This is a genomic window from Phocaeicola fibrisolvens (genome assembly GCF_025567125.1).
Lineage (GTDB): Bacteria > Bacteroidota > Bacteroidia > Bacteroidales > Bacteroidaceae > Phocaeicola > Phocaeicola fibrisolvens.
The window spans coordinates 1-48108 of record NZ_JAOQJI010000031.1 but is presented as its reverse complement, the minus strand read 5'-3'; the positions used below and the strand labels follow the sequence as shown (position 1 = coordinate 48108).

The following is a 48108-nucleotide window of genomic DNA, read 5'->3' as shown; positions in this document are numbered from 1 at the left end:
AAATCTTATAATTCAGCACTATAAATTTAATACTTTTATCGCTATGTTTCTAATTATCACTGAAATATATTTATTACTATTTCGAACTCACGTTATTTTTATATATAGTATTCATATTAGTCTATTTATAATTAGAAAGTCACATTTAAGCCAAATGTCCATGTACGTTGAATAGGATACCCTTTTATTCCTGATGTCATTTCCGGATCAAAAATATCCACTCCATCAATTGTAAACAAATTATTCCCATTTGCATATACACGAAGGTTCTCAATACCCAACTTTGTAGTCCACTTACTTGGGAATGTATAACCAACCTCCAATGATTTCAAACGCACAAACGATGCATCACGCAGCCACCAAGTAGAAGACTGTGAATTGCGTCCGTCCACTTGAGACTCTTTCATGAATGCCCGCGGCCATTTAGCTGCCAAATTCTGTTCTGCAGTATTTGAATCACTCCAACGACCTTCATAAAAATCCGTAGCCATATTCATTGTTGGCTGAACCAAAATCTCAGCATCGGCCTGACCTTGGAAGAAAGCGTTTACATCCAATCCTTTCCATGAACCATTCAAAGTCAAGCCAAAAATCCATTTAGGAGTAGCTGACTTATCTCTTCGTACGGCATCATCCCAAGTAATACTACCATCATCGTTCGTATCTTGATAAATCAAATCACCGACCTTCGTTCCAGCTAAATGTGGAGTCGCATCAATCTCTTCTTGGGTTTGATAGATTCCCAATGCCTGATAATACACACCTCCATCAATTGGATGTCCCGTCTGACGCTGCCATGCAGGTGTATCCGTTGCCTCATCCATATAAACGACCTCGTTCTTTGCATACGTTACGTTTCCAGTTACTCCCCAATCAAAATCTCCCGCATGATCACGATAAGTAGCAATAACCTCAAAACCATGATTCTTCACCTTTCCCAAATTTTCTGCTGGAAGTGACAAACCGGAATAAGTCGGAATAGAAGCATTACGTGTAATCAAGATATCGCTACGACGTGACTGGAAATAATCAAAATCCAAACCGAACTTTCCATCTAGGAACTGAGAAGAAAATCCCACGTTCCATGTTTTTGCAGTTTCCCATGTAACCAAAGGATTGGCAGTAACAGTTTCATAAACCCCCTGTGCAAATACAGGATCCTTGCCAAAGGTATAACCTGCATTCGTGAAACCATACATGGAAAGATATTGATAAGCAGAAATATTATCGTTACCCATCATACCCCATGAACCTTTCAGTTTAAAGAAACTAACTACATTTTTCAATGGTTCAAAAAACTTCTCTTCAGACATTACCCAACCGGCAGAGAATCCAGGGAACAATCCCCACCGATGTCCAGGAGCAAAATTCATAGATCCATCATAACGTAAGGTAAATTCTGCAAGATATTTATCTTTATAACCATAATTTATACGTCCGAACCAATTCTGACGAGCTGTTTCATCCGAACTTCAAGCATTACTCTGATCATCCTTATTCGTACTTCCATAATCCAAATCTGGCAATGCTGAAGATATATAATTCGTACGATAACCATACAAATAATTGTAATCATACTTACATTGTTCGTATGCGACAAAAGCATCTACCTTGTGTACGTCATTAAATGTACGATTATATCCGATACGAGCATTTAAAGTGATTGTACTACTATTGCTTGACCACGAACCAGAGCTAATAGACCCAGTTGCATCCCGATGATTAATATATTCACCGCTAGCCGCATCATAGGAATAAATATCATAAGGAGTATTCTGTGTCTTTCCATTATTAAATGTATAATCCAATGCAGCATATCCTTCCAAGTACAATCCAGAAGTCAATGCATCCAAATCGATACGAAGTCTTGGCTTTAAATTCAATGTATTATTTGTGGTCTTATCCGTTCCAGGAAGGTCAGAAACCATCAACACAGCATTATTCGTAATGCCATCATGACCAATTCTCAACATACCATTCGGGTAATATGGAGCTGCCATAGGACTTGTGGTCAAGAAATATCCAAACAAATCTTCTGTCGAATACACTCCTCTATTATTGACTGTCTGACGTCCCAAAATATCCATACTAAATTTGATTGCTTTTGTAATCTTTGCATCCAAATTTGTTGTAAACTGATATTGGTTGTAATTCTGCGGACTATTTTTATAAATTACATCCTGATACAGATACTGAGCTGACGTATAGAATGAAAAGCGTTCATTACCTCCACTAATAGATAAGCTGTGTTCAGTATTAGTTGCCCAGTCTTTAGCAACAGCATTCCACCAATTAGTATTAGGATAATTTATCTGGTCACTACCATCCAAAATCTTAGCAAGAGCTGTTTCTGGATAAGTCAATGAATTCCCCTGTGCCGCATCAAATTCATTTACATAAGTAGCATATTGATATGCATCCAACATTTGAGGAATACGAGTAGGCTGAGATATTGAAACGTTGCCACTATAATTCACCTTTACCTTACCTTCCTTACCACGTTTCGTAGTTACAAGAATAACTCCATTAGCTGCACGAGCTCCATAAATAGCCGCAGAGGCATCCTTCAATACTGATATGGATTCTATATCTTCTGCATTTAAACGTCCAAAAGAACGGTCTGCAATTCCATCAACCACAATCAACGGAGCTGTACTTCCTAAAGTTCCCTTACCACGAATCAAGATTTCAGCATCATCTGCTCCTGGCTCACCACTTCTCGTATTTGCAATCACACCCGCTGTTTTACCAGCAAGAGTGTTCGTAAGATTCGCTGTAGAAATTTTCTTCAAGTCATCTCCACCAATAGACGAAACAGAACCTGTCAATGTAGCCTTTTTCTGCGTTCCATATCCCACAACTACTACCTCATCCATCAATTCTGTATCTTCTTTCAACGTAATCTGACCTCCCGCTTTTATCTGAGAAACCGAAATTTCAATAGACTTATAACCAATGTAACTAATAACTATGACACTATTAGCTGAGACCTTTAAACTGAAATTGCCATCAAAATCCGTTATAGTTCCATTGGTTGTGCCTTTCTCCATCACATTCGCACCTATAATTGATTCACCTTTAGAATCAACTACTTTTCCAGAAATGGCTTTGTGCTGGAAGACCTCCTGAACAACCGGGGATCCATTAGACTCTGCATGAATTGCCATAGGCAGGCAACTAGCAGAAATCATCACACATGTCGACACTTTCACAAATGCACGACTAAACAACATGCGATTTAAATGTGTATTCATTTTGTTTGTATTTAAGGGTTTATAATCACTCTACTTTCCATTCTATAATACCTCCTGAGGCTCCTTTCTGAAGTTGTGCGGAAATCTTCAATCCGGTAGTCTTTACTGGCTTGAAGTTGACTACATTGTACTTGTCCTTTTCCACTCCATATTGATCATTCGTTTCTACTTCTTTCCAGGAATCACCATTTTTATAATAAAGTTTCCAACTTTGCGGTACTCGGAAATTGCCGTCGTAATGGTCAAAGTCGAGCCAGTAGACTTCTACTTTCGACACCGTGTAAGGCTGGTCAAACTCATAGGCCAACGATTCCAATGTTCCATCTTTCAACCACCAGTAGAAATAAGGTTTGGAAGTGTCGGAAGAACGTTTCGGTTCCCATTGGTCGTTTACACCCCACGCGTAAGACATTACAGATGCCGATTCGGGCGCATCTTTTTGGATGGGGGCCTGAATGCTAAAGGTCTGTGCCTTGGAAGCGATGGTCGGCTCCGGCGTCGGAGTAGCATATTCCTTCGTCTCCGGAATCCAGACTTCCATCTGGTCGGCACCGCGATTGTCCCAAGTAGAATAAGGAATGGCACGGAACGGTACATCTTTTACACTGCCGTCCTTACCCAATTCTTTGGCAGTTCCGCTCAATACCATCACCCCTTTCAGCAGGTTGGCATCGTAGGTAGCCTTTATCTTGGCGTCACGCGGAATGAACTTGTTAAAGACGATACTGTCGGGCTGGTCTTTGCCCTCCAAGCAGAACATAATCGGACCACGTTCCAATGCCACCATACCCCGGTCGACTTCCACTTTGTCGTTGGCCGTGATACGACGTACATCCATCGGCAAATCCAATTCAATCACATCGCCCGGTTTCCAGGTGCGGACAAGGGTTTCATAACCGTCACCTTCCATGCCTTTCACATCGGAACCGTTGACTTTCAACGTATATTTCTTGGCGGCATCTGTATAGGCATACAAGTCGGAAGCTACCGGAGCCGATTTTGCCCAGCTGGGGATACGCAGACGGATGGCAAACTTACCTGCCTTTTCCGGAGTCACCTTGATGGCTATCTTGCCGTCCCACGGATACTGAGTAGTCTGTTCCAGCGTTACCTTATTGTCGGCCGTCTTCATTTCGGCTTTGCCCTGGATGTATAAATTCACATAAATGTCGTTCTGCTGAGTGGCATATACATAATTAGATACAGAAGCCATGAAGCGGGTGATATTACCCGGACAGCAGGCACAGCCGAACCATGGCTGGCGGTCGTGTTCGCCCATGGATTCCAGCGGATTGTCGTAGAAGAACTTGTCGCCGCTCAATGAAACGCCTGAAATCACACCATTATACAAGGCCCGTTCCAGTACATCCATATATTTGGAATCTCCTGTAGCCAGGAACATACGGTAGTTCCAGTACACATTGGCAATGGCCGCACAAGTCTCACAATAAGCGGTATGGTTCTGCAATTCATAGTTCGGTCCGAAACCTTCTCCCTGTGCCCGGGAGCCCATACCACCGGTGATATACAGTTTCTTGCTCACCAGGTTGTCCCACAAGCGGGTCAAGGCATGGAAATAAGCGGTATCCTTTGTCAAGGCAGACACATCGGCCACACCTGAATAAAGATATCCGGCACGTACGGCATGACCTACGATTTCATCCTGCTGAAGAATCGGTTTGTGGTCCTGGCTGTATTCGCTCAGTTTATGACCGTCGGTACCCCGTCCGGTTTCTTCCACGAAATACTTCGCCATGTTGAGGTATTTTTCATCACCCGTTACCTTATATAATTTACACAATGCCATTTCAATGATGGGATGTCCCGACGGCACGTGCTTCTGTCCTTCTCCCGGACCGAACACCTTACACACCAGGTCGGCATTCTTGATAGCTACGTCGAGGAAGGTACGTTTACCCGTAGCCCGATAGTGTGCGATGGCAGCCTCGTACATGTGACCACTGTTATACAATTCGTGGCTGTTCAGTTTCTCCCATTTAGAACGTCCCCACCATCCGGAAAGGCGGTAACACTTGTTGGTCACACAAGTCGTCAGGTAGCCGTCCGGTTCCTGAGCCGCTGCAATAATATTAATCACACTGTCCAAGTAATGATCCAGTTTCGGGTCATATTTTACAGCCAGCGAATAAGAAGCACCTTCTATTACTTTATAAGGATCTGTATCATCGAAAGAGAAATCACCGCGATGCTCTCCTTTTTTCAATCCGCCCGCAATGGCGAAATTGTCGAAACGGCCGTTTTTCTCACATTCCTTAAAAGCAGAAGGAATAGATACGGTGCGGTTCGTTTCAATACGAGGCAACCAGAAACCGTCATTAATATGTACTTGGGTAAACGGGACCTCCTGAATCGGAGCATCCGGCTGTTGATAAGCAGGCTTGGTACAAGAAGTGAATCCCACCACTGCTATTCCACTCATCAATATCAAAAGTCTGTTCTTCATATTGTATAAATTGGGTTTATTTTTGTTGTTACAAATGTAGAGTTTAGTAACCATCAACAATAAAAATATCATCTATTCACCTACAAAAATAGTCGACCATAGGCCGACTATTTTTGATTTATAATTCATTAATTATCAATACATTGTAAAATTACATAGATTCTTTTCGTATTTTCTTAGATTATTTTTCCATTTATAATATCTACTCTTTTCTATTTTTTCAGGGACAAACGGACCATTAGAACTCCATGAGGAGCAATCATACATCGTGTAGGTTCTTTTGTGGTACCTATATTTTGATGTTTCCACAAATCTCGAATTAAATATTCTTTTTTATGAATATTTATTTGATCTGCAAAATAAATCGTTTGCTTATGCCAGTCATAATTCAAATTCCAGACATCTTCCGTTCGATTCAAGAAACAAACTGCCAGTTCTCCGTTATCCAAAGGCTTTGCCCAGATTTCTTTTTCCCCCATATCCATGAACCGACGTGCTTGTTCTCCCAATTTATCCTGGTTCACAGAAATAACCTCTTTATTTGTAAGAATCTCTTTAGTTTCCACATCCATTTTACGTAAATCATTCCCTGCCATTAAAGGAGTAGCCAGCATACACCACATAGAAAAATGCGTAATATATTCGTCCCTACTCATTCCTCCATTTCCAACTTCCAACATTTCGGCATCATTCCAATGTCCAGGTCCAGCATAAGGATAAAGATCAGCCATAATATCAATAATGTCTAATACGCCAACTCCCCCCCCCAATCAAACTTACATTGATAGCAATCTCGTATATCCGGGGTAACACGCCACATGTGGCCAATCCCTTTTCCCCATTTCCAAGGTTCATTCTCTCCCCATTCACATATACTAAATACAATAGGCCGTCCACTTAGCTTGATAGCATCACTCATTGTCTGATAAGCCGCACGGGCATTTTGCCCCTCATTTGAACACCAGTCATATTTCAGGTAATCTATTCCCCACGCCGCATACTGGCGGGCATCCTGGAACTGATATCCTCTACTTCCTGGACGTCCTTGACATGTATAGGAACCTGCACAAGAATAGATACCGAGTTTCAGTCCTTTGCTATGAATATAATCTGCCAATACCTTTATTCCATTAGGGAAACGCTCCGGATCCGGAATGATATTTCCCAAAGAATCCCGTCCGATTTGCCAGCAATCATCAATCACAATATATTCATACCCAGCATCTCTCATTCCTGATTCTACCATTGCATCGGCCATTTCTTTCATCAGCTTCTCACTGACATCGCAGCCGAATTTATTCCAACTATTCCATCCCATCGGAGGAGTCTGGGCCAAAGAATCAAAAACTGAATCCGGCAATGCCTTAGCTTCTCCAAAAAACATCTGCCCATACACATTGCATCCACACAAGAATGCCAATCCTGCAAAAAAAGTTCTAAGTCTCATCATATATTCATTTTAAGGATAAAAAGCAAGAGAAGTACCTCTTTTTTCTAAAAAAGCCGCATTCATCACAAAACATGCTTCTGAATGCGGCTATAATAACTCATAAAAGCATACGCTTATTGAAGAGTGGTATTAGTAAGTTTAATTGTATAAGGCCATTGTGCCATAGGAAGCGCACTTAAGGTCCAATTTGCATCCTTAGGACCAGCCGTTACAACCAGCCACAGATATTTCAACTGTTGTCCTGCAGGAAGAGTAAAAGACACACTGCTCGTTTGATTATAAAAATCCGTCCGACCGACATCACTCAATATAGAAGAGCCTTCCTGAGTAATTCCCACAAAACCATAACGATAATTAGGCTGATACCACCACGTATTCTGGTATCCCGGATAACCATCAGGATCCGCATCTTCACCTTGCAGCCCCTTAAAATCTACTGTTATCGTAGTTTCGGGAGCAGGCACAGCCAATTTTATCACATTAAATCCATAATTTTCAGGACAACGTTCAGCCTTGACTTGATAAGTGCCGTCCGCAAGTTCCATCATATACGGCTTAAAACTTTCAAAAGAATTGGCATGAACACGAGTCACATCATACACCCGTTCATAATCCAAATTTACCAGATGACGGTAACAATCAAATATTTCATCCATAAATTGATCTTGCGTGATTCCTGTCATACGCTGATAAGTATCCACTGGATCTTCGTAAGAAAGACTTTGTCGATACATGTCGGCTATGAAATTTTCTCCGTGTTTTTCGCTCCAATATTCCAGCACATAAGGAGAACGATAGATGTTATCCGTATGCAAAAAAGCCTTATGAGTTGCCTGCTTAAAAGCATCCCAATGATACTGTTCTTCTGTCATCCAATTCGGATTCACCTGCCACAGCATCCATTGCGAAGTCATTTCATAAAAACCACTGCCTGCGCCTCCACTCCAGCCATCACTTCCATCCGCTATCATCTGCAACTGGAAACTATGTCCCAGTTCATGTGCTACCGTATTCAGGTTCTCGTCCTGTAATCTATTGGGGGCAGCCCAAAAAGCTCCAATCTTATTATCGTATGTTCCTCCATAAGCAGTCCCTTCCAACGAATATTGAATCATCACCATCATACGATACTTTTCACTTAACGAACCTTCATTTACAAAGTTCAATTTATCACGATAATATGTATAAAAGTACTCCAATTTCGTTTTCAAATTTTCCAAATCTACATGCATGTCGTTTCCTTCCAACTGAGGAGGATCGGATAAATCATCTCCAAAGCCTTTTTCCCAAAAAATAGCCAAATTCTCTGTACATGCCATACGGTCATAGCAATAAGCAAAGGTATCTACTCTCCAGTCCTGTCCGGAAAACTCTAACGGTCGATACAACTCCTTTCCTTCAGAAAGAGGATATTGTTCATTATATGCTACATGTTCACTATAATCCGTACAAGCCAAAGAAGCCATTCCTACCATCTAGGCTCCCATATATATATATATCTTCTCATCATAGCTCAAATATTTGTTTTTGATTATTCATAAGGTTGTGCATCAATCAATGGAGAACGACGCAGTTCATAACGAGGCACTGGCAACCAATAATGTGCCTCAGCCCCTGCTACTCCTGCAAAATTTCTGACAGAGACCTCATTTCCTGTCCAATATCTTTTCATTCCATCTTTATATTTATAAATCGTAATACCAGTTACAGGTTTACTATAGCACTCTTCCATCTTTTTCCAACGACGCAAATCAAACCAACGCTGTCCTTCAAACATTAGTTCAGCTTGTCTCTCATAATAATAAGCCGACCATACATCATCACCAGCCTGAATATCAGGCAGGCCAACCCGATGACGAATCTTATTTATATATTCACGAGCTCCTTCAGTCCCTTCGACATAGCCTAATTGAAGTTGACATTCTGCATAATTCAGATAGATTTCAGACAAACGGATAAAGAACCATGGCGTAGAATGCATAGTTGTTCCTGCTGAATTATAATTAGGATCCAAGAATTTTCTCATTGAGTAACCTGTATTGGTCGCATTCCACCAATATTCTCCCTGATCACTGTCTTTTCCTGCGGTAACACCTTCTTCACCTGAACGAAAGACCTCTACTTCACGTCTACCATCACCATATCCCCATATATCTCCATCCAAAATAAAAGCGGCATAAAAACGAGGTTCACGCCCTTGCCAAATACTTGGCATAGTACCTGCCGGTGCTTCACAATAAGACTGAGGAACAAAAACTGAACCGTCTGCATTTTGAAAGAAATCTGCCATTTCCTGCGTCGGATTAAAATTTCCCCATCCTTGAAAACCATTACCGATGCCACAAGGAGCTTGATATAAATAAGACATATTTTCACCTGCACCATATTTAGGATCATATAATTTCTCAAAAATAACCTCCGGATTCTCCGGATTCAAGAAAAGATTGCCATATTCGTCTCCTACAGTTTTCGGATCAGTTACTACATTAGCCGTATTAATATCCTGCAAATGATATTCATTCAAATCAAACACAGCATGGGCAGCATCTGCAGCTGCTTTCCACTTTTCAGCAGATGGAGTACCAAACAAAGGACTTGCCTGATACAACAGGACTCTCGATTTTAAAGCCAAAGCAGCTCCTTTTGTCACCCGTCCAAAATCCGAGTTATCAGGATACGAAACAGGAAGCAAGGCAGCCGCATCATCACAATCCTTCACAATAAACGCAGCTACATCATCCATATCAGCTCGTACCTCTTCAAATGTATCATTCAGGCCATACGTATGGTCTACTATTGGAACACGACCATACAAACTATACAGCATCTGATAATTCCAAGCTCTCAGAAACAAAGCCTGACCTTTCTGCCAATTACGCCATTCTTCATCTCCTGGAACCTCATCAATACGTTCAAGAAATAGATTAACGCTCTTTATATATCCATAATACGTTCCCCAAGGATCCCACATAGTTTCATCCCAACCGATGGCATAGGTATCACAGTTCAGCAATCCTTGCGTCACATTCTCTGAACCATAAGTATGCTTTTGAAACACTTCATCCGTAAAGTGAGCAAATCGAGTTCCTTTCATACTTTCTGCCCACAGATTTGCATATTGGGCATTCAAATAAGTCTCAGAAAGTGCAAGGTCGCTCCACACAGCTTCATCCGAGAAAGAATTCATCGGATCTACATCCAATATATCCACACATGAAGTAGTGCTCCAACTCATACAAGCAAAAGCCAATGTATATAAAAAATGTTTTGTTTTCATTGTTACTCGAATTTAATGTTAACACGTCAAAAAGTGATGTTTGTTCCGAAAGTAATCATACGCTGCAAAGGATAAGCTAAAATTCCATTTGAGTTAATGGCATATCCATTGTCATCTTTAGATGTACCTACCTCCGGATCACAAATCTTCATTTTATCAAAAGTAAACAAATTATTACCGTTGACATAAAAACGCCATCTCTGAATACCCATCTTTGTAGTCCATGATTTAGGCAATGTATATCCTAATTCAACTGATTTCAATCGAAGAAATGCCGCATTACGTAACCACCATGTAGAAGCCGTACCATTCCATGTATCACCATACGTTTGCTTGATAAATGCCTTCGGCCAACGAGCATTCAGATTTTCTTCCACCGTATTTTCAGTGCGCCAACGACCTTCATAAAAATCTGTTACCATATTCATGGTAGGCTGAACCAATTGCACAGCTTTTGCCTGTCCTTGGAAAAAGATATTTAAATCAAGTCCTTTCCAACTCCCGTTCAAAGTAAAGCCATACACAATCTTAGGAGTAGCCGATTCATTCAAACGAATCGCATCATCCCATGTAATCGTTCCATCTCCATTAGTATCCTGGTAAATCAAGTCTCCAGGAGCTGCATTATCCATGTGAGGAGTATTATCTACTTGTGCCTGATTCTGATAAATTCCCAATGCTTTGTAAAGTACCAGTCCATCAATCGGATTACCCGTAGTACGTTGCCATTCCGGAGTTGCAACCGCTTCATCCATATATACGACTTTATTTTCTGCATAAGTAAAGTTACCCGTAATTCCCCATTCAAAATCTCCTGCTTTGTCACGATAGGACGCAACAATTTCTACACCTGAATTATTGACTTTTCCTAAGTTTTCTGCAGGAAGTACCAAACCAGAATAGGCAGGAATAGATGCACTTCTTGTAATCAAGATATCACGACGTTTAGACTTAAACCAGTCAAAGTCCAAACTAAACTTTCCATTCAGGAAAGTAGCAGAAAATCCTAAGTTTGTTGTATTTGCCGTTTCCCATGTTACCAAAGGATTAGCAGTACGAGTCAGATAAAAACCTTTATTCAAGGCTGCCCCATCTCCTGTGCCAAAATACGCTCCTCTACTTGTAAAGGCATACTGAGAAAGATACTGATAAGCTGTAATATTATCATTACCCATCTGCCCCCATGATGCTTTCAATTTCAAGAAATCAATATAAGGTTTCACTGGTTCAAAGAACTTTTCTTCCGACAAAACCCATCCCAAAGAGAAAGAAGGGAATGCTCCCCAGCGATGACCAGGAGCAAAATTCATAGAACCATCATAACGCATGGTAAACTCAGCCAAATATTTATCCTTATACGAATAGTTTACACGTCCAAAAAAGTTCACACGTGCTGTTGCATCTGAATATCCGCCATTGTCTTTATCAGCAGGAACATCACTTCCTGCAAACAAATCCATTAACGTATTTGACAAGAAATTCGTACGATATCCTGACAAAGTATGATAGTTATATTTGCTTTGTTCATAAGCCACAAACGCATTTACCTTATGTACATCGTTAAAAGTACGTTCATAGCCAATACGTCCATTCAAAGTTATGGTGGAATAACGGGTAGCCCAATCATTTAAACTAATCTGACCCGTATCAGACCGTTTATTCTGATATTCTTGAGTTGCATTATCATAATAATACAAATCATAAGGCTGATTTATTTGTTTACCGTCACTAAATGTATAATCTATAGCCGCATATCCCTCTACATATAAACCTTTAGTAAGAAAATCCAAATCAATATGAAGTAACGGCTTAATGTTCAATATATTATTGGTATAATTATTAGATCCTGGAAGATCTGTAACCATAATGGCTGCATTTCGTGTAATGCCATCATATCCTACACGAGGCAATCCATTAGGATAATAGGGAGCACTGCCAGGGAACGTACTAAAAAAATAAGTAAACAAGTAAGGAGTGGAATAAATGCCACGTTGTCTCTGTTCCTGACGACCTAAAATATCCAAACTAAAACGAACCGATTTGCTAATCTTTGCATCCAAATTAGAAATCAACTGAAACTGTTTATAGTCTTGAGCTGAATTTCGATATATTGCGTCTTGCCACATATATTGGGCAGAAGTATAAAATGACACCTTATCAGTACCTCCACTTACAGACAAACTATGCTGTGTTTTTCCAGCCCAATCTTTGGCCACTTCGTCCCACCAGTTTGTATCTGGATAATTTATCGGATCATCATGGTTCTTATAATGCTCAAGCACTTCATCAGAATAAGTAATGCCCGGCTGACTATGACGTGGATCTGCATCATATTCATTTACATAAGTACCATATTGATAAGCATTTAACATCTCCGGAATCCTTGTCGGCTGCGAAATTGAATAACTTCCATCATTAGTGTCCCGTTAAAATGGGACACTAATGGTATACATTCATGGATAAATTACATCATCCAAGATAAAGAAAAAAATATATGGATTGCTACGCAAAAACAAGGAATATTTCTATACAATATCCAAACCGATAAACTAACACAGTTTGAGATTCCACAAAATGATAACATCGTCATCCGAATTTTAAATGATGAGCAAAACAATATATGGGCATCAGGTCCTTATCATCTTTGCCGATTAAATAAAGCCAATAACACCTTTGAAGAATTCATGATTGAAGGAGAGACCCAAGGAGTTTATTCCATGGCTATGTGGGAAGACTCAGCCCACAATCTTTGGATAGGTACATGGGAAAAAGGACTATGGAAATTAAATCCCAATACACATCAAGTAGAAAAATATCTTGTTCCAGGTGACAAGAAAGGAGGATTGCACATACACTCTATTATTGAATATACACCTGAAATCTTTTTCATTGGATCTGATGACGGACTTACTATATTCAATCCTATCACTCACGAAAGCTATTTATATGACCAATACGGCGAAGAAGAAAAATCATTATCAGATAAATTCATTTATCCTATGCTGAAAGACAGAGAAGGAGGAGTATGGATTGGAACCTATTATAACGGTGTGAACTACCTCCCTCCTTACTGTGGACAATTTCATGGCTATTCTGGTTCCGACAATACCCATTATTTCAGGAGTCAAATTATCAGTCGGTTTTGTGAAGATGAAGATGGGAATATATGGATTGGTTCCGATGATTTTGGAATAAGTTGTTTCATCCCTTCAACCAGACAATTTATAAATTTTCCAGGAATAGAAAAACTCCAGAAAAATAATGTACATGCACTCTGTTACATAAATAAAGAACTCTGGATTGGCACCTACAGCAATGGAATACAAATCTTAAATACCCAAACAGGACAAATCAGGAATTATAATGTCAGCGATGGATTAGATGAAAGCAGCATTTATTCTATTTTTAAAGATAGCCAAGGACGTATCTGGACAGGTTCCATGAGCGGACTCTGCTTATATGATTCACAACAACATCATTTTTCATTTATCAAGGATTTAAATGCACTAATCATTGAGATTACAGAAGACGCAAAAGGAAATCTTTGGATTGCTACACAAGGGAAAGGCGTGTTCAAATATTCCCCCCAAAATCAAGTATGGGAAAAATATGCTCAGCCACAAGGTCTAAACTGCACCAACATCAACCACCTGTGTATCAATCGAGAAAATGAATTATGGGCAGCAACTTCCGAAGGATTATATTTATATAATTCACAAAAAAAGAAATTCATACATCAGCCACTGAAAATTCCAAATGAATGCATCAACGCCATTCTGGAAGGTGAAGATTGCTTGTGGCTCACTACAGCCAAAGGTCTTGTCAAATACACTCCAGCCACTGGTGCGACACAAATCTTTACTAAAAGCGACGGTCTGCAAAGCGAAGCCTTCATTATGGCCTCAGCCCTGAAAACCCGTAACGGAGAATTCTATATCGGCAGCATCAACGGCTTCAATACGTTCTATCCACACCTGCTGAAACTCAATACACAGAAACCCAATGTGGTGCTGACCGGACTGGAAATCTTCAACAAAAAAATAGAGACGCAGCAAGGGGGGATTCTGCCGGAAGCCATTGACCACTTGAAAGAAATCCATCTTCCTTACAAAGACAATGTCATCACACTGACGTATGCGGCCTTAAGCTACTGTACGCCAGAAAAAAACCAATATGCCTACATTCTGGAAGGATTCGACAAGGGATGGAATTATGTGGGGTCACAACACAGTACGACCTATACCAATCTGCCTCCAGGGACTTATACGTTCCGCGTAAAAGCCTCAAACAATGACAACGTATGGAACGAGGAAGGCACTTCCATCCGTATCATCATACACCCTCCGTTCTATTTCTCGCTGCCATTCAAAATCGGGTACTTTCTGCTATTTATCCTGGCCATCGGACTGCTGCTGCGCTACGTAGTACGTAAAAGTGAAAAGAAACACGCCAAGGCCATTGACGAACTGAACAACAAGAAAGAAAAGGAAATCCACGAAGCCAAAATCAATTTCTTCACCATGATTGCCCACGAAATCCGTACGCCGGTATCCCTCATCATCGGCCCGCTGGAAAAAGTGATGCAGTCCACACACATCCCGGCCGACGAACGGCAGGAACTGGAAATCATCGACCGCAACAGCCAGCGTCTGCTTTATCTGGTAAACCAGCTGCTCGACTTCCGGAAAGTGGAACAGAAGGAAATGCGGATGCACTTCACTTCACAATCCATACGGGAGCTGATGGAAGGCGTGTGCGAACGTTTCTCTCCGACCCTTCACCAAAAAGGAGTCAGTTTCTCCGTAGTGTATCCGGACAAGAACTTCTATGCCGACGTAGACAAAGAGGCAATTACAAAAGTATTGAGCAACCTGCTGACCAATGCCAACAAATATACAAACAGCATGATTGAAGTCCGCTTCCAGGAACAGCCGAAAACACAAACCTTCTCTATCCAGGTGAAAGACAATGGAAAAGGAATGAGCGAAGAGGAACTGGGAAAAATCTTCAAACCGTTCTATCAGGCATCTGAAAACAAACCGGGTACAGGCATCGGACTGAGCATTGTGAAAGGTATCGTAGAAGCACATTATGGAAAAGTGGAAGTAACCTCTCAACCGGGAATAGGCTCTACGTTTATTATCACACTTCCGCAAAAGCAAGAACGACAGACCACTCAAGAAGGAGAAAACCTGTCGGCCGCTCCACTGCCAGAGGATATCATCCCAGAACAGCATGACACTACAGTTTCAGCCAAGGTACTCCCCATCATGCTCATCGTGGATGACAACGAGGACATGCTTCATTTCCTTTCCTCACACTTCCAAAATAACTATACCATCGTGACTGCCTCCGACGGTAGTGAAGCTCTCCATAAACTGAAAGAACAAGAAGTTTCCTTGATTATCAGTGACTGGATGATGCCTCGCATGAGTGGAATAGAATTATGCAAAGCGGTCAGAAGCAATCAGCTGACCAGTCACATCCCGTTTATCCTGCTGACAGCAAAAACTGGAACGGAAGCCAAGATTGCCAGCATGAATTGCGGAGCAGATGCCTACATCGAAAAACCGTTCTCCCTGCAGTATCTGGAGGCCTGCATCAAGAATCTGTTGGAACTGCGTCTGCAACTGAGACAGAAATTCTCACAAATGCCGACCGTTTCCATCAACTCCATCGCAGCCAACCAGACCGACAAGGTGTTCCTGGAGAAGATGAACCACCTGATTGAAGAGAACCTGAACAACGACCAGCTTTCAGTAGACTTCCTGGCCGAAAAGCTGTGTATCAGCCGTTCGGGATTGTTCGTCAAACTCAAAGGACTGGCCAATACCACTCCCAACGAGATGATTCAGATTATCCGTTTGAAGAAGGCGGCTTCCTTGCTGCTGGAAAACCAGTACCGTATCAACGAAGTGAGCTACATGGTGGGATTCAACAACCCGTCGTATTTCAGCAAGTGCTTCCAGAAACAGTTTGGCATGAAACCGGGAGAATACATTGCCAGCCACACTCCCAAACAAACACATGACAGTACGGAGAAGGAATGAGATTTTATAAGTGTACGTCTACACGACTGCATAAAATTATGTATCTTTGCGCCCGGAAGTTACGAAAAGAGTGTAATTTATTGGAAATGAGCGTAGGTTAATTGCTCTTGATAGTAATAGGTTACGATTTAGTTAGTTATCTACTGCATTATCCTTCTGCGCGTTGCGTAACCTTCAAAGAACTCTTCGTATGCAAAAGTAGCTATTTAATTCGAGATTTTGATATAAACTCCCGTTTTTTATCCCCTCATTCATAAGAATTTTCCGTAAAAGCGGTATTGTCCGTCGGCACACCATTGCCCAAAACGAGTTTGGAACAAACGTGTGCCGACTACCGCATAGCTGGAGAAAAGGGCATTGCCTCACGCCTAAACGATGTTTAGACAGATGAAGCAATGCCCCTTTCTTTTGCGCCTATGCCAAGAGGTGCTTTTACGGGTTTTCAAATGATTTTTCTTTTTTCGCTGTCTCTTTTGCCGGAAGCGGAAAGTGAATGCAGAGTGTGTCAGCCTGCCCCATGAATGAAACAGGCGCCCACACACAGCCGGACAAACCGGGAAGAATGATTGTTGCCACCCGGCTGAACAAGTTCCGTCGGATCGGAAACAATCATACTTCCTTTGTTGTGGTTTGCCCTTTTCACGCTTCCGGTGATGTCTTTTTCCTTTTGGTGATTCTTTTTTTTACGGATTTTCCCCTGAAGTTTTTTTCTACACAATCTGCCTCTGTTTTCGTTTACCTCCATTTTGCGCCTTTCAGTAAGCCGCATCAGTCAGTCATTTTCGTTCTGGGCGCAAAGGTAATTCCGGGATTGGACGGGAAAGCAAGGTCAAGCCTCCTGTTTTCGGTAAAAATCTCCAGCCCTGCGGGTAGTATTTTGACCGAAAAACCTTGCATTCCCTAATCCCTACCTTTTCAAGCACCCGAAACGAAAACGACCGATGCGACAGAAAGACGCATAAAAAAAATGTCGGATAAACGAGAGGCAGATAAGATAGTTTGAAACTCAACTCCCTCAGCTCTTGAATCCGCATTAAAAACAAAAAAATCAAAAACAGCGAAGATATGACGGCAACGGCAAATTTCAGACAAATGGCGCAACACATCGGGTTGGCGATATGCGGCTTGATGATGCGCACCGCCTTCGGGGTGTTCGGCATCCTTTGGGGCATCATCAGAGAGATTGTAAACGGAGTGTTCCGAGTGGCGATAGGTGTAATCGTGGCTATCCTTTCCACCATTGCCTTCTTTGGCTTCATCCTTTGGTTATTCACCCTTTAACCCTTACCGACATGGCAAAAAGAAACAGCAAGACGGCAGCGCAGCAGTGCAGATATTACGAGGTGGACAACATCTTCGTGTATATGGTGGAAACGTACATCAACGGCAATTTTGAAACTTTCCGAAGATTGTACCACGAACTGAACAAGGACGCACGGAGGGATTTCATGGACTTCCTTCTCAGCGAGGTAGAGCCGACCTATTGGAGAGAGATACTGAAACAGATAATCTAAAAATGACAGCGATATGAAAGGAACAGACCATTTCAAGAGAACGATATATATGTACTTGGAACAGCGTGCGGAGGAAGATGCGCTATTTGCAAAGAAGTACCGCAACCCTGCCAAGAACATGGACGAGTGCGTGACCCACATTCTGAACTATGTGCAGAAAAGCGGTTGCAACGGTTTCACGGACGGAGAGATATTCGGGCAAGCCATCCACTACTATGAGGAAAACGAGATAGAGGTGGGCAAACCGATGGACTGCCAAGTGGTTGTGAACCACGTTGTGAAACTCACGGCAGAGGAAAAGGCGGAGGCACGTCAGAACGCTGTCCGCAAATACCAAGAGGAGGAACTCCGCAAGTTGCAGAACCGCCACAGACCGTCAGCGAGAAAAGAAAACCAACCCCAACCCTCATTATTTGATTTAGGCTTATGAAACCGAAGACCAAGATACAGAAAGAGGTGGCAAGACTTTCCGCCAACCTTCGCCCCATATCAGCGACACAAATAGATTGGGCATACCGCCACTGCGTTGAGCATATCGGCTACCGCACCAAGAAAGGGAACATCACCTGTTCCGACTGCGGTCACGAGTGGCACAGCGACAGCGGACTATGCGACACCCTTGAAGGCTGCACCTGCCCCAAATGCCATGCCGAACTCAAAGTGCAGGACACACGCAGACGCATCTACAAGGAAACGCAGAATTTCAGCGTGATAACCACCTGCAAAGGGTATCAGGTAATCCGCGTGGCGCAGGTCAGATGCGAGAGCAGGAAAGGCGAACCGATGCGTTTCTACTGCCACGAGGTCGTGCAGCGTTGGATTTCACCCGACGGCAAGGTTACGGACATGGCGTTGCTCCGTGGCTTCCTTTTCTGCTATTGCGATGTGTGGGCATTAGGCAGCGATATGGAGGTAAGACCGCACAACAGCCTATACGATGATGTGGTGGCAAGAAGCTGTGCATATCCAAAGATGAGGATATTGCCCCAACTCAGACGTAACGGCTTCAAGGGCGATTTCCACGGCATCTCCCCCGTGCGTCTTTTCAAAGCCTTGCTTTCAGACCCAAGAATTGAAACCCTTATGAAAGGCGGTGAGATTGAGGTCATGAAACACTTTCTTTTCAATACCCGTACTGCCGATGAATGTTGGGCATCATATCTGATTGCCAAGCGTCACAAGTATCAGATAGACAACCTCTCAATGTGGTGCGACTATCTGCGTATGCTCAAAAAACTCGGTCAAGACCTCCGTAACCCGAAGAACATCTGTCCCGAAGATTTCATGGCGGCACACGACAACGCAACCCGAAAAATTGAAGCCATACACGAGAAGGAAAGAGCCGCAGAGCAACGCCGTTGGGAGATTGAAAGGCGTGAGCGTGAGCAACAGCGACAACTCCAACGAAAGAAAGATGCGGAGGATTTCATCGCCAACAAATCCAAATTCTTCGGCTTGGTAATCACGGACGAGGAAATAATCGTCAAGGTGCTTGAAAGCATAGACGAGTATTACAACGAGGGCAAGACGCAGGGCATCTGCGTGTTTGGCAGTGGATACTACAAGAAAGCCGACACCCTCATACTATCGGCAAGGATTGGCGATGAGATTATTGAAACCGTAGAGGTGGACTTGCGAACCCTCGAAGTGGTGCAGTGCCACGGCAAGCACAACCAGGACACCGAATATCACGAGCGCATCATAGACCTTGTGAACAAGAACGCCAACCTTATCCGTGAGCGGATGAAAGCGGCATAGCATAACCCCTAAAACAACATTGATATGGAAGTAAGAATTGAAAGTATGATTTGTGTGTGGGATGATGCAATCCCCACGATGTTCCTTGAATTTGTGAACCTCCTCACTCTCACAACGAGTGAGGGGGAATTGAGAAAGAGCGTAAAGGAGTTTGCCGAGAAGCACGAACTTGACAAGTTTTTCCTTTACGGCTTCGGCTCACACCATTTCTACCTGCACCAACGCTACACAAGCAACCCCGAAATGGTGATGAAGAACAGAGTTCTGTCAGTACATTTTTAACCATCTAAAAAGCAACATTATGACAACACGAATGACCATCAACGGAGTAAGCACCTGCGCGGAAGCAGGTACGGAGAAATACGAGCGTTTCCAATCGGGTATCGGAAGACGCAGGCGGACACTTGTGCAGTACGACTACCGCCACCCCATAGACAGAGAATTGTTCTCTTGTGTCAAACCCACGTTGGACGAGTGCCGAGCCGCACGGGACAAGTGGCTGAACGCAAAGAAGGGAAAGGAGGACAGACTATGAACACGACCTATCAAACGCTGATAGTCAAGTTCAGCGAACCTATCACGGCATTGGACGGTATCTTTGACGATACCGGAGCGTGGGGAACGGACACCCTCAAGGGGTGGATAGATGATTACGAAAGCACACGTTTCACCGCCACCGACAGCCATACGGCAGTCATCACGAGCGAGTACAATATGGAATGTGTGAAAGAGTGGCTACAACGGCAGACCCCCATTTCCGAAATGCGAGAATTTTGAACGGGATGGCGGTGTCCGCACCGCCAATACTTAAAACCCTAAAAACAAAAGATATGATAGCCAAGACGATATTACAGCAGATAGGCGGAAAACGCTTCACCGCCATGACAGGTAGCCGTGATTTCATAGATATGGGCAACGGCTTACGGATGAGCCTTGCAAGGAACAAAACAAGTGCCAACCGCCTTGACATCATCTATGACGAAGGGGCAGACCTCTACAATATGCGCTTCTACCGCAGGACGTTCAGCAAAAAGACCTTTGAGTGCAAGACAAAGGACATTGCCGTACACGAGGGTATCTATTTTGATATGCTGGAGGAAATGTTCACGATGGTGACGGGACTTTACACACGCTTTTGAGTGGCGGGGCGGCGAGAGCCGCCCTACTTTCTTTCAGTGAGCATGATGGCGGACAAAGAAAGTAGCAAAGAAACCTTTGTCCAATCTGCGATAACTAAAAAATCCGCAAGTAAAACTTGCGGAGGCTATATATTGGGTCGTTATTTTTTGGTGGAGGGGAATGATAATCTCGAACCGTTGAACTACACATTTCTGCTTCGTCTCCATTTCCCCCAACGATTTGATACGTTCAATCATTTTTGTTGTTCCTTTCTGAATTTTCCTAAATACTTTCTTCATAATTTCGCTATACTTTTTATGGTTAATAACTATGTTTTGTATTGCTCTCACAACACTTACAACTTGAAGTGTTATTTGGAAACCGATAGGCAAAAATGGCTCAACGATGTCAATTAACGAGAAAATCCTACGATAATCTATCAAGTGATAGAGCAAAAGACGTGCCAAGTTAAATATGGCACGTCTTTTGCCAGTTTTGTCAGTCCTTTTATGGGATATACAACAGCGCAAACTCCGCCTTTCTCCGTTTGAGCAGCATGGCGTGGCGTTTTCCTTTGTAGTTGCAGAAGGCTATATACTCACGGTAGATGTTCCTGTCACCAGCTTCCAGCTTCTTGATTAAGGTGCTTTTGGGGATTGTTTTGCTGCCTAACAGCTTCGCCGGTCCCACATTGTAAGCTAACGTGCCAAGCAAAATTTATCCAAACCAAAATATTATCCCAACTTGACTTTTTACTATATTGAATATCAGTAAATTGTTATATTTTGGTAGCAGATAATAAAGAGTGATTGTTCCATTATTCAAGAACAGTCACTCATTTATTACTAAGTATTATCTCAATCCAAGAACTGTTGCTAATGAATCTTTATTTCTGATTTTCTTATATTTCTTTTCAACGCCTAAAGTCAGATTGTCTTCCATAGAGCATAAAGCTTGTATCATTTGTTCTGATGAAACTCCTACGTATTTCATTGTCGTTTCAATGCTCTCATGCCCCAATAGTTTTTGTATCTGCGCCAAGTTTACACCGTCTTCCAACCAATGGGTAGCCCGTGCATGCCGAAAACTATGGCAATGAAAATCTACAGGAATTTCAAGTAGCCCCTGAGACGCAATCCTAACATACATTTTCAACCGCTTGCTAATCGCTTCTGAAGTGATTTTTTTGTTTGCATGGCCATATATGGGGAAAAATACAAAATCAGAAGGTAACGGATTTGCCGGATGGAACAACTTCACATAATGTCTCAGTATTCTTACCATGCTGTTCAACAAATAAATGGTACGTTGTTTATTCCCTTTACCCAAAACAAGAATGTAACCTTTCGTTTCATCCAGGTGCAGTGCCGACAGCCTCAATGATAATATTTCATCTATTCTTGTTCCGGTACTATATAGAAGATTGAACAAGGCAAAATCCCTCTTACCTATCAATGTACGTGTATTGATGCTTGCAAAAATCCGTTTGATTGTATCTTTTGTGATTACTTCCACTTGTTTTTTAGGTTGCTGCATTCTTTTTATTTCAGCGGCATCACAATCATATTTTATGAATTGGATTTTCTTGTGCGCAAGGAAACGGAGGAAATTTTTCAATATGGAGAGGCGATGATTGCATGTTTGCGGGCTGCATTTTCTTACTTCTTTCAGCCACGCAATCCATTCTTCAATCCAGTCCTTACGGAAGCATTCCCCACAAAGGGTATTTGATGTGACTCCTTTTGAGGATTCAAGGAAGTCTATATAGATTCCCATTCCCTCTCCGTATGATTTTAAAGCGTTATGGCTCAGATTCCTTATACACGGAAGATAGACCGTATGCCACTCATGGATGGCATCGGCGATAATTGAATGTTCTGCTTTAGTCTTCATATTCAAAATAGTCGTTTAAATCAGGCAAAAGTTCTTCATACCCACATCCTGTCAGATTTTCCAACTGGTGTGCAAACAGCGGTACAAGCCTGTAATAATATAATGTGTTTTGAATGTAACGGTGTCCCATGGAACGGCTGAGATATAAGAGTTTGTCCATCCATTCAATGCCGCAGTGATCCCAACCGTTTATGTTCACGACCGCATAGTGACTGCGAAAATCATATGCTCTTGCGTGTGCCGTACTGACTTTCTTCCATACTTTCTTAAAACTTGCCGTTACCCATTCTCCGGAATATGGTTTGTCATACTCGTTAGGAAAGAATGTCTTTCTTCCGGGCATGAGATTTTCCATTTTGACATTATACATCTGCAATAGCGACCACATGGATTCGTGCAAGGCAACCCGATGTTCATCTATGCTCTTTGTGTATCTTATATTTATAACACCGGATTGCAAGTCTACGTCTTCTACTCTGAGCAGACGGGCTTCTGTTGTACGCATCCCTGTACTGTACAAAAGTCGGAAAAAGACCGGAACTTCCACTTTCATAAGCGCAGCCCTCATGTCACGGCAATTTATTGGAGGTTCGAGATTGTCCGCTTCATTAAAGAATCTTGCAAGCTCTTCTGGAGTAAACGGATGTGGTTCGAATGATGTGACATTGACTCTTGGAATGGTGGATGGAAGAGGAATATTTACAAAACCACGGCTATTCGCATATTTCAGAAATCCTCTGACACCTACAATTCTGTTATTGCATGACTTTGCGGATTCCGTTTTTTTCTTCTTGCAATAATCAAGGACAATTTCTTCTGTAAGAACTTCGGCTGACGGATAATTTTGAGCGCAGAAGTCATTGAAACGGCGAATCTTGTCCATTGTCCGCCTACTGAATTTCCCAGAAGCTCTTTTGTAAAGTTCATATTTCTTGACTATATGGGATATTGCGGAATAAGAGTATGGCTGTTCTGAAACAGGAATACGCTTTGGCTTAGGTGTGTATTTTATATCCGGAGGATATGATGGCAATTTGAACGGTGCCCCATATTTCGACCGGATATAACGGATGAAGCGCCTCAAAATAATGCATCTGTTACGGTTTGTATAATAGCTTTCCTTATCTGTCCTTGATGCCCATCCGGAGATAATATCATCCGACAGCACTCCGCCATGATTCATACAGTACTTGGCGAAAGAGTTCAGGTATATGCGGGTTATATAGTCACATTTTCCGATACCGGAGATGAAATTGACATATTCAGACATCAAATCTGCAAATTGGGGTAGATGTGAATCTGTTTTCATTCGAACAACTCCTTTCTTATTGGATAACATTCAATATTGATTCCGCATTCTCTCAGATGAGGGATGTCAGCATCTATATATGGGACTATAGATGAAGAACAGATATGTCCTAAAATATGGCTGATGACCCTAATCTCGGTACCTTTACCAAGTAATTTAGAGGCGAGGTTGTGCCGAAATACGCTGACTCCACGCCCGGATTCACCTTTTCTAAGGTTTAATTTCTCAAAGACTGTATTGACAATGGTGCCGATACTTTTGTTCTCCAACCTTTCTGTCGTATTCTTCTTGTTGGGAAACAGATACACGGATCCGGCCTCATTGTCCCGTTCATTCCGTATGTAATCAAACAATGAGTTTCCAACATGGGGAAGAAGGGGCAACACTATCGGATTACCAGTCTTTTCCTGGACGAAGCTGACTCGTTCCTTCTTCCAATCTATGTCTGTCAATTTCAAGTTGGCAATGTCACATCCTCTTATGCCAGTATATAAAGCCAATGAAACTATAGCTTTTTCCCTGAAAGTCAAAATATTGTTAGAGTCTGACAAAGCATTTTTTATCACATTGATTTCATCATCCTTAAGATAGTTGAAGTTTTTCCTTTCATATTTCAAATCAGGGAAATAACCTAATACTTTTTTCATGTCGTATAAATCCCCCAACTCTTTAAGGGCTGACGCTATGTGACCGCAATATGTCCTTGAACGCTTTTGCTGTTCTTCTTTAAGGAAAAAGGACAAAACATGTTCTTCTTTGATTTCATCCAATGAAGAGACGTGGAACTTTTGCATCTCAAAAAGGAACATTGTAACGGCATCGGTTTCCATTTTTACTGTGGACTTCTTTTTATGTTCTGCGGCACGCTTCCGATAAATGTCTATAACTTTCCGAAAACTGGGGTTAAGCATATTATACCTGGAAGGATAGCATAACGGAACAAAGGACTTCTTGTCCGGGTAGTGCCCAAATTCATCATATGCTTGGATAGTACGTAAATGCATCATCCTAAGATCCAATGTCGCTTTTGTATATCCCCTTGTACGGATAAACTTTTCTGCAAACTGTTCATACGAATGAAAACATCCTTCATGTTCAAAAAGAAGTCTTAAAACAAATTTTACTCCTTTGATGTACTGAATGTCATAACCACGGGAAACGAGGTTGTCCAGTAACTTCTTCTGGCTTAATTTTAACTGTGCTATATTCATATTCTTCCTATTGGCTTTAGTGCCATTAGCAAAGATATAGGAATGTATTATCCAAACCTATTCATCCTATAACAGAATGATTTACAGAATAAAAAACTATATTTTTAGGATAATGCTGGGGTTTGGATAACTGTTGTTATCCGAAATTTCGGATAACAATAGCGAATCAACCCCGAATTTACGGAACATGGCGACAAATTTGCGCAGGTCTTTCCGCAAAAGTTCATCCGCATCCCGTTTTGTCATGGTTCGTGCCGAATACTTCTCGTTTGGCAAAAGTTTGTGACCCCAACCGACGTATGGGTAGTGTTTTTCTGAGTGCCAGCCTTCAAAGTAGCGGCAGCATAAAAAAGCACGTTCCATAAGCGGCAGTCGGTAGATTGCCGCCTGCCCGTCCGTTCCCTCTTGGCGGCTGATCTGCGCGGACACAGAACAGACCGTCAGAAGTGAACAGAGCATTGTCATGAATACACGCATCATTTCAACAAGGGGCTGAAGTTGCCGATGGGAACGATGGTAAGATCGTCGTCCTTTACATTCCTGTTGTTGAAGTCAAATTCCAGTTCGTAGGAGTTGCTAAAGTTATCCTCCACCACCACGATGAAATTATGCGCCTCATCACCCGCCGCCGTGTAGTACAGGCGGAATTTTTCGTTCTCCAGCAGGTAGCGGTCGTTAGGCAGGAAGGTGATGCCGTTATCCATTTTGAGCGAGCCTTCCCCCTCGAACTGGAAATAGCGGATGGTATAGAGCGTACCCGAAAAGTCGCCCTCCTTTTTCAGTTCACAGCGGATTTCCACTGTCTGCCCCTTTACTACCTTGTTCGGCACGGGCATGACCTCCACCGTGAAGGGATAGGACTGCTGGATGTCCATGTCATCGTCACATGACACGAGGGTGAATGACATGGCGGCTATCAGGCATAACGCCACTGCCTTGAATATTGATGTTCTCTTGTTTCTGTTGTTCAGTATGTTCATTGTTCTTCGATTTTTAGATGGTTGTTTTTCTGTTTTTTCGTTGTCAGTTGCAGGTACTCGTTCAAGTCCTTGCAACCGTCATAGAGGGAGGAACGGTCGGTGACACGTTCCCCGTATCGCATGGTAAGTGCGGCAAGCGTCCGCCGTCCGGCTTCGTCACGGTCGAGGAAGCAGCCGATGCGCCCGTATCCGTCCAGCAATCCCGCCGCCTTCTCCACGTTGGCGACTGAGTTCAGCACAAGACAGTCAGCGTTACCGGTTACACCAAGCGTCACGGCAGAGAGAAAGTCCATGAAGCCCTCGAACACGAGGCACTCGTCAGCCGGGATGTCATTCGCCTTTACCAGTGATACAGACTTCGGAGGTATGCAACCCTTGAAATATCGGCTTCTGACTTCATAGCCACCTGCCATGTTCGGAAAGCCAACGGCAAAATACCGTTTCCCACGCACACCGTAGTTCAAGCGGCAGCAGTGACGGGATGCGATGGCGTAAGGGATGCCCCGTTCCTCTAAATACTCCGTCAGCAGTGAGCGGAGCAGCGGAGCGACCTCCACATCCTCAAAAACGGATTCGGTCGGCTTCGAGAGATAGACGGGCTTTTCCCATCCGGCAACCGTCATATTGGCGGCTTCCGCTATGAACTTCGCTTGCTTCATGAAGTCATCGCTTTGCAGAAACTCCCCGGCAAGCGTGAAGATGTCGCCGCCCTTGCCCAAACCGAAGTCGTACCAGAGCTGTTTCGCCACGTTCACACGGAAAGAGGATGTGCGCTCGCCCCTGTACGGGGCAAGATACCACAGCTCGTTACCGCTCCTTCTGACAGGCTCATGCCCCAGCCGTGCGAGAAAATCCGCAAGCGGCATCCTTCTGACAGCATCTATTTCCGTCCTTTCCATGCCCGTGTCAGTTGATGATGAACTTGATACCGACCCCGAACTGCGTGTGGAACTTCCGTGTGTCGCCACCCCAAAGGCAACGCTCCCGCAGGTTGGCAAGCAGGGCGATACGGTCTGCCACGTAACACTCCACATCGAGCGTCAGCGCACCGCCGTAGATGAAGGCGTCCCGGTCGTGCAGCGTGGAGCCGTCATGCAGCACCTTCTTCCCCCAATTTACCGCCTCATATCCGGCGAGAGCCGAAGCCCCGGCATAGACGAAAACAATCTTTCGGGCGTCCGACAGTATCTTGAAGTAATAGCCGCCCTCCGCCGTGAACTGCGCCACGGGTATCTTGGTGTCCTTGTAGGGATTGTTCTTCAACAGGTATTCGCCACCGAACACCCACTTGTTCCCCTTCTTCGTGTAGGTGGAGAGAGCCGCCCCGAAGCTGTACCCGCCGTCCTTGCCGCCGAGATTGAAGCCGTCCGCCATGTCCGCCCTCACCTCGATGCCCTGCATCTTCGGCAGACACCGCTGGGCGTGCGCCTGCCCTGTAAAAAGGGCAAGCGACGCGATGATTATTGCGATGTACTTTCTCATGGTCAGCGTACTTGAAGTTCGTTGATGGTACCCGCGCGTACCAAATCCTCGTTCTCAATCACGAAGGACTGGTGACGGCCGCCGTTCTTCTCGTTCAATTCCACCACGAGGCACTTGTCATCGGGGATGGTGAACTTCGCCATCGTGAAGACCGTGCGCTCGCTCTTTTTGCCCGGCACGAGGGTGGCGTAGTTCTGCGCGCGGAGCGGCAGAATAATCTGCTCCTGCACGGCAGTACGCTTCGCAACCTTCTTGTCCACGATTTTCCAAGTGATGTAGTCCACATCGAAAGGCACGTTGCTCTGGTTCTTTATCTCCGTGTGGAAATAAAGCAAGCCGTTGTGCGTGTAGATGCCTTTCAACAGGTATTGGATGCCGAAACGCTTGCAGCCGATATGCTTCACCTCGCGCTTGTTCTGTTTGTGGATGGACTTCATGATAAGGCGCACCAGCATCGGGCTTTCGCTGCCCAGCTCTTTCAGATAGATTTCCTGCGCGTTGTTCGGGCGGTTCACCGTGCTGCCGTCATGGATGAAGTCGCACATCTCCACGTTGAGCAACAGCGGTTCGGCGGCGTACTTCACGTTGAAGGTGTAGAAACTGCCGTCCTCCGTGATGACGGACATATTCGTTTCGTTGGGAAAATTCCTTACGGTAGCCTTCACACGGATGATGTTCTCCGCTCCGTCGGCTTTCCCGGCAATCAGGTCGGGCGAGCCTAAATCGACATAGCGCACCTCCGCCGGAAAAATGACGTGGACGGTCTTGTCGTAGGTCACTTCCAGACCGTGCGGCGGTATCATGCGGTCGAAGGTCAGCTTGCGTGACAGCCCGTGATATAGGTCGCCGTCCGCCTCCTTCTGCGGATAGACCTCCTTCGTCAAGGTCGGTTGTTCACTTCCGTTGGTCGTTTCAACGGTTACATTCTCCTGCGCGTTGGCAGTTATGATGCCCATAGCGAGGGCAAACATGATGATTACTTTTCTCATTACTTTTGGATTTTAGTGGTAATTTTTATTGTTTTCAATATTTTTCTTGGTAAAGCATGACCCTGTACCCGGCTTTCAGATGCACCTTGACGGTTCGCATCTTTTTGGCGATGTACTGGCTCGTGCCTTGTATCAGCCCCTTGCCCAAGTCGGAGGCGAGCTGCGCCCCGGCATTGGTGGAGATGTTGATGCTGCTTCCCAGCGAGCCGCCCATGTTGGCGGCGACCTCCCGGACGGCGTTCATCTCCATCGAGTTCGGGATGAAGATGCCGGGCTGTCCGTCCGTGTCATAGACCGCAAGCTCCACGGGGATAATCGTGCCGTCGTATTCCAGCGAGGTAATCTCGATGTCGAGCCGCTCACCCTGTATCTTGCCCGTGCCGACCACCACCGCACCCCGGGGTATTGTCCTGCCTGCCACCGCCATAGGCTCCAGCAGGCGCAGCCTTACCGTCTGCCCGTCCGTCACGCTCTGCGCCCCATGCACGCACGCCGGTATGGTGTTCCTGTCCAATACCTCCGCCGTGCCGACAGCCGTGTTGAAACCCCGGTTGCGTTCCTGCGATAAGGCGGCGACAAACTCCGCGTTACTCATAGGCTGTGAGAGTGAAGAAACTACTTGATGCTCCACCTGTCTGATAGGCATTGCCTTGTTCTTCTTCCCTTTCTGCACGGTAGTTGGCTCTGCCCTCTGTTCCGCCGATGGCTGTCCTCCGTTCTGACCGCCCATGTACTTTGCCGCCAGCTCGTAGGACTTCTCCATAAGAGCCACCTGCTCGTCCATAGAGGAAGCCTTGCCCCTCTCGCTTTCCAGTTCCGACTCCAGCGATGCGATGCGCTCCAACAATTCGTCCATCTCCGCATTGTCGTTTTTCGGCTGGTCGTAGAAGTTTCCGAGCGTGGCGTTCAGGTCACGGTAGGCGGCTGCGGAGGACTGGATGGTCTGCGGCGTGGCTGGCTTTGCCCTTTCTTCCTTGCCGCCCGGATTGGCGAGGTCGAAGTCCACTCCGTTCTCCGTTCCCGCTATCTCGCGGTCGAACATGTCGCCCAGCTGCCCGATGGCACGGTTGCGGCTCTCCTGACGCTCTTCCATCTCCCCATGCTCGTAGGCTTTCAGCTTGTCGCCGATAATCTGCCGGTTCGCCTTGTCAGCGTCGGGCATCTCGGTGTTGTATCCGTCCGTTCCCGGCGGTTGCTCCTTGCCGGAGGACGGGGCGAATATCAGCCACATCGCCCCGATGAACACCAACACCATAGCGGGCAGCACGATCATCTTCTGCCGTTTCAGCCGTTGCGCCTCTGTCAGCGGTTCGCGCTCCTTTTTCGGTTTCCCCGTTTCGGGAGCAGCTTTGTTCTCTTTCGTCGGTTCATTCTTTGTCTGTTCCATATAAATAAGGTGTTAAGTGATTGCCTGTTTCCGCCGGGGTCGGCAGTTCCACCCGTCCGGCGTGTCCCGTTTCCATATGTGAGCCGTCGTTCCTGCCGATGTCATAGACGGCTCTGCCGAAGGTGTAAAGGGCAAGCACCGCGAAGGCGGCGAACATCCCCAGCACGATGCGGCGGCGTGTTTCCGGCGGCAAGCCGTCCAGATACCCTTTGAGACTTGCCGCCAAGCGTTTCCGTTTGTCGTGGAGTTTCCAATACATGCCCCACATTGATTTTCTGATACTTTTCATGTCCTGTTACCGTTTGATAGTCTGTAAATCCTTGTTCTCAATGATGGTGAAACCCTCGATGGTAAAACCGTTCGGGTTGTCATCCGACCGCGATGCGTTCAGCAGGCGGCAGGTGGTCACGAGGCTGCGCTCGGTGACGTTGCTCTGCCGGATGATTTTCTGTGTGGCGTAGGTCACGGCACGGTAGGGATAGGCGTTGAAGTCGCACACCACGCTGTCCACCTTCAGCACTTGGTTGATGTTCCCGGCGATGATGCGGTTGTAGTACCCCTTCTCCGCGAAGTCCGAATAATAGTGGTACACGCTCTTGTCCGCCAGCAGCAAGGCACGTTTCACGTTGTGTTCAATCGCGCTTTTTTCAGGTGATAGCGTGAAGAACATCTCGTGGAAACGGCGCACATGTTCCCGTGCCTCCGCCGGGCGGTTCTGCGACAAATCCTGAGACAAGGCGAGCATCAGGCTCTTGCCGTTGTCCAGCACATAGATTTTCTCCCGTTGCTTCTCTGCGAAACGGTAGGAGTTCCACACGCTCCACACCGTCACCACGGCGCACAGCGAGAGGAAGACGATACCGAACAGGCGTATCTGCCTGAACGACGATTCGATGTTTCTAAGTGATTTGAATTCCATTTATATTTTCCAATTTATGATTGCACATTGATTATTTCAGCAATTTGCCGACACGTCCGACTGCGTTTCCTGCGGCTGCACCCGCCACGCTGCCCGCCATGCTTCCGGCTCGTCCCGCCATCTGGTTCACGTTGCGACCGTAACCGCCCATGCCTCCGGCTTGGATAATCCAGCCCGCAACGGTGGGAATGGTAAAGTAGCCGATGATGCCGATGCAGAGGAATACGATATACACCCCGTCGCTCGAATCCAGCGAGAAGTTCGGGTCTGCCTGCATCCGCTCGATGTCGTTTTGCAGCATCAGAACCTGTATCTTCGCCAGTATGGTGCTGAACATGTCCGATACCGGTAGCCACAGATAGACCTGTATATAGCGGCATATCCACTGCGTGAGCGTGTTTTGGAAACCGTCCCATACCGACAGGGCGAAGGCTATCGGACCGAGAATCGCCAGCACCACGAGAAAGAAGGTGCGGACGGTGTCTATCACGAGGGCGGCGGCTTGGAACAGCAGTTCGAGTATCTCGCGGAAGAAGTCGCGGATGCTCTTCTTCATGTTGTACATTCCCCGGTCGATATACATTCCCGCCATCGTCACCATGTCGGAGGGCGACCAGCCGAGTTCCTCCAGTTGCTTGTCAAATTCCTCGTTGGACACGAGGTAGGCGGTTTCGGGGTTGCGTACCATCGCCTCGTATTCCAGTTTGTCCTTCTGCTCCCGGTATCGGTTCATGTCCAGCGTTTCCGCCTCCAGCATCTTTGCCGTGCCCTGTACGACGGGTGAGAGGATGCTGTTTATCGTGCCCAGCACCACAGTCGGGAAGAACATGATGCACAGACCGATGGCAAAAGGACGGAGCATCGGGAATACGTCTATCGGTTCAGCTCTCGCCAGCGACTGCCATACCCGGTAGGCGACGTAGAACAGCGCACCCAGCCCGGCGATGCCTTTCGCCACACCAGCCATGTCCCCACACAGCGGCATCATCTGCTCATAAAGTGAACGTAAAATCTGATGAAGGTTGTCGAACTTCATAGGCTACCAGTATCTTTCGTTCATGTTCCCGTACAGCCCCATGATGCGGTCGAGGTCGTTCTTCTTTTTCGCACGCAGGTAACTCACGGAGATGTTCTTGTTCGTGTAGTAGCTCACGAGGTTGCGGTAACGCTTCATCTTCGAGTGGCAGCGTTCCACCACGTCCATGCGCTCCTTGTCGGTCATGGAGAGCGTGGTGATGTTCACCACGTTCCTGAGTTCCGTCAACACTTCGTTGCTTTCCTCCAGCAGTTTCGTGTAGCCGAAAGCGATTGCGGAAAGCTCTTCGGGTCTGAAATTCCCGTCACGGAGCATCCGTTGGAAACTGTTCACATAGATGTCTGTGATGTCGCCCACCATCAGGATGGTCTGCTGCACCTTGCGGGCGTCCTTGACCAGATTGTTCACCGATTTGAGGGCATCGTAATACTTCTTGCCCTGCTGATAGATTTTCACCGTCTCCTGAAAGTTGCTCACCATGTTCGTGGCGGTCTTGGAGGTATGGATGATGTTTTTGGAGGCATTGATGATGCCCTGCGCTAGATTGCCCGGATCGCTTACGACCCACTGTGCGCTTGCCCTGCCCGCGAAAAGCAGGCACAGGCAGATAATCATTGTTATTCTTGTTCTCATGTTACTTTGGATTTTAGTGGTTGTTATTCTTCGGTCGGATGTCCCGGCTGCGGCTTCACCCGCACATAGTCCCCGTTTGGCGAGAAAGTCAGCACATCCGTGGCCTCGTTGTAGGACACGTCGATGCGGAAGCCGGTGTTCATGAACAGGTTGCCGTTCTCCTCCTGCAAGAGATAGGTTTCCGGCTTGAGCTTGCGGCGCAGACCGCTACGACGGAACACCGTCACTTTGTAGGCTTCGCCCTCCTTGTAGATAAGCACGTCAGGTTTTCCCTCCACGCTCTCCCAGTTCCCGCACAGCATGTCGCGGCGGTTGTCGGCCACGTCGCAGGATTGCAGCATCATGACCGCCAATCCGATAAGGCACTTGCTGACTTGCAGCATTTTCACTTTTGGTAAATTCATACGCGTTTTTCTTTTTTGGTTGATACATTCTGTTTTTTAGTTATTCCTTGTTTCTCCGCCTTTCGGCAAGCTGCCGGATGGCGGCTTCGATGTCGTCGCCCAGCTTCTCCGCCAGACGGTAAACCTCCACTTTTTCCGTTTCCTCGGTGGTGTACGCCAGATACTCTTCCGCGCTGACCTCCGTGGCATAGACCGCCGACTGCGTGCCGCCCAAGCCTATCCACACCTCCTTGTAGAGCCGTGAAGGGTTGTTCGCCATGTTGATGGAGAGTATCTGCGACTTCTCCTTTTCCGTCAGTCCGAGCAACGCCTGTATCTGGTCGAACTTGTTCATATATTTCCTTTGGTCAAGCAGGATTTTACAATCCGAGTTGTTGATAATGCTCTCTTTGACCACCGGAGAACTGATAATGTCGTCCACCTCCTGCGTCACCACGATTGCCTCGCCGTAATATTTTCTGACCGTCTTATACATATAGCGCAGATATTCAGCCATGTTCGCCGATGAGAGGGCCTTCCAAGCCTCTTCCACGATAAGCTGTTTCCGCACGCCTTTCAGCCGCCGCATCTTGTTGATGAAGGCTTCCATGATGATGATGGTCACGACGGGGAACAGTTCGCGGTTTTCTTTAATCGAATCTATCTCGAAGACGATGAACCGCTTGCCGAGCAGGTCGATGTTCTCCGTGGAGTTGAGCAGGAAATCGTAACGCCCGCCCCGGTAATACTGCCGCATGGTGGTGAGCATGTTGTCGATGTTGAAGTCGGACTTCTCCACCTTGATGTCACGCTGTGCCAGTTCCTTGCGGTAGTCGTCACGCATATACTCGTAGAAGGTGTTGAACGACGGCACGATGCTACGGTCGGATTGGATGCGCTCAATATAGGCACTCACGGCACTGCCCAGCTCGCCGCTCTCCGTCTTTGTCACCTTGTCGTCCTCCGACTTCCAGAGCGTCAGCAACAGGGTCTTGATGCTGTCCTTCTTCTCCACGTCGAAGATGTAATCGTCGGTGTAGAACGGGTTGAAGCTGATGGGCTTATCTTCCGTGTAGGTGAAATACACACCGTCCGCTCCGCCTGTCTTGCGTCGGATCATGCCGCACAAGCCCTGATAGGAGTTTCCCGTGTCCACCAATACCACATGTGCGCCTTGCTCATAATATTGGCGCACGAGGTGGTTCATGAAGAAAGACTTGCCGCTGCCCGAAGGACCCAGCACGAACTTGTTGCGGTTGGTCGTGATACCTCGCTTCATGGGCAGGTCGGAGATGTCAAGGTGCAGCGGTTTTCCCGTGAGCCTGTCCACCATCTTGATGCCGAAGGGCGAGAGCGAGCTGCGGTAGTTGGTTTCCTCTGTGAACAGGCACACCGCCTGTTCGATGAAGGTGTGGAAACTCTCTTCCGCCGGGAAGTCCGCCGCATTGCCGGGTATCGCCGCCCAGTAGAGTGTCGGGCAGTCGATGGTGTTGTGGCGCGGCACGCATTCCATGCTTGCCAACTGGCTGCCCACGTCGTTCTTGATATGCTTCAGTTCCTCCGCATCGTCGCTCCACGCCATGACGTTGAAGTGTGCCCGTACCGAGGTCAGTCCGTAGGAATGGGCTTCGTTCAGGTATTGGTCTATCCACTCGCGGTTGATGCTGTTGCTCCTTGAATAGCGAGATAGCGACTGCATGTTACGGGCGGACTTCTCGAACTTCTGCAAGGTTTCCTCACTGTTGTCTATCAGCACATACTGGTTGTAGATATGGTTGCAGGAGAGCAGAAGCCCCACCGGGGAGGCGAATGACAGTCGGCAGTCACTCCGGTCGGTGGAGAGCTTCTCGTAACGGGTGTCGGTAGCCACCTTGCCCGGCAGGTCTTCCGCGTCGGAGAGGGTGTGCAGACACAGGCGGTTGTCGCCGATGCGCATCTCCCTTGCCGAAAGCTCGATGTCCTGCAAGGTGGTGTCACCTTCCGGCATGAGCGAGAAGTAGCGTTCAATAAGTCCCGTCTTTCCCTCAGTACCCACAATCTCATCGGTGGAGAGGCGGCGCAGCCTGACAAGCCCGCTGTCGTTCATGATGCGCTCGAACTGTTCGCAGGCTTCCAAGAACTTGGTCGTGGTTTCCCTGTCCAGCTCCTTCGGGATGATATGTCCCCGGCACAGCGTGCTGAAATTGCTCTGCATCCGGTTACGCTCCTTTGTTGTCTTGGTCAGGTAGAGGTAGCAGGTGTGTTTCAGGTACGGACGCTCGTTGAAGTGACGCTCGAAAGAGCGGCTTAAAAAGCTCATGTCGTCCTTCTGAAGCTCCGGTTTGTAGCGTTCCTTGATGAACCAGTCCTGTTTGTGGACGACGGAGTAGTCCGGCAGCACCTTGATAGCCTTGCACCAGCAACTGTGTATCGCCTCGTACTCCGCACCCGTCACGGTGTAAAGTTCCGGTAGTTCCACCTCGAAAGCCACCGTGATGTCGGCGTCCTTTGAGATGATGCAGCCATGCTCCACCGCTAAAAGTGGGAACCTGTTTTCCAGTGTTGTCATTTTCGATGTATTCCTCATTGTCTTTCTTCCTTTCGTTGTCGTTTGAACAGACGGGTTATCCGCCGCCGGTTGATAAGGTATCGGGGATGGCTCCGTGCCGCTCCTAATTTCATCAGCCCGTGTTCACCGTACCGGGCGTTCAGCGCGAAGGTCTGCCATACAAGGAGGGAGGACGATGCCGCGCCGAAGCCGATACATATCCACTGGTCGATACCGACCATGTAGAGGATGACGAACAGGACGAAGAGAGCCAGCAGACCTCCGCAGAAGATGAAGAGGTACTGTGCCTTCAAGCCCTTGAACTCTACCGGACGGCCGATACCCTTGTTGATTGGGTATTCAGCCATACATTATTTATTAAAGGAAGAATGAGCGCAGGATGGTGGCGGCAACAATCAGGAAGATGCACGCGCCGAACCACGAGGCGGCTGTCTTGCTGGTGTCGGGGTCGCCCGATGAAAACTTGCCGTACACTTTTACGCCCCCGATAAGCCCGACGACTGCACCGATGGCGTATATCAGTTTAGTTCCGGGGTCGAAATAAGAACTCACCATAGAGGTGGCTTCGTTGATGCCCGCGATGCCGTTTCCCTGCGCGAAAGCGGAGGCGGTTGCGGCGATGACAAGTGCCGCGGAGAGGATTGCTTTTCTGTTTTTCAAGATGTTCTTGTTCATAAACTGTTCTTGTTTTTTGCCGTCAAAAGGGTGGATGGTCCTTTGTCGGGCGGTTGATACTTTGTTTCTTTACTTTGGTTTTAGTGGATGCCCGTTTGTTTCCACGGACGTGGGCGTGTCCGTTGCGGATGGGGATGCGCCTTGCGTTTCCTCGCCGCGTGGGTTGATGTCATTCTTTCATGTTCATTTCTTTTATTGTTGTCATACATAGTTGCGAATGTCGAACTCCTCGATGTTGTCCGGCACGACGAACTCCTTTTCAGATTTCTTCAGCCGAATCTCGATAAGCCCCTTGATGCGGATGCCTATCTCCGAAGAGCCTTCCATCATTTTCTCGTACAACTCCGTGCCCTCCATGTCGGTGAACACCTTAGCCGCCTTTTCACGTTCCGCCTGTGTCGCGTCCGGGTTTTTGGCGGTCTTGCAGGCGTCGTCAATCTCGTCAAAGCTGCTGCCCGAAGCCCGTGGCGTGTCCGAGGCGTCCTCTTCCGGTTCGTCGTCCCCGTATCCCAGTTCCTCCGGCGGTATGCTCGTGAAGGTCTCATCGAGTTTTTCCTCCGGGACTTGTGCCGGGCGGGATGCGTTTCCCGTTTTTCCGTCGTCAAAAGTAGCCTCTTCCTCCGACAGCTCAATGCCTTTTTCAATAGTGGCGGCTTCTTGCGTCGGTATGGCAGCGGTTGTCCGGGTGGATGCCATCCTGAAACGGCTCTTGCCGATGATGTCCGCCTTTTCCGCAGGGACTTCCTCGTGTGCCGCTATGCGTTTAGCCTCATTCCCGTCCAGTGACCGCCATAATCCGACAATGCCCTTGAAGAAGCGGACAATCCGCGTGTCCATGATGCGCTCGTAAAGGAGCAGGAACAGGAACCAGAGGTTGCAGCCGACCGATACCGCCAGCAGAATGTCTGTCATGCTGATTGTGTAATTCATATCCTTCCGTTTTTGGTTAGAATACTGAATTGTAATTTCGGGCATAAAGGCTCTTTATCGCATCTTCGCACTGGTTGAAGTGGTGCGTCAGCACATGGTCGATGTAAGCGGACAGCGTAAGCCGGTCATGCCCGATTACACGGGTGATACGCATGATACGCTCGTGGTACTCCGGGCGCACATACGCCATCTTCCCCTCACGTGCCTTTACTTCCGGGTCGCGGATGAACAGGCGTTCATAGTCCTTCTCACTGCATTTGCCGCTTACCGGGACAGGCGACAGTATTTCCACACTCGCCTGCACTTGGGTAAACATACCTCCGCAGTCTTGCTGTGGTCTTTTTTCATTCGGTGTCATTTCTTTTTCCATTTTCAAATCAGATCTTCACGTTGTTTCTTGTACAGTTCGTTGATTCTCTCCTTGTGCTGTTCCAGATGCTGGCGCAGCACGGTATCCACATATCCGCCTACTGAGATTTCCCCTCCGGCGATGTCGTTCACGATTCTGAGGATCTTGCCGTGGACGTCACGGCTGATATAGACACATTGGCGGGTCTTTATCTCGTTGCGGCGCAGGAATAGCTCGTTGTAGTCCTCGTCCTGCCTTTTCCGGCGTCCACTTTCCCTCTGCGCTTTTTCCCGTGTTACGGGTTGCACAGGAGATGGTTCCGGTGCGGCGGTGTCCTCTTCGGTCGGTGCAGCTGCGGGTACTTCCTGTGCGGGGCGCAGTGTCCCGTCCTGTGTGCGCCGCCCGATGGAGGCTAACAGCAGTTCCTCGTCGATGCCTTCCGTGTTCACTTTCCTGCTGCCCATGCTCACTGCGGTCTGATGATGTCGCTTATCTCTTCGGAAAACTCCCGGATGCCACTCCCTTTCAGCAGTGCCGTGTCCATCGGGAAGATGGTGGAGCGGAAAACGCTCTTGCGCTCTTCCGAAAGGTCACGGCGGAACTTCTTGCTGTCGGGCAAGCGGGTGGAAAGTACCGGAAAGCCCATTTCGGCTATCACTTCCTCGTAGATGCCGTACAAGTCGTTCCTCTCCCTGCCGTCCACCATCGTCCAGAACAGATGCAGCCCCTTTGTTTTCGCCTGTCCGGTAGTCATCAGCCTGTCGCGGAACATCGTGACGAATTTCAGGGTACTCTCCACGACAAAGCGGTCGGCACTCAGCGGAGTGAAAATGTAGTCCATCTGCGAGAGCGTCTTTATCACGCCGTTGCTTCGGAGTGTGCCGGGCATGTCGAAGAACACCACGTCGGGTTTCACGTCCTCAGTGGCAATCATCCTCTCGGCATCGTCGAGGGCGTTCACCGCATTGCTTTTGACGATGGTGTAGGCGTTCTTTTTGATCCGGCGGAAATGGTCGCAAGCGAGAGCCTTGAAGTAGGTGCTGCTGTCGATAAGCCCCATTTCGTGTTCGCGCAGCCCGTGGATGCTGTGCTGCGGGTCGTCGCAGTCCACGACGGCGACATTGTAGCCTTTCACGTTGTGCAGGTAGCTGGCGGCAAGTGCCGTGACAGTGGATTTGCCGATGCCACCTTTCTGTGTTGCGAATGCAACGAAGATTTCCTTACTCATAGTTCCATTTATTTTAATTGTTGATGATTTGTTTTTCTGTTTCCATACGGATTTGGCTGTCGCACCATCCGCTTCCGTGACTACACACGCAGGCGGGTCGTCGCGTATCCGGTTCTGTGGTGAAGCGGTGCGTCGGACAAATGGTGATTGACGACATTGCGTCATGAAGTCATTGAATCCATACGTCACCGAATTGTCGGAGAACCGGGTTTCCGACGGTTCGGGTATCCGTTTCGGCAAGTATCCGAAGAAGCGGATTTCCGGGTATTTGAATGTTCCGTTTATCATATCTTCAAATCGTTCGTTTCTTGAATCATGCTGCAAATAAACAAGTATATTTTGGAACCTGTATCACTTCTCCGGCAAGTGGCGGCACGTTGCGCCGGTTGGCAGTCATTGACCGGGTCAAGCATCTGTCCGATACCGCTTTAAGGGCGTAACTTTGCACCCGGACAGCAGGGTTCGCCGATGACGCGCGGCCCGGAGTCCTGAAAGGTATTTTCCCAATCCGTCCCCTGACGGATTTTTATGTTCACCTGAACATAGCAAGATGTCTTTTCAGCCGCTCAAAATATTTTGAGCAGCCACGAAAAGCACTTGCCCTTGCAGGGGGCGGGCTTTCCCTCCGAAGTCGGGAAGCCTTTCAGAACTGCGGTGCTGTAATCCGAAGCGGCGGCTTATGCCGTCAATCCGCTAAATCCAAAGTAATATGAAAGAGAAAAGGAAAAGCAAATCAGGGAGAAATCCCAAACTTGATCCGGCGGTGTACCGGTACACCGTCCGTTTCAACGAGGAGGAACACAACCGTTTCCTCGCCATGTTCGGAAAATCGGGTGTCTATGCACGGTCTGTTTTCCTCAAAGCGCACTTCTTCGGGCAACCGTTCAAGGTGCTGAAGGTGGACAAGACGTTGGTGGACTATTACACCAAACTGTCGGATTTTCATGCACAATTCCGTGCCGTGGGTACGAATTACAACCAAGTCGTGAAGGAACTGAGGCTGCATTTTTCAGAGAAAAAGGCGATGGCGTTGCTCTACAAATTAGAGCAACACACCGTCGAACTCGTGAAACTGAGCCGCCGGATTGTGGAACTTTCAAGGGAAATGGAGGCAAAATGGTCGCAAAAATCAGTGTAGGAAGTTCGTTGTACGGCGCGATTGCCTACAACGGGGAGAAGATTAACGAGGCGCAGGGGCGGCTTCTCACCACCAACCGCATCTACAATGACGGTTCGGGAACGGTGGACATAGGCAAGGCGATGGAGGGTTTTCTCACCTTCCTGCCACCGCAGATGAAGATCGAGAAGCCGGTGGTGCATATCTCTCTCAACCCGCACCCGGAGGATGTGCTGACCGATATTGAGTTGCAGAATATCGCCCGCGAGTATCTGGAAAAACTCGGTTTCGGAAACCAGCCTTATCTTGTATTCAAGCACGAGGACATCGACCGCCACCACCTGCACATCGTGACGGTCAACGTGGACGAGAACGGGAAAAGGCTCAACCGGGATTTTCTCTACCGCCGCAGCGACCGTATCCGCAGGGAACTGGAACAGAAGTACGGATTGCATCCGGCAGAACGTAAAAATCAGAGATTGGATAATCCGTTGCGCAAGGTGGCCGCATCGGCAGGTGATGTGAAGAAGCAGGTAGGCAACACCGTGAAGGCTCTGAATGGGCAGTACCGTTTCCAGACGATGGGCGAATACCGTGCGCTCCTTTCCTTATATAATATGACGGTGGAGGAAGCGAGGGGCAACGTGCGCGGACGGGAGTATCACGGGCTGGTCTATTCCGTCACGGACGACAAGGGTAACAAGGTGGGCAACCCGTTCAAATCCTCGCTTTTCGGGAAGTCCGCAGGCTATGAAGCCGTACAGAAGAAGTTTGTCCGTTCCAAATCGGAAATCAAGGATAGGAAACTGGCAGACATGACGAAACGCACCGTCCTTTCCGTGCTGCAAGGCACTTATGACAAGGACAAATTTGTATCCCAACTCAAAGAGAAGGGCATCGACACCGTACTGCGCTACACAGAGGAAGGGCGCATCTATGGGGCTACCTTCATCGACCACCGCACGGGATGCGTGCTGAACGGTTCGCGCATGGGTAAGGAGCTTTCGGCGAATGCCTTGCAGGAACACTTCACCCTGCCATACGCCGGACAACCGCCGATACCGCTATCCATCCCTGTGGATGCTGCGGACAAGGCACACGGGCAGACCGCCTACGACAGTGAAGATATATCGGGCGGTATGGGCTTGCTCACTCCCGAAGGTCCGGCGGTAGATGCCGAGGAAGAGGCTTTCATCCGGGCGATGAAGCGCAAAAAGAAGAAAAAACGCAAGGGCTTGGGTATGTAATCAGAGTATCAACAATTAAAAAATCAATGTATGTCACAACAAGAAGACGATTTGAGGGCATTGGCGAAAATCATGGATTTTCTGCGTGCCGTGAGTATCATTTTAGTGGTCATGAACGTGTACTGGTTCTGCTACGAAGCCATCCGGCTGTGGGGCGTGAACATCGGCGTGGTGGACAAAATCCTTCTGAACTTCGACCGCACGGCGGGGCTGTTCCATTCCATTCTCTACACGAAGCTGTTTTCCGTCCTTTTGCTTGCCTTGTCCTGTCTGGGTACGAAGGGTGTCAAGGGTGAGAAAATCACTTGGGGGAGAATCTGGACAGCATTTGCCGTCGGGTTCGTGCTGTTTTTCCTGAACTGGTGGTTGCTGCCCCTGCCGCTGCCGCTTGAAGCGGTGACGGGACTGTATGTCCTTACCATTGGAACGGGCTATGTCTGCCTGTTGATGGGTGGTCTGTGGATGAGCCGCCTGTTGAAACACAATTTGATGGAGGATGTTTTCAACAACGAGAACGAGAGTTTCATGCAGGAAACGAGGCTTATCGAAAGCGAGTATTCGGTCAATCTGCCGACACGTTTCTATTACAGGAAACGCTGGAACAACGGTTGGATCAATGTAGTTAATCCCTTCCGTGCGTCCATCGTGTTGGGTACGCCGGGCAGCGGCAAGTCCTATGCCGTGGTAAACAATTTTATCAAGCAACAGATTGAAAAGGGCTTTAGTCAATACATCTACGATTTCAAGTATCCCGACCTATCTACTATTGCCTACAACCATTTGCTGAACCACCCGGACGGCTACAAGGTAAAGCCGAAGTTCTATGTGATCAACTTCGACGACCCGCGACGCTCTCATCGGTGCAATCCCATTCACCCGGATTTTATGGAAGATATTACGGATGCCTATGAGAGTGCCTACACAATAATGCTCAACCTCAATAAAACGTGGGTGCAAAAGCAGGGCGACTTCTTCGTGGAGTCACCTATCATTCTGTTTGCCAGTATTATCTGGTATCTCAAAATCTATCAGAACGGGAAGTTTTGCACGTTTCCCCATGCTATCGAGTTTCTGAACCGCCGTTACGAGGATATATTTCCGATACTGACCTCTTATCCGGAGCTGGAGAACTACCTTTCGCCGTTCATGGATGCGTGGCTTGGAGGGGCTGCGGAGCAGCTCATGGGTCAGATAGCGTCGGCAAAAATCCCGCTTTCGAGGATGATTTCACCGCAGCTCTACTGGGTGATGTCAGACAGCGAGTTTACGCTGGACATCAACAATCCCGAAGAGCCGAAAATCCTCTGCGTGGGTAACAATCCCGACCGTCAGAATATCTACGGTGCGGCACTCGGTCTGTATAATTCCCGTATCGTGAAGCTCATCAACAAGAAGGGGATGCTGAAGTCATCGGTCATCATCGACGAGTTGCCCACAATATACTTCAAAGGGTTGGACAATCTTATAGCTACCGCCCGAAGCAACAAGGTTGCCGTGTGTCTGGGCTTTCAGGATTTCAGCCAGTTAGTGCGTGACTACGGGGACAAAGAGGCGAAAGTGGTGATGAACACTGTCGGCAATATTTTCTCCGGTCAGGTGGTGGGGGAAACAGCCAAGACGCTCTCCGAGCGGTTCGGTAAGGTGTTGCAGAAACGGCAGTCCATCTCCATCAACCGGCAGGATGTTTCCACCTCCATCAACACGCAGATGGACGCGCTCATTCCACCGAGTAAGATTTCCGGGCTTACGCAGGGAATGTTTGTCGGTTCTGTATCCGACAACTTCAACGAGCGTATCGAGCAGAAGATTTTTCATTGCGAGATTGTGGTGGATGCCGAAAAGGTGAAACGGGAAGAAAGTGCCTACAAGAAAATTCCCGTCATTACAAACTTCACGGACGAGGACGGCAACGACCGCATGAAGGAAACGGTGCAGGCGAACTACCGGCGCATCAAGGAAGAGGTGAAGCAGATTGTGCAGGAGGAACTGGAGCGTATCAAAAACGATCCGGTGCTGTGTAAACTGCTACCAGATAATGAGACTGTCTAACAAGTCCCCAAAATTGAAAATTATCCCTATCGAAGTTTGAAGTGACCCCCAAAAGTTGGATACAATTTTTTTGGGGGGCACTTCAGTTCTGACGGGTAAAATCGTAAAATTCGGACTTGTTAGACAAATACTTACGCGGTTTCAACCTCAGGTACTGAATCTATCGAATTGACAAATTTAACCAATTGCGGATCTGAATCTTTTTGTATGAGGTTTCGGAGACTCTTTTTCAATTCATAAGCATCATCCCCTGCTGTATTTATTAAATCCATATAAAAATCTTTGTTTTGCAGAATCAATGAACGGCATGCCCCATCGGAAATTACAGGTTTCACTATTTTATCAATAACGTCTCCAGCTTGACTTTTCAAATTACCATGCGATCTAAGCCATGTTTCGAAAAATTGAAACTTTATTGCATTGATAGTCTTTTTACCGATGCAGAAATCATTTCTTATATCGGTAACTGTCGATTTAATTTTTCGTTTATCCAATCTTTCAACTATATTCTTGAAACAATTAGGGAAAGGATTCAAACTTTGAGTTCCAGAAGCAATATCCATCAGAATCTTTTTGCCAAATTCAGTCAAGTTATCTGGCAAGGATTTGATTTTAGCCAGTAAATGTTTTATTGCGACAAACCAATAATATGATGTATGTGCTGTTCTTTGGGCGTATAATGTATCAACACTTATTTCAGACAACGCTTCGAACGCTATTTTATTGATATGATCGGTCAGGACATTGCTTATTTTAGTGGTCAAATCGTAAAAAGATGCGTCAGGAATTACATCTTTAATATTGTTCTTAGTGATATACTTATCCAAATCGGTATTCCACTCTGCTAAATGCTCGATAAATACCTCATCCGTTACACCTATTCTGTTCTTAATATCTTCAAATTGGGGCAATATGTCTGAGAGCAATAATTTATAGCCAAGTTTATGATTTACCATGTATTGTAGTGTTTCATTTAATAGCGGTATATTCCATCCCACACTATTTACTAATAAGTCTCCATGATCCACATAATAGTCCATGAGTTCTGCAACATATTTTATATCTCCACCCTCTATTAAGGAAACGGAATGACCATGTGCCAATTGCATGGCGACTAAATCGTAATATCCAGACTCTTTAATGTTTCGGCCATCAGTTTCTAATTCAGAATGCAACTGATTTATGTAGGTTGAATCTAACGTTACAGGTAAAGGTCTTTCTTCGTCAGATGCCAATAAACGATAGGTTGTAAATATAGCCCCTATATTATCTTTATTTACATTCTGTTCATCAATGCAATTCGTGATCGCTTGCAAAAGCGTTGGAAACGTATAGGTAGAATTATCTTTTAACGTTTTTACAATATCTGCATGGTCGAAATTATCGGGTAGTAAGTTTGCCAAATAATTATCGAGCGCCTCCGAATTTGTTGCTACTTGATAATATTTATATGCTTTAGTTGTCGCGTTATCCCGATAGGCAGCATCTGTTGCATTTGCAGCTTGAATATAATCGATAAATGTATTTGGCTTGACTGTTTTTGCTTCAATCAATGACGTAAAATCGCACGCCAACTTATTTTGCGCAATAAACCTGTCTATTGCATCTAACGTTTTGAAATAGTCGCCGCCATTGAAGTCATTGAACCGAACTATCTTCTTATATAATTGAGCAATCACATGGTTTTGGCTTTCCGTGTCTAAATGCAACAGCAGTTCTTGGTATTCGACAGGGAACACCTGCTTCTCTATGGATTCTTTTAATTTCAATTGTGCTATTCTTTGCCATACACGCAGAATAACATCGCTCTTTCGAGTTAATTTATGCAAACAATGTATAATCTTATCGATAAGCGCATTGTCCATACATTGTATAACTTCTTCTAATACAGTGTCAAATTGTTTATTAGTCTCTGCATATTGATTTATGTCGTGGTCTTCTTCTCCGTTGATGCAGCCTTCAATATATTTTTTCAATGGAATTTGTCGAGCATCTTCAACATCGACACCATATACCAAAGCTGCAATTTCGCGTTGTGTTTGCAGATCATTGTTAATTATTGTTTGAATGCCATTCAGATAGTCGCCGGACAATATTTGTTCTACTGGATTTGCCAGAATATCCGTCTTCTTCAAACAGAACAATGCTATGTTTATCATCAAAATTTCGTTACACCACTCTTGTTTAAGAGCGACCATCTCATTGATATATGATATAATTTCCCTAACATTGGCATTAGGATTTACCAATCTGAATATCCGATTTATAGTTTCTTTCGCTTCATTTTCTGTTTCTCCAAATGCTTCAACAAACAGTTTGTTGAATATACTTCGATAGTCGGTAATAACAGGAGGAGCAACACGATAAACAATAGGGAAAGTTTTATTGATAAAATACTTGGTCAGTTGTTTCGTTTGTTCGTCGGTCTCATCTCCGAATGCACAAGCTAAATGTGTTTCATCGAAAGGAATAACAGCCCAAACATTTTCAAAACCGCTATCGGCGAAGAACGTATGGATAGAAGACCATAATTCTTTTACTTTTTCAGCGGGGAGACGATCCATGTTGTCAAAAACAAGGACTAATTTACGTTGTCCTTTTTCCTTGATAAAATCAGAAATGTCTTGCATCCATGTTTTGAACTCGTAAACCGTTGGTTCGTCTTCGCTCAAAGTCTCATAGCAAACGTCCTTTTCGACTTTATCTTGATAAATAGCTAACATATAACTCCATCCATATTTATGATCTTTGCTATATGCCCATTTCCAAACGCACAATGCAATAAGAACTGGCAGTGCAGCTATGATAATAGACAATAAAGAAAACCACCATGTTGTGGGTGTAGGTTTTACTGCATACGCAATAAATGTAAATATCGGAGTTAAAACTGCAACCAAAAATGCCGCAACCATACCATTACTGATAAGGGGATATTTTTCGGTTACGGTCTCCGTTTTACGGGCTAATAAATATTTCAGCTTTTCAGACCATGATACGGTTTTCGTACCTCCACCTTTGACTTTTATTGTTGCATTTCCAGATAGGATACCATCATCAATAAGTTTGCTTGTAAGCAATTCCAATATAGAGCGGCGTTGCAAGTCCTCTTGATGTCCCCATGCGTCATACTCAAAAAAGTAATAGTCGTCTGATAATTCACGTTCCAACATTTTAACCACGTTGGATTTTCCAGATCCCCAAATACCTTCGATGCCGATAATTCGAGGTAAAGTACATTCCTCATCCAATGAATCATTCTGACAAAAATGGCGAGCAATAGTTTTTGCCAACCTTTCTTGCGAACCTCCATCGAATTTGTCAATACCACACGGTTTATTTTGGATAAACCGCGGATATTGCTGTTTGGATTGTAGTTTTGTTTCCATATACGTAATTTATTGATTATACGAACTCCAAATAATTCTCCCGATTTACCACATGAAACTCGGCATAGGGATAGGCTTCTTGGAAGGCTTTCGGTGCGGCCGGCATTTTATTTCCCCACTTGAACTCCAAGGCGGTAAGACTGTCGGCACTCTCCTCAATCAGGTCGATTTCCTGTTTGTCGTAGGTGCGCCAGAAATAGAACTCCCTGTGCAGTCCCTCATTGAAGTTCGCTTTGCGCCGCTCTCCGATGATGTAGTTCTCCCACAGCGCACCGACATCCTGCCGAATGGCCAGCGGTGAGAAAGCCCCGATAATGGCATTGCGAATGCCGTTGTCGTAGAAGTACCACTTGCCAGCTTTTGTAACCTCCTTGCGTAGGTTACGCGAATAAGCCCCCAGACGATAGATAACGAAGACCTTTTCCAATAGGTCGAGGTATTTTTCAACGGTCGTCTTGCTCATGCCGAGTTGTTTACCTAACTCTTCGTAAGAAACTTCGCTGCCCAACTGAAAAGCTATCAATCGCAGTAGATCGCGCATCTTGCTCGAATTTTTTAAGCCGTCAATTGCTAAGATATCTTTAAGCAGGTATGCACCGACAATATCACGTAGGTAGTCTGTTTTACGTTCATAGTTCTCCATCATTACTACTTCGGGATAGGAACCGTAAATCAAGCGCGCTTCGAGGTTCTGGCGGGTTTCAAGTGCCGTTTCCGTCTGTGCGATTTCCCGTTGCGAGAATGGTGTAAGGAGAAATTGCGTACTGCGGCCGACCAACGGTTCACCAGTCTTATTCAGCAAATCGAATGACGAAGAACCACTTGCCAAGACACTTATTCCCGGTATTTCATCAACTATCAACTTCAGAATACTACCGATTTGTGGTATGTTCTGTGCCTCATCAATAGCCAGCAAATCAATACCATCCAATAAATGCCGATAATTGGCTATTGAGCGATTCTCCAATAGTGCTAATGTGTCGTAGTCTTCGCCGTTGAGCATCATCGTCCTACCTGAATAGTTGTCCACAATTTTACGCATCATTACCGTTTTACCAACACGGCGAGCACCAAAAATCAGTACTGCTTTATTGGGCGCGATTCGTGCTGTAATCTTCTCTTGAAGTATTCTATTTACTGTTTCCATACCTTATAAAATATAATGCAAAGATAATCATATTTTTTTAATTGGCGAATTTTACAAAAAAAACGGGCTATTAAATGGCGATTTTTACAACCACAATCTTATGGAAGTTGTTTCATTGTTTTTAGTAATGATATATGTTCATACTATGATGACTCAATAATTTACCAGACATACGTTTCTGAAATTTGTCCTTATAGGAATGAAAAACTCACATATATTGTGCTAATTAATATATACATTGCTGTCCGGAGAAATTTTACCACAGCGTAAGCTGTCTAGGACCGTTACCCTCCGGAACATTAGCAGTGAGGTCGGTTTGATTAA

General features: G+C 46.1%; 39 protein-coding genes and 5 pseudogenes. 13 read left to right on the top strand and 31 right to left on the bottom strand.

Features of this window, described 5'->3' with window-relative positions:
- Positions 1–131 precede the first annotated feature (131 nt).
- From OCV81_RS12285 to OCV81_RS12260, 6 genes and pseudogenes are all read right to left on the bottom strand, one after another.
- Positions 132–3254, bottom strand: a pseudogene (locus OCV81_RS12285) (SusC/RagA family TonB-linked outer membrane protein).
- Between the two features lie 25 nt (positions 3255–3279).
- Complete coding sequence (locus OCV81_RS12280; RefSeq protein ID WP_148330232.1) at positions 3280–5718, bottom strand: glycoside hydrolase family 127 protein; 2439 nt, start codon at positions 5716–5718, stop codon at positions 3280–3282.
- Between the two features lie 212 nt (positions 5719–5930).
- Positions 5931–7102: pseudogene (locus tag OCV81_RS12275) on the bottom strand (glycoside hydrolase family 27 protein).
- Between the two features lie 179 nt (positions 7103–7281).
- Positions 7282–8643 carry a DUF6055 domain-containing protein gene (locus tag OCV81_RS12270; protein ID WP_148330231.1) on the bottom strand — a complete coding sequence of 454 codons (1362 nt, stop codon included), beginning with the start codon at positions 8641–8643 and terminating at the stop codon, positions 7282–7284.
- Positions 8644–8699: 56 nt separating this feature from the next.
- A complete protein-coding gene (locus OCV81_RS12265; RefSeq protein WP_148330230.1) occupies positions 8700–10445 on the bottom strand; it encodes a RagB/SusD family nutrient uptake outer membrane protein in 1746 nt (581 codons plus the stop codon).
- 26 nt (positions 10446–10471) lie between these two features.
- A pseudogene (locus OCV81_RS12260) lies at positions 10472–12856 on the bottom strand (SusC/RagA family TonB-linked outer membrane protein); the annotation flags it as partial.
- Positions 12857–13129: 273 nt separating this feature from the next.
- Here OCV81_RS12260 and OCV81_RS12255 point away from each other — a divergent pair.
- From OCV81_RS12255 to OCV81_RS12210, 10 genes are all read left to right on the top strand, one after another.
- Entirely contained in the window at positions 13130–16495 is a 3366-nt protein-coding gene (locus OCV81_RS12255) for a hybrid sensor histidine kinase/response regulator transcription factor (protein WP_262640343.1), read from the top strand.
- 517 nt (positions 16496–17012) lie between these two features.
- Complete coding sequence (locus tag OCV81_RS12250) at positions 17013–17399, top strand: hypothetical protein (RefSeq protein WP_009126113.1); 387 nt, start codon at positions 17013–17015, stop codon at positions 17397–17399.
- 161 nt (positions 17400–17560) lie between these two features.
- Positions 17561–17776, top strand: coding sequence for a hypothetical protein (locus OCV81_RS12245; protein ID WP_004291535.1), 216 nt, complete (start codon positions 17561–17563; stop codon positions 17774–17776).
- 11 nt (positions 17777–17787) lie between these two features.
- The gene (locus tag OCV81_RS12240) at positions 17788–18009 is read left to right on the top strand and encodes a hypothetical protein (protein WP_004291534.1); all 222 of its coding nucleotides are present in this window, start codon (positions 17788–17790) and stop codon (positions 18007–18009) included.
- Positions 18010–18022: 13 nt separating this feature from the next.
- Positions 18023–18439, top strand: coding sequence for a PcfK-like family protein (locus OCV81_RS12235; protein WP_004291533.1), 417 nt, complete (start codon positions 18023–18025; stop codon positions 18437–18439).
- On the top strand, positions 18436–19767 hold the full coding sequence (locus tag OCV81_RS12230; RefSeq protein WP_004291532.1) for a PcfJ domain-containing protein: 1332 nt from the start codon (positions 18436–18438) through the stop codon (positions 19765–19767). The genes OCV81_RS12235 and OCV81_RS12230 overlap by 4 nt, the downstream gene beginning before the upstream one ends.
- A 24-nt stretch (positions 19768–19791) precedes the next feature.
- Positions 19792–20049, top strand: a complete 258-nt coding sequence (locus tag OCV81_RS12225; RefSeq protein ID WP_004291531.1) for a hypothetical protein — start codon at positions 19792–19794, stop codon at positions 20047–20049.
- A gap of 19 nt (positions 20050–20068) precedes the next feature.
- Complete coding sequence (locus OCV81_RS12220) at positions 20069–20302, top strand: DUF3873 domain-containing protein (protein ID WP_004304291.1); 234 nt, start codon at positions 20069–20071, stop codon at positions 20300–20302.
- Complete coding sequence (locus OCV81_RS12215; protein WP_004291529.1) at positions 20299–20544, top strand: DUF6956 domain-containing protein; 246 nt, start codon at positions 20299–20301, stop codon at positions 20542–20544. The genes OCV81_RS12220 and OCV81_RS12215 overlap by 4 nt, the downstream gene beginning before the upstream one ends.
- Before the next feature lie 53 nt (positions 20545–20597).
- Positions 20598–20906: a hypothetical protein gene (locus OCV81_RS12210; RefSeq protein WP_004304290.1), complete on the top strand. Its 309-nt coding sequence runs from the start codon at positions 20598–20600 to the stop codon at positions 20904–20906.
- A gap of 33 nt (positions 20907–20939) precedes the next feature.
- On the opposite strand, the gene OCV81_RS17765 is transcribed toward OCV81_RS12210, so the two are convergent.
- The 23 genes and pseudogenes from OCV81_RS17765 to OCV81_RS12100 all read right to left on the bottom strand — a co-directional run bounded on the left by OCV81_RS17765 (position 20940) and on the right by OCV81_RS12100 (position 39126).
- Positions 20940–21329, bottom strand: coding sequence for a hypothetical protein (locus tag OCV81_RS17765; protein WP_004291527.1), 390 nt, complete (start codon positions 21327–21329; stop codon positions 20940–20942).
- Between the two features lie 64 nt (positions 21330–21393).
- Positions 21394–21603, bottom strand: a pseudogene (locus OCV81_RS12205) (glycoside hydrolase family protein); the annotation flags it as partial.
- A gap of 135 nt (positions 21604–21738) precedes the next feature.
- Positions 21739–22779, bottom strand: coding sequence for a tyrosine-type recombinase/integrase (locus tag OCV81_RS12200; protein ID WP_005642461.1), 1041 nt, complete (start codon positions 22777–22779; stop codon positions 21739–21741).
- Positions 22769–24088 (bottom strand): tyrosine-type recombinase/integrase, encoded by a 1320-nt coding sequence (locus OCV81_RS12195; RefSeq protein ID WP_005642462.1) that lies wholly within the window; start codon positions 24086–24088, stop codon positions 22769–22771. Before OCV81_RS12195 ends, OCV81_RS12200 begins: the two co-directional genes overlap by 11 nt.
- The gene (locus tag OCV81_RS12190; protein WP_005642464.1) at positions 24085–25299 is read right to left on the bottom strand and encodes a tyrosine-type recombinase/integrase; all 1215 of its coding nucleotides are present in this window, start codon (positions 25297–25299) and stop codon (positions 24085–24087) included. Before OCV81_RS12190 ends, OCV81_RS12195 begins: the two co-directional genes overlap by 4 nt.
- 135 nt (positions 25300–25434) lie before the next feature.
- A pseudogene (locus tag OCV81_RS12185) lies at positions 25435–25779 on the bottom strand (lysozyme); the annotation flags it as partial.
- The gene (locus OCV81_RS12180) at positions 25776–26279 is read right to left on the bottom strand and encodes a DUF3872 domain-containing protein (protein ID WP_004291525.1); all 504 of its coding nucleotides are present in this window, start codon (positions 26277–26279) and stop codon (positions 25776–25778) included. The gene OCV81_RS12180 and the pseudogene OCV81_RS12185, both read right to left, overlap by 4 nt.
- The gene (locus tag OCV81_RS12175) at positions 26276–27178 is read right to left on the bottom strand and encodes a toprim domain-containing protein (RefSeq protein ID WP_004291524.1); all 903 of its coding nucleotides are present in this window, start codon (positions 27176–27178) and stop codon (positions 26276–26278) included. Before OCV81_RS12175 ends, OCV81_RS12180 begins: the two co-directional genes overlap by 4 nt.
- 7 nt (positions 27179–27185) lie before the next feature.
- Positions 27186–27761, bottom strand: coding sequence for a conjugal transfer protein TraO (locus OCV81_RS12170; RefSeq protein ID WP_004291523.1), 576 nt, complete (start codon positions 27759–27761; stop codon positions 27186–27188).
- A gap of 2 nt (positions 27762–27763) precedes the next feature.
- The gene (traN, locus tag OCV81_RS12165; protein WP_004291522.1) at positions 27764–28750 is read right to left on the bottom strand and encodes a conjugative transposon protein TraN; all 987 of its coding nucleotides are present in this window, start codon (positions 28748–28750) and stop codon (positions 27764–27766) included.
- Between the two features lie 34 nt (positions 28751–28784).
- On the bottom strand, positions 28785–30137 hold the full coding sequence (traM, locus tag OCV81_RS12160) for a conjugative transposon protein TraM (protein WP_004291521.1): 1353 nt from the start codon (positions 30135–30137) through the stop codon (positions 28785–28787).
- Complete coding sequence (locus OCV81_RS12155) at positions 30118–30405, bottom strand: TraL conjugative transposon family protein (RefSeq protein WP_018697145.1); 288 nt, start codon at positions 30403–30405, stop codon at positions 30118–30120. Before OCV81_RS12155 ends, traM begins: the two co-directional genes overlap by 20 nt.
- A gap of 27 nt (positions 30406–30432) precedes the next feature.
- The gene (traK, locus tag OCV81_RS12150) at positions 30433–31056 is read right to left on the bottom strand and encodes a conjugative transposon protein TraK (RefSeq protein WP_004291519.1); all 624 of its coding nucleotides are present in this window, start codon (positions 31054–31056) and stop codon (positions 30433–30435) included.
- Between the two features lie 31 nt (positions 31057–31087).
- The gene (gene traJ / locus OCV81_RS12145; RefSeq protein WP_004291518.1) at positions 31088–32092 is read right to left on the bottom strand and encodes a conjugative transposon protein TraJ; all 1005 of its coding nucleotides are present in this window, start codon (positions 32090–32092) and stop codon (positions 31088–31090) included.
- Between the two features lie 3 nt (positions 32093–32095).
- A complete protein-coding gene (locus tag OCV81_RS12140; RefSeq protein ID WP_004304283.1) occupies positions 32096–32725 on the bottom strand; it encodes a DUF4141 domain-containing protein in 630 nt (209 codons plus the stop codon).
- A gap of 23 nt (positions 32726–32748) precedes the next feature.
- Positions 32749–33129: a DUF3876 domain-containing protein gene (locus tag OCV81_RS12135; RefSeq protein ID WP_004291516.1), complete on the bottom strand. Its 381-nt coding sequence runs from the start codon at positions 33127–33129 to the stop codon at positions 32749–32751.
- 40 nt (positions 33130–33169) lie between these two features.
- Positions 33170–35674 carry a TraG family conjugative transposon ATPase gene (locus OCV81_RS12130; RefSeq protein ID WP_004291515.1) on the bottom strand — a complete coding sequence of 835 codons (2505 nt, stop codon included), beginning with the start codon at positions 35672–35674 and terminating at the stop codon, positions 33170–33172.
- Positions 35671–36003 carry a DUF4133 domain-containing protein gene (locus OCV81_RS12125; protein ID WP_004291514.1) on the bottom strand — a complete coding sequence of 111 codons (333 nt, stop codon included), beginning with the start codon at positions 36001–36003 and terminating at the stop codon, positions 35671–35673. Before OCV81_RS12125 ends, OCV81_RS12130 begins: the two co-directional genes overlap by 4 nt.
- A 10-nt stretch (positions 36004–36013) precedes the next feature.
- On the bottom strand, positions 36014–36331 hold the full coding sequence (locus tag OCV81_RS12120) for a DUF4134 domain-containing protein (protein ID WP_002560983.1): 318 nt from the start codon (positions 36329–36331) through the stop codon (positions 36014–36016).
- Between the two features lie 201 nt (positions 36332–36532).
- Entirely contained in the window at positions 36533–37261 is a 729-nt protein-coding gene (locus tag OCV81_RS12115; RefSeq protein ID WP_004304280.1) for a hypothetical protein, read from the bottom strand.
- Between the two features lie 16 nt (positions 37262–37277).
- The gene (locus tag OCV81_RS12110; RefSeq protein WP_004291505.1) at positions 37278–37631 is read right to left on the bottom strand and encodes a DUF3408 domain-containing protein; all 354 of its coding nucleotides are present in this window, start codon (positions 37629–37631) and stop codon (positions 37278–37280) included.
- Positions 37632–37633: 2 nt separating this feature from the next.
- On the bottom strand, positions 37634–38074 hold the full coding sequence (locus OCV81_RS12105; protein ID WP_004291503.1) for a DUF3408 domain-containing protein: 441 nt from the start codon (positions 38072–38074) through the stop codon (positions 37634–37636).
- Between the two features lie 2 nt (positions 38075–38076).
- Positions 38077–39126, bottom strand: a complete 1050-nt coding sequence (locus OCV81_RS12100; protein ID WP_004291492.1) for a ParA family protein — start codon at positions 39124–39126, stop codon at positions 38077–38079.
- A 421-nt stretch (positions 39127–39547) separates the two neighbouring features.
- Between OCV81_RS12100 and mobA the strand changes: the two genes are divergently transcribed.
- From mobA to mobC, 3 genes are read left to right on the top strand one after another with little or no spacing between them, the layout of a single operon-like run.
- Positions 39548–39976: a conjugal transfer protein MobA gene (mobA, locus tag OCV81_RS12095; RefSeq protein ID WP_004291488.1), complete on the top strand. Its 429-nt coding sequence runs from the start codon at positions 39548–39550 to the stop codon at positions 39974–39976.
- The gene (mobB, locus tag OCV81_RS12090) at positions 39955–41202 is read left to right on the top strand and encodes a conjugal transfer protein MobB (protein ID WP_004291483.1); all 1248 of its coding nucleotides are present in this window, start codon (positions 39955–39957) and stop codon (positions 41200–41202) included. Before mobA ends, mobB begins: the two co-directional genes overlap by 22 nt.
- 30 nt (positions 41203–41232) lie before the next feature.
- Positions 41233–43251 (top strand): conjugal transfer protein MobC, encoded by a 2019-nt coding sequence (gene mobC, locus OCV81_RS12085; protein ID WP_004291482.1) that lies wholly within the window; start codon positions 41233–41235, stop codon positions 43249–43251.
- Between the two features lie 131 nt (positions 43252–43382).
- Here mobC and OCV81_RS12080 read toward each other — a convergent pair whose 3' ends face one another.
- Together OCV81_RS12080 and OCV81_RS12075 are read right to left on the bottom strand one after the other, a co-directional pair.
- Positions 43383–46637 (bottom strand): P-loop NTPase fold protein, encoded by a 3255-nt coding sequence (locus OCV81_RS12080; protein WP_004291481.1) that lies wholly within the window; start codon positions 46635–46637, stop codon positions 43383–43385.
- Between the two features lie 16 nt (positions 46638–46653).
- A complete protein-coding gene (locus OCV81_RS12075; RefSeq protein ID WP_004291480.1) occupies positions 46654–47784 on the bottom strand; it encodes an ATP-binding protein in 1131 nt (376 codons plus the stop codon).
- Positions 47785–48108 lie beyond the last annotated feature (324 nt).

Coding starts and splice junctions, on each gene's coding strand:
- OCV81_RS12280 (WP_148330232.1), bottom strand. CDS start 5,718: ATGAAGAACAGACTTTTGATATTGATGAGTGGAATAGCAGTGGTGGGA.
- OCV81_RS12270 (WP_148330231.1), bottom strand. CDS start 8,643: ATGGTAGGAATGGCTTCTTTGGCTTGTACGGATTATAGTGAACATGTA.
- OCV81_RS12265 (WP_148330230.1), bottom strand. CDS start 10,445: ATGAAAACAAAACATTTTTTATATACATTGGCTTTTGCTTGTATGAGT.
- OCV81_RS12255 (WP_262640343.1), top strand. CDS start 13,130: ATGATTGAAGGAGAGACCCAAGGAGTTTATTCCATGGCTATGTGGGAA.
- OCV81_RS12250 (WP_009126113.1), top strand. CDS start 17,013: ATGAATGAAACAGGCGCCCACACACAGCCGGACAAACCGGGAAGAATG.
- OCV81_RS12245 (WP_004291535.1), top strand. CDS start 17,561: ATGACGGCAACGGCAAATTTCAGACAAATGGCGCAACACATCGGGTTG.
- OCV81_RS12240 (WP_004291534.1), top strand. CDS start 17,788: ATGGCAAAAAGAAACAGCAAGACGGCAGCGCAGCAGTGCAGATATTAC.
- OCV81_RS12235 (WP_004291533.1), top strand. CDS start 18,023: ATGAAAGGAACAGACCATTTCAAGAGAACGATATATATGTACTTGGAA.
- OCV81_RS12230 (WP_004291532.1), top strand. CDS start 18,436: ATGAAACCGAAGACCAAGATACAGAAAGAGGTGGCAAGACTTTCCGCC.
- OCV81_RS12225 (WP_004291531.1), top strand. CDS start 19,792: ATGGAAGTAAGAATTGAAAGTATGATTTGTGTGTGGGATGATGCAATC.
- OCV81_RS12220 (WP_004304291.1), top strand. CDS start 20,069: ATGACAACACGAATGACCATCAACGGAGTAAGCACCTGCGCGGAAGCA.
- OCV81_RS12215 (WP_004291529.1), top strand. CDS start 20,299: ATGAACACGACCTATCAAACGCTGATAGTCAAGTTCAGCGAACCTATC.
- OCV81_RS12210 (WP_004304290.1), top strand. CDS start 20,598: ATGATAGCCAAGACGATATTACAGCAGATAGGCGGAAAACGCTTCACC.
- OCV81_RS12200 (WP_005642461.1), bottom strand. CDS start 22,779: ATGAAGACTAAAGCAGAACATTCAATTATCGCCGATGCCATCCATGAG.
- OCV81_RS12195 (WP_005642462.1), bottom strand. CDS start 24,088: ATGAAAACAGATTCACATCTACCCCAATTTGCAGATTTGATGTCTGAA.
- OCV81_RS12190 (WP_005642464.1), bottom strand. CDS start 25,299: ATGAATATAGCACAGTTAAAATTAAGCCAGAAGAAGTTACTGGACAAC.
- OCV81_RS12180 (WP_004291525.1), bottom strand. CDS start 26,279: ATGAACATACTGAACAACAGAAACAAGAGAACATCAATATTCAAGGCA.
- OCV81_RS12175 (WP_004291524.1), bottom strand. CDS start 27,178: ATGGAAAGGACGGAAATAGATGCTGTCAGAAGGATGCCGCTTGCGGAT.
- OCV81_RS12170 (WP_004291523.1), bottom strand. CDS start 27,761: ATGAGAAAGTACATCGCAATAATCATCGCGTCGCTTGCCCTTTTTACA.
- traN (WP_004291522.1), bottom strand. CDS start 28,750: ATGAGAAAAGTAATCATCATGTTTGCCCTCGCTATGGGCATCATAACT.
- traM (WP_004291521.1), bottom strand. CDS start 30,137: ATGGAACAGACAAAGAATGAACCGACGAAAGAGAACAAAGCTGCTCCC.
- OCV81_RS12155 (WP_018697145.1), bottom strand. CDS start 30,405: ATGTGGGGCATGTATTGGAAACTCCACGACAAACGGAAACGCTTGGCG.
- traK (WP_004291519.1), bottom strand. CDS start 31,056: ATGGAATTCAAATCACTTAGAAACATCGAATCGTCGTTCAGGCAGATA.
- traJ (WP_004291518.1), bottom strand. CDS start 32,092: ATGAAGTTCGACAACCTTCATCAGATTTTACGTTCACTTTATGAGCAG.
- OCV81_RS12140 (WP_004304283.1), bottom strand. CDS start 32,725: ATGAGAACAAGAATAACAATGATTATCTGCCTGTGCCTGCTTTTCGCG.
- OCV81_RS12135 (WP_004291516.1), bottom strand. CDS start 33,129: ATGAATTTACCAAAAGTGAAAATGCTGCAAGTCAGCAAGTGCCTTATC.
- OCV81_RS12130 (WP_004291515.1), bottom strand. CDS start 35,674: ATGAGGAATACATCGAAAATGACAACACTGGAAAACAGGTTCCCACTT.
- OCV81_RS12125 (WP_004291514.1), bottom strand. CDS start 36,003: ATGGCTGAATACCCAATCAACAAGGGTATCGGCCGTCCGGTAGAGTTC.
- OCV81_RS12120 (WP_002560983.1), bottom strand. CDS start 36,331: ATGAACAAGAACATCTTGAAAAACAGAAAAGCAATCCTCTCCGCGGCA.
- OCV81_RS12115 (WP_004304280.1), bottom strand. CDS start 37,261: ATGAATTACACAATCAGCATGACAGACATTCTGCTGGCGGTATCGGTC.
- OCV81_RS12110 (WP_004291505.1), bottom strand. CDS start 37,631: ATGGAAAAAGAAATGACACCGAATGAAAAAAGACCACAGCAAGACTGC.
- OCV81_RS12105 (WP_004291503.1), bottom strand. CDS start 38,074: ATGGGCAGCAGGAAAGTGAACACGGAAGGCATCGACGAGGAACTGCTG.
- OCV81_RS12100 (WP_004291492.1), bottom strand. CDS start 39,126: ATGATAAACGGAACATTCAAATACCCGGAAATCCGCTTCTTCGGATAC.
- mobA (WP_004291488.1), top strand. CDS start 39,548: ATGAAAGAGAAAAGGAAAAGCAAATCAGGGAGAAATCCCAAACTTGAT.
- mobB (WP_004291483.1), top strand. CDS start 39,955: ATGGTCGCAAAAATCAGTGTAGGAAGTTCGTTGTACGGCGCGATTGCC.
- mobC (WP_004291482.1), top strand. CDS start 41,233: ATGTCACAACAAGAAGACGATTTGAGGGCATTGGCGAAAATCATGGAT.
- OCV81_RS12080 (WP_004291481.1), bottom strand. CDS start 46,637: ATGGAAACAAAACTACAATCCAAACAGCAATATCCGCGGTTTATCCAA.
- OCV81_RS12075 (WP_004291480.1), bottom strand. CDS start 47,784: ATGGAAACAGTAAATAGAATACTTCAAGAGAAGATTACAGCACGAATC.